We start from the raw sequence: 50252 nt of genomic DNA, 5'->3' as shown, positions 1-50252 counted from the left end.
GTTGATCTCGATGCCGTGTCGGTATGGGGGGATGAATACGAAAACGTGTGTGAGAGCTCACAATTGAGGGGCGGCCGAGCCGGTTGGGTCGGCCGGGCCAGCACCCTCGAAGGAGCGTTGATCACAATGCCTGCTCCCGCCGGTTACCCGGTCCGAGTCCGCGGCGATCTGGACCCCGCGCTGTCGCGCTGGATGTGGATCGTGAAATGGCTTCTCGCCATTCCGCATTACATAGTTCTGTTCTTCCTGCACATCGGTTATGCCGTGGTCACAGTGATCGCGTTCTTCGCGATCCTGTTCACCGGCAGATACCCGCGGGCCCTGTTCGACTACAGCGTCGGGGTCATACGGTGGTCGTGGCGGGTCGGCTTCTACGCCTGGACGCCGGCCGGCACCGACAGATATCCGCCGTTCTCCCTGGCCCGTGACGACGACTACGCGGCGGATCTGGACGTCGACTATCCACCGACGCTGCATCGTGGGCTGGTCCTGGTGAAATGGTGGTTGCTGGCCATCCCGCACTACCTGATCATCGGCGGTATGACGGGGGCGGCCTGGCTGGTCGACTTCGACGACGCCGACACCACGGCCAGTGCCGCGGGAATCCCGTTGATCGGCGCACTCACCTTCGTCGCCCTGGTCGGGCTGCTCTTCGCGGCACGCTATTCCCAGGGCCTGTTCGATTTCGTGATGGGGATCAACCGGTGGATCCTGCGGGTGCAGGTCTACGGCTCGCTGCTACGCGACGAATACCCGCCCTTCCGCTTGGACCAGGGCGCCCGCGACGAGGTGGCGCCCCCACCTGCGGTCGATACGAGCAAACCCGAGGCCTGAGACCGCTGTGGGCCGAACGAAAAAGCCCGAGGACCCAATGGGCCCTCGGGCTTTCCAGGGTGAGTGACGGGACTCGAACCCGCGACATCCTGGACCACAACCAGGTGCTCTACCAGCTGAGCTACACCCACCATGACCGGAGGTTCAGATCTGTGGTTTCCCTGACCGGCCGAGAAAAAGTGTACAGGGTCCGAAGGGGTGCTCGCGCCAGGCTTTCACGGCGCCCCTCCGGGAGGCCCCGGAAGGGCTACCGCCCAGGCACGACGTGCTTCGTGGCGATCGCCTTGGCGGTGTCCGAGTCGGGGCCGGGCTGCGGCACGAAGATCGCCTCCCGGTAGTAGCGCAGCTCGGCGATCGACTCGCGGATGTCGGCGAGCGCGCGGTGGTTGCCGTTCTTCTCGGGGCTGTTGAAGTACGCCCGCGGGTACCAGCGCCGGGCCAGCTCCTTTATGGAGGAGACGTCGACGATGCGGTAGTGGAGGTAGTCCTCCAGCGTGGGCATGTCCCGCAGCAGGAAGCCGCGGTCGGTGCCGACGGAGTTCCCGCACAGCGGGGCCTTGCCGGGTTCCTTGACGTGTTCGCGGACGTACGCCAGGACCTGCTGCTCGGCGTCGGCCAGCGTCGTGCCGCCGGCGAGCTCGTCCAGCAGCCCGGACGCGGTGTGCATCTGACGTACCACCTCCGGCATCGTCTCCAGCGCCGAGTCCGGCGGGCGGATGACGATGTCCACGCCTTCGCCGAGCACGTTCAGCTCGGAGTCGGTGACGAGGGCGGCAACCTCGATGAGCGCGTCGTCGGACAGCGAGAGGCCGGTCATCTCGCAGTCGATCCACACCATGCGATCGTTCATGCGACCACCCTAAAGCTGACGTCCGTCTTCGGGACGCCCGGTGTCGGCACCGATGTCGGCACCGGTTCCGGCACCGGGGCGGGCCCCGGACGGGCCGGGACCGGCCGTGGACGCCGGACGGGCGGAGCGGGTCCGTCCGTCCGGCGTCGCCGGATCAGGTGCCGCTGCGCTGTCCCGGCACGGCCGCGCGGGCCGCGAGGTAGGCGTCGCGGCCGTTGTCGGACGCGGACGCCGCCGCGTACGCCGAGGCCGGAGACGGCGCCGAGCTCATCGCGCTCGCCGCCGTGCGGCGGGTCTGCGGCGGGACCGGACCCTCCGGGTGCAGCGCGGGCGCCGGTCCGGGGGCGCCGACGGGTGCCGCCGTGCCCTCCGGCTCGACCGGCCGCTCGCCCTGCGGCCGCCGGGCCCGGTACGCCGCCCGGTAGGCGGCCGGGGACGAGCCCAGCTGCCGCCGGAAGTGACCGCGCAGGGCCACCGGGGAGCGGAAGCCGCAGCGGCCGGCCACCTCGTCCACCGAGTAGTCCGACGTCTCCAGCAGGCGCTGCGCCTGCAGCACGCGCTGGGTGATCAGCCACTGCAGGGGAGCGCTCCCGGTGAGCGAGCGGAAGCGGCGGTCGAAGGTGCGCCGGCTCATGTAGGCGCGCGCCGCGAGGGTCTCCACGTCGAACTGCTCGTGCAGGTGCTCCAGCGCCCAGGCGACGACCTCGGCGAGCGGGTCGGCGCCGATCTCCTCGGGTAAAGAGCGGTCCAGGTAGCGCTCCTGGCCTCCTGTCCGGCGCGGCGGGACGACCAGCCGGCGGGCGAGCGCGCCGGCCGCCTCGTTGCCGTGGTCGGTCCGCACGATGTGCAGGCAGAGGTCGATTCCGGCCGCGGTGCCGGCCGAGGTGAGCACGTCCCCGTCGTCGACGAAGAGTTCTCTCGGATCGACGTGGACCGACGGATAGCGCTTGGCCAGCGTCGGCGCGTACATCCAGTGTGTGGTCGCCGGGCGGCCGTCCAGCAGGCCGGCCGCGGCGAGGACGAAGGCGCCGGTGCACAGCCCGACGATGCGGGCGCCCTCCTCGTGGGCCCGGCGCAGCGCGTCGAGCGCCTCCTCCGGTGGCGGCGAGGTGATCGAGCGCCAGGCCGGCACGACGACCGTGCCCGCGCGTGAGATCGCCTCCAGCCCGTGTGGCGCGGTCAGTTCCAGGCCCCCTGTGGTCCGCAGCGGGCCTTCCTCACCGGCCGCCACCAGCAGGCGGTAGCGCGGTACGCCGGCGTCCTGGCGGTCGATCCCGAACACCGACAACGGAATGGAACTCTCGAAGATGGGGCCGCCGCTGAACAGCAGCACCGCGACGATCTCCTTGCGGCGTCGCCCGGAAAGCTTCCGGGCCGCGGCTTCCGGCGCGGCAGTGGAGTCGTGGCTCATCCTGCTAAGCCCCCCTCGGTGGTCGCGGCTCCTCGGTTGTGTCGCTCCTGCACGTTTCCCCTCGGTCCTGCACGAGTCCCCCGCCGTAAGACGTCAAGATCGAATCTACTGTGTCCCGTGGTGCCGGGGTGACCGACTTCGGCAACCGGCACATTGTCGACATGGCAACTTGGCGTGAAGCATTCGATCACGAAGCGTTGCACTCGTGGGGCGTGCAGGGAAGTGCGCCTCGTGGCGGTGGCCAATCCGCATAGGGTGCGTGGGGCTCCCGACCCCCTGTCCGTGCAGGTGGAACGGGGGTTGGGGGGTGCTCGGGCCAAAGGGTGCGCGGTGTCCAGAAGTTGGCTGAAAAGATGCGCTTGCGTGCGCGGAAACCGGTCAGCCGACCGGTGTATCTCCCCCGGTGTGATGTCCGCCTCGGTGCGGGCCCGTTCCGGCCCCGTGGCGGCGCCCGGGGCGCGGGGCCCGTTCGCCGGCCGGCGGCCGGGCCGCGCCGCGCTCCGAACGGCGCAGCAGCAGGCGGCAGACGGCCGTGACGGCGGCGAGGCCGCCGGCCGTGCCCGCGGCGCCCGCGAGGGAGGTGCCGCACCACAGGAGGACCACCGGGACCAGGACGCAGCTGAAGGCCGCCCGGCGGACGACGTCGGTCACGGAGTCCGGGGGCGGGGTGCTCCGGCGGGATCGACCGGGAGTGCGGTGCGGTGCGGCCATGCGTGTGCTCCCTGGGGCGGCGGTCACCGGGGTTCAACGCCTGCTCGACCGGGCGGTCACTGTACGCCTCGGCCGGGCGGGCGGCCACGGGCACCTGAACCCCGGGCGAACCGCCTGTACATCGCAGCAACCATTGCGTAACGGGCGCACCCTCGTGCATGCTCCCTGGAACCCCTGCCGGGTCGTGGGCGGGGTATGGGCTAAGGAGGCGTGCCGCCGTACCCTTGGGGGTATGGGGTTGGGAAGATGATTCCCGGACACAGCTCCGCCGCACACTGTCGTCCCACCCGATCAAGGATCACAACGCCGAGACAGCCATGGCCGGTCACGAATTCTTCGAACCCGCGGACCGCAAGCGGCCGGTCGCCGACCCCACGGCGGCCGATCCCCTGGCGGCGGAAGAACCACGCCATTCCTGCGATCCCGCCTTCAAGCACGGCGTCGTCGTGGGATTCGACGGCTCGACCTCCAGCGAGCGCGCCCTCGCGTACGCCGTCGGCATGGCCCACCGCTCCGGCTCCGGCCTGATCATCGTCCACGTCGCCAACCGGCTGCCCACCACGGTGTGGGCGGGCTGCGAGCCGCCGGTCTTCGTCGACGTGCCCGACCACCGCACCGAGGTGCTCGGGCTGGAACTGGCCTGCGCCGACCACCTCGCCGAGGTGCCCTGGATCCTGGTCGAGCGCGGCGGCGACATCTGCCACGAGCTCGAGGAGGTCGGGCGGGAGTACGAGGCGGACGCGATCGTCGTCGGCTCCACGCACGGCATCGTGGGGCGCATCTTCGGCTCCGTGGCCGGGCGGCTGGCCAAGCGGGCACGGCGGCCCGTGGTGGTCATCCCGTAGTTCCCGGGGCATCCCGTGGCTCCCGGGGCCGTCCGGTGGCTCCCGCGGACCTCGCGGCCGCCGTCACCGTCCCACACACCGTCAATTCCCCTGCGCGCGGCCTGAATCTACTGACGCGTAGGGGTGTCCGCGTTTTTGCGCGGGGCATATATCGCTCACGTACCCGTGTTCGACGGGTTGCCTGCCGCGGTGTGACGGCCGCCGGCCGGGGCAGCCGAGGGCCGAGGGCCGCGGGGCGTGGGCGGCCCTCGGCCGCTGAGAGGAGCGACCCCCTGTGCTGGTGGCACACAGGGGGTCGTTCGGTCCGCGGCGGCGGACGCCGGGGGCGGATCTACTCCACCGGATCTACTCCACCGTCACCGACTTGGCGAGGTTGCGCGGCTTGTCGATGTCCCGGCCCAGGGACAACGCCGTGTGGTAGGCGAGGAGTTGCAGGGGGATGCCCATCAGGATCGGGTCGAGCTCGTCCTCGTTCTTCGGGACCACGATCGTCTGGTCGGCCTTCTCCTGGTGCTGGTGGGCCACCGCCAGGATGCGGCCGCTGCGGGCCTTGATCTCCTCCATGGCCGCGCGGTTCTTCTCCAGCAGGTCGTCGTCGGGGACGATGGCGACCGTCGGCAGGGCCGGCTCGATGAGGGCCAGCGGGCCGTGCTTGAGCTCGGAGGCCGGGTAGGCCTCGGCGTGGATGTAGGAGACCTCCTTCAGCTTCAGCGAGGCCTCGCGGGCCACCGGGTAGCCCCGGACGCGGCCGATGAAGAGCATCGAGCGGGCGTCGGCGAACTGCTCGGCCAGCTTCTTGATCTCCTCCTCCTGCTCCATGATCTCGGCGATCTGCGCGGGCAGCCGGCGCAGACCCTCGATGATCCGCTTGCCGTCGCGGACCGAGAGGTCGCGGGTGCGGCCCAGGTGCAGCGCGAGCAGCGCGAAGGCGACCGTGGTGTTGGTGAAGCACTTGGTGGACACCACGCACACCTCGGGTCCGGCGTGCACGTAGATGCCGCCGTCGGCCTCGCGGGCGATCGCGGAGCCGACCACGTTGACCACGCCCAGCACCCGCGCGCCCTTGCGCTTGAGCTCCTGCACGGCGGCGAGCACGTCGTAGGTCTCGCCGGACTGGGAGACGGCGATGTAGAGGGTGTCGGGGTCCACCACGGCGTTGCGGTAGCGGAACTCGGAGGCCGGCTCGGCGTCCGCGGGGATGCGGGCCAGCTCCTCGATCATCTGGGCGCCGATCATGCCCGCGTGGTAGGAGGTGCCGCAGCCGAGGATCTTCACGCGGCGGATCTGGCGCGCCTCGCGGGCGTCCAGGTTCAGGCCGCCGAGGTGCACGGTGGAGAAGCGGTCGTCGATCCGGCCGCGCAGCACGCGGTCCACGGCCTCGGCCTGCTCGTGGATCTCCTTGTGCATGTAGGTGTCGTGGCCGCCCATGTCGTACGACGCCGCCTCCCACTCCACGGTGGTCGGCTCGGCCGTGGTGCGGGTGCCCTCGGTGGTGTAGGTGCGGAAGTCGTCGGCCTTCAGGGTGGCCATCTCGCCGTCGTCCAGCGTGACTATCTGCCGGGTGTGGGCGACCAGGGCGGCGATGTCGGAGGCGACGAACATCTCCTTCTCGCCGATGCCGAGGACGACCGGGGAGCCGTTGCGGGCCACCACGATGCGGTCGGGGAAGTCGGCGTGCATCACGGCGATGCCGTAGGTGCCCTCGATGACCCGGAGGGTCTCGCGGACCTTCTCCTCCAGCTTCTCGGCCTGCGAGCGGGCGATGAGGTGGACGAGGACCTCGGTGTCGGTCTCGGAGAGGAACTCCACGCCGTCCGCCTCCAGCTTGCGGCGCAGGTCGGAGGCGTTGTCGATGATGCCGTTGTGGACGACGGCGACCTTGCCCTCGGCGTCCAGGTGCGGGTGGGCGTTGACGTCGGAGGGGGCGCCGTGGGTGGCCCAGCGGGTGTGGGCGATGCCGGTGGTGCCCTTGAAGCGCGCCGGGACCTTGGCCTCCAGGTCGCGGACCCGGCCCTTGGCCTTGACCATCTTCAGTCCGGCCGTCTTCGGGGACGTGACGACGATGCCCGCCGAGTCGTAGCCGCGGTACTCCAGCCGCTGCAGGCCCTCGAGCAGCAGCGGGGCGACGTCACGCTTCCCGATGTATCCGACAATTCCGCACATGAAAGATGTGTCCCTCAGCCGTAGACGATGCGGCGCAGCTGCCGGAGCGTGAGCTCCGGCGGTGCCACCGCCCGGTATTTCAGGTCCGCCTCGATCCGTTCGAAGATCGTCGAGTTCACCAGGCCCTGGGCCTGCAGCTCGCGGTGGCGGCGACGGACGTACTGCTCGGTCGTCTCGTCGAAGTAGGCGAGCACGTCCTGGATCACCCGCAGTGCCTCGCCCCGGCTCAGGGGCGTGGACCGCGTCAGGTGATCTACGAGTTCGTCGTGCACCGGTAGATCATGGGGCACCGGAGGCGGTTTCGCAAGAATCCTGCCCGATTTCGGGCAAGGGGGTGGTGGAACTCGCATCGGCGGCTGTCCGTGGGCGCACGGGCGGCCGCCGGTTCTCACATGCGCTTCAGGACCGCCTGCTTGGCCAGGGCGAACTCATCGTCCGTGAGGACCCCCGAACGGTGCAGGTCGCCCAGCTCGCGCAGCCGCCGCAGCAGCGCGTCGTGGCCGTCCTCGCGGGCCGGCTCCGGCGGCTCGGGGAGCCGCGGGCGCGGTTCGGGCTCCGGCGCGACCGCCTTCGACGGGTGCGGCAGCCGGGCCTGCACGGCCGCCGCGACCAGCGCCATCAGCGGGTCCTTCTTGAACCCCCACAGCTCGACGGCGTTGGGGTCGTACTTGGGCGGCGCCTCGGTCGCCGCGCCCTTCACGGTGAAGCGCAGGTGCCCGTTCTCCAGGCCGACGGCCGGCTGCCACTCCACGGCGGCGATGTCGGTCACGGCGAGGGTGCGGGCGCCGGCGGCGGCCTTGGCGTCCTCCGTCTTCCAGTTCCACTCCAGGCGGACGCGCTCGCCGTCGAAGCTCGCGGTGCCGTCCCCGGCGGAGACCGACAGCGGGACGGACGGTCCGGGCAGCAGGAACTCGTCCACCGGTCCGGCCGGAACCTGGTCCAGCAGCAGGGCGGTGCGGACCTCCTCCGTGAAGTACTCGGCGACGCCGTGCCGGTCGGGCTCGACGATCAGCTGGTAGGGGTCGTGGGGTTCGGTCAGCCGGCCGCCGGTCGCGTGCAGCAGCGGGTCGGTGCCGTCCCGCAGGCGCAGCCGCAGCCGGCCCGCCCGCTTGCCCTGCTCGAACGAGATCCCGGCCAACGCGCCCAGTGGAACGACGAGTTCACCGAGCGCCTGACGTAACAGGCTGACGTTCTTGTCGCGTCCCGGAGTCAGCCGGAGGGCGTCGCCGTCGAACGCCCAGGTGCCGTCCTTCTGGAGGATTTCCGCCATGGGGGGATTGTCGCACCGGTTCCGCGACAGAGCGGTCTGAACCAATTTGGGCACGCTGGGCGCCCCGCGGTCCGTGCCGCGGGGCGCCCACCGCATGGCGCGGGTCAGAACCGCGCGAGGGGGTTGCGCAGGGTGCCGGCGAACTGGAGCGCGCCGGACGGGTCGGCCAGGTCCACCATCTGCCGGTTGTCGCGCAGTTGCAGCCGGTTGAGGCAGGACAGCGCGAACTCGGGCGCGAACAGGTCGTACCGGGCGAACCTGTCGGCGAGTGCGGGCGCCGACTCCTGGTACTCGCGGGTGACGTCGGCGACTGTCCGCCAGAAGCCGTCCTCCTCCAGGATCCCCTCGGTGGCGAGGTTCGCGGCGAGGAAGCGGAAGAAGCAGTCGAAGACGTCCGTGAAGACCGACAGCAGCCTCTCCTCCTCCGGCACGTCCACGCGGATGCGCCGCACCTCGGGCGGCAGGACCGCGTCCGGGTCCAGGACGGCGATCTCCTCGGCGATGTCCTTGTAGACCGCCCGCCGCACCACGCCGTCCTCCAGCACCAGGATCACGTTCTCGCCGTGCGGCATGTAGACCAGGCCGTAGGCGTAGAAGCTGTGCAGCAGCGGGACGTAGTAGGCGCGCAGATAGTGCCGCAGCCACTCGGCGGGGGCCAGGCCCGACCGCTCGATCAGCGCGCCCGCGACGGACGCGCCCTCGTGGTCGACGTGCAGCAGGCAGGCCATGGTGGCCAGGGACTCGCCGTCCGCCAGTGAGGGGACCGGGCTCTCCCGCCACAGGGCCGCCAGCATCTTGCGGTACGGCGAGTGGCGGTCGGTCGCCTTCTCGTACTCCAGGTGCCGGTAGCCGACCGCGGCCCGCTCACGGATGACCGTCAGGCCGGTCGACCTCAGCACCGGGTCCGCCTCGACGAGCCGGGCCAGCCAGTCGTTGATCGCCGGGGTGGCCTCCATGTAGGCGGCCGACAGACCGCGCATGAAGCCCATGTTGAGCACCGACAGGGCCGTCTTGACGTAGTGCTTCCCGGGGTGCGAGACGTTGAAGAAGGTCCGCACCGACTGCTGGGCCAGGTACTCGTCGTCGCCCTCGCCCAGGCAGACCAGGTGCCCGCGGGCGACCTCGGCGGCGAAGGTGACGGCGAGCTTGTTCCACCACTGCCAGGGGTGCACGGGGATCAGGAGGTGGTCGGCCGGGTCCAGGCCCCGGCCGGTGAGCGTGCGGTGGAAGCGCTCGACGGTCGCGTCGCCCAGCTCCTGCCGGACGAACGTCTCGTACTCGATCCCGGCGCCGGCCGTGAACGCGGCCCGCGAGCGGTGCGCGGCCAGCCACACCAGACGGACCGGGCTCGCGGTCTCCGGGGCGTACGACAGGTAGTCGTGGACGCCGAAGCCGAGCCGCCCGTTGTTGGCGACGAAGCAGGGGTGGCCCTCGGTCATGCCGGTCTCGACGTCCTGGAAGCCGGCGCGGGCCAGCTCGGCGGCGGTGACCGGCGGTTTGGTGAGCTTGTAGCACAGGCCCGAGACGGTGGAGGAGATCTCCTCCAGGTAGACGGGCAGGACGTCGTCGCTCAGCCCCAGCGTCCGCCGCAGCTCGATGAAGAACTCCAGCGGGTCCAGCGGGAGTTCGGTTCCGTCACGGTGCCGGGTGATCGAGTCCGCGTCCACCTGCCAGTGGTTCAGGGCGCGGCGGATGGCGGTGAACCGGTAGCGGGTCAGCCCGTCGTCGCCGTGGACGAGGTACCCGTCGCCGTCCGGCTCGGGGGCGATCAGCCGCTCGTGCGCGAACTCGGCGAGCGCCTTGCGTACGAGGAGGCGGCCGGCCCGCTCCCAGCGCTCGGGGGAGAGGTGGGCCACGGCGTCGGCAAGGCTCACGCGGCCACCCCCGTCGCCGCCCGGAACCGCTCCCGGGTGCAGACGCTCAGCAGTGCCCGTTTCTCCGGTTTCTCGATCTCGCGCACGGCTTCGAACCCGACGGCCTCGTTCAGCGCGTGGACGGCCTTGTTGCGCACGTCCGGCTCGACCACGACGCGGGCGACCGCCGGATCGGCGAAGAGGTGCGCCAGCACGGCGGTGATGACGGCTCGGGTGAACCCGTGCTCGGGCGTGTTGGTGGCCGGCACCAGGAAGTGCATGCCGACGTCGCCCGGCTCGGGCTCGTACAGGCCCTTCAGTTCGCGGTGCGCGGGGTCGTACTGCTCCATCAGGAAGGCGGGTTCGCCGCCGCGCAGGCCGAGCAGCGCGTGGTGGTGCTCGTCGGCGGCGATCTCCAGGTAGGCGCGCTCGACGTCCTCCTGCCGGGCGTCCCCCATCATCCAGAACGCCGCCTTGGGGTGCGTCACCCAGCGGTGCAGCAGCTCGCCGTCCGCCAGGGGGTCGACGGGCCGGAAGGCGAAGGCCGTGTGCCGGGTCGTCTGCCGGGTCATCGGGATTCCTCCTTGGATACCCCGGCCTTCAGGCCGGGGTGGGGGTACCTCCCGCTTGCGGGGGAGAAACGGACTCCTGCGGAGCAGGGCAGGGAAATTCGGTTCGCCGCCACGGTGGACCGGCGTCCACCGTCCACCGGCCGACACCCGCCGCTCACATCCAATCTGATATCGTGTGAGACGTGACGCAGCAGGCCAAGCGGGCATTCAAGTACCGCTTCTACCCCACGGACGAGCAGGCGGCGGAGCTGTCGCGCACGTTCGGCTGTGTCCGCCTCGTCTACAACAAGGCGCTGGAGGAGCGCACCCGGGCCTGGTACGGCGAGCAGCGCCGGATCTCCTACGTGCAGTCGTCGGCCGCGCTGACGCAGTGGAAGAAGACCGGGGAGCTGGCCTTCCTGACGGAGGTGTCCTCCGTCCCGCTCCAGCAGGCGCTGCGCCATCTTCAGACGGCGTTCGGGAACTTCTTCGCCAAGCGCGCCAAGTACCCGCGGTACAAGAGCCGGAAGAAGTCCCGTGCGTCGGCCGAGTACACCCGCAGCGCCTTCACGTGGCGCGACGGGAGACTGACTCTGGCGAAGATGGCCGAGCCGCTGGACATCCGCTGGTCGCGTCCGCTGCCCGAGGGTGCGGTACCTACCACGGCGACCGTGTCCCGTGACGCGGCGGGACGCTGGTTCGTGTCCCTGCTGTGCGAGGAGAGCATCGCCCCGGCCCCCGCCACCACGGCGGCGGTCGGCATCGATGCCGGGATCACCTCCCTGGTGACCCTGTCCACCGGGCAGAAGGTCGCCAACCCGAAGCACGAGCGGCGCGACCGCGCCCGCCTGGCACGCGCGCAGCGGGAGCTGTCGCGGAAGGCGGAGGGCTCGGCGAACCGGGAGAAGGCCCGGCGTCGCGCGGCCAGGGTCCACGCGCGGATCGCCGACCGGCGCCGCGACTTCCTGCACAAGCTGTCGACTCGTCTCGTCCGTGAGAACCAAACGGTCGTGATCGAGGACCTCACCGTCCGCAACCTGCTGAGGAACGGCAGGCTCGCACGCGCCATCTCGGACGCGTCGTGGACGCAGCTGCGCTCCATGCTGGAGTACAAGTGCGCCTGGTACGGGCGCGAACTCGTCGTGATCGACCGCTGGTTCCCCAGCTCGAAGCTGTGCGGGGCCTGCGGCACGGTCGCGGCGAAGATGCCGCTGAACGTCCGCGACTGGACGTGTGACTGCGGCGCCGTGCATGACCGCGACGTGAACGCGGCACGCAACATCCTGGCCGCCGGGCTGGCGGCGTCCGCCTGTGGAGACGGTGTAAGACCTCAACGGGAGTCCTCCCGGACGGGGCGGTCGTCGGTGAAGCAGGAACCCCAGCGGGTGACCGCTGGAATCCCCCGCCTTTAGGCGGGGGAGGAAGTCAAACTCCGAACTCCTGGAACGCGATGGTCTTCTCGACCGGGTAGTACTCGCTGCCGAGCAGCTCGCGGATGATGCAGCTGTTGCGGTACGGGCCCATGCCGAGATCGGGCGAGGTGATGCTGTGCGTGTGCACGCCGCCGTTCTGCAGGAAGACGCCCCGGCCGGTGACGTCGACGGCGTAGTTGCGGCCCACGTCGAAGCGGCCGTGCCCGTCGAAGCGGAGGCGGTCGCGGACCGGGGCGAGGAAGTCCGGGGGCTCGTAGCGGTAGCCGGTGGCCAGCACCAGTCCCTCGGTGCGGATCTCGAAGTCCCTGCCCTGCTCGTCGTGGTGGAAGCCGAGCGTGTAGCCGCCGTCCTCGTGACGGGCGCGCACCAGCGAGGAGTTGGTGAGCAGCCGGGTGGGCACCGGGCGGCCGCCGCCCTCGGCGTTCTTCTGGTAGAGCAGGTCGAAGACCGCGTCGATCAGGTCCGAGTTGATGCCCTTGAACAGCCCCTTCTGCTGCTTCTCCAGCCGGTAGCGGGTCTCCTCGGGCAGCGCGCGGAAGTAGTCGATGTAGTCCGGGGAGGTCATCTCCAGGGTCAGCTTGGTGTATTCCAGCGGGAAGAAGCGGGGGGAGCGGGTGACCCAGTTGAGCTGGTAGCCGTGGACGTCGATCTCGCCGAGCAGTTCGTGGTAGATCTCCGCGGCGCTCTGGCCGCTGCCCACGATCGTGATCGACTTCTTCGTCCGCAGCTCCTCCCTGCGCCGGGTGTACTCGGAGGTGTGCAGGAGGTCGCCGCCGAGCTCCCGGCACGGCTCGGGCAGGAACGGGGTGGTGCCGGTGCCGAGCACCAGGTGCCGGGCGCGGTAGGTCTCGCCGGCCGCGGTCCGCACCACATACAGCTCGTCCTCGTACGTCACCCGGGTGACGGTCGTGCCGAAGCGGACGCTGCTCAGCTTGCCCGCGGCCCAGCGGCAGTAGTCGTCGTACTCGACCCGCAGCGGATAGAAGTTCTCCCGGATGTAGAAGGGATACAGCCGCCCTTTCTCCTTCAGGTAGTTGAGGAAGGAGTACGGCGAGGTCGGGTCGGCCAGGGTGACCAGGTCCGACATGAACGGCGTCTGCAGGTGGGCGCCGTCGAGGAACATGCCCGAATGCCACTCGAAGCCCGGCTTGGACTCCAGGAAGACGCAGTCGAGTTCGGCGATCGGTTCGGCCAGGCAGGCCAGCCCGAGGTTGAACGGGCCGAGCCCGATGCCCACCAGGTCGTGGATGCGGCCGGTTTCAGGATGCGCGGTCAAGGGACTCTCCCAGGTACTGCTCGGCGTGGCCGGCGATGAGGTCGAGGACGGCGGCGATGTCGGACAGCCGGGTCTCGGGGTTGAGCAGGGTGAACTTCAGGTAGTGGCGGCCGCCCACCTTGGTGCCCGCGACCACCGCGTCACCGGAGGCGAACAGGGCCTTGCGGGCGTGCAGGTTGGCGCGGTCGATGCGCGCCGGGTCGGTGACGGCGGCCGGGACACAGCGGAAGACGAGGGTGGACAGGGCGGGCTCGACGACCACGTCGAAGCGGGGGTCGGCCGCGAGCAGCTCCCAGCCCTGCCGCGCCAGCTCGCACACCTCGTCGAACAGTTGCCCGATGCCGTCGGCGCCCATGGTGCGCAGCGTCATCCACAGCTTCAGCGCGTCGAAGCGGCGGGTGGTCTGCAGGGACTTGTCGACCTGGTTGGGGATGCGCTCGCGCACCATGCGGCGCGGGTTGAGGTACTCGGCGTGGTAGGTCGCGTGCCGCAGCGTGGCGCCGTCGCGCACCAGCACGGCGGACGAACTCACCGGCTGGAAGAAGGACTTGTGGTAGTCGACGGTGACCGAGTCGGCTCGCTCGACGCCGTCGAGGCGGTCCCGGTGCTTCAGCGAGACCAGCAGCCCGCAGCCGTAGGCGGCGTCGACGTGCATCCACGCCCCGTACCGGGCGCACAGCTCGGCGATCTCGGGCAGCGGGTCGATGGAGCCGAAGTCGGTGGTCCCGGCGGTGGCGACGACGGCCATCGGCACCAGGCCGTCCTGCCGGCAGCGCTCCAGCTCACGGGCGAGGGCGACGGTCCGCATGCGCTTGTCGCGGTCGACGGGGACGCAGACCACGGCGTCCTGGCCGAGGCCGAGCAGTTTCGCGGACTTCTGCACGCTGAAGTGGCTGACCTCGGACGCGAAGACCCGCAGGTCGGCGAGCGACGCGCTTTTGGCCTCCTCTCTGGCCAGCAGCAGCGCCTGGAGGTTGGACTGGGTGCCGCCGGAGGTGAACACGCCGTCGGCGGCGGGGCCGAAGCCGATGCGTCCGGCGGTCCAGTCGACGAGCCGTTGCTCGATGAGAGTGCCGCCGGCCGACTGGTCCCAGGTGTCGAGGGAGGAGTTGACCGCGGACAGGACCGCCTCGCCGAGCACCGCCGGGATGACGACCGGGCAGTTGAGGTGGGCGAGGTAGCGGGGGTGGTGGAAGTAGACCGCGTCCCGGAGGTAGACCTCCTCGAGCTCGTCGAGCACGGCCGTGGTGTCGTGCAGCGGCCGGTCGAGATCGATCCGCTCGATCCGGGGAGCGAGGGCGTCGACCGTGATGCCGGTGAACGGACGCTCGGTGGAGGCCAGTTGTGCGGCCACCCGCTCGACGCCTTCCGTCACGGAGCGGCGGTAGTGCTCCGCGGTCGTGTCATTGAGCAGGTGCGAGCGCATGGTGGGGGTCCTCCGGTGGGGACGGTCCGCCGCGGGGCGGAACGGGGCGGATCCGCGAGATCAACTTAGGTGAGCCTAACCTAAGTCAGATCTCCCGAAACCTGCCTCCGCCGTGACCGTCGTCACGCCCGTGAGGCGCCGCCGCGCCGGGGCCGCCGCGCCAGGGCCGCCGCGCCGGGATCGCCGCGCCGGGGTCGCGCACGCATCACGACCCGCCCCGGGTCGGTGCGGGGCGGGTCGCGGTGCGGGGTGGGCGTGCGGGTGGTGCGGGGCGGGCCGGTGGGCGTGCGGGTGGCGGGTCAGGAGACCTTCTTCGCCTTCTCCAGCGCCTCCGCGAGGCCGGTGAGCAGCGGCGTGCACTTGTCGTACGACAGGATCGGCTCGGGCGAGCGCGCGATGACCTGGCCGGCCTTGACGGCGGGCAGCTTCTTCCAGGTGGCCTCGGTGATGTCGGACGGCTGGATGGCCGAGGTGCGGTCGTCCATCATGATGATGTCGGCCGCGTACTTGTCGACGTTCTCCCAGCTCAGACTCTCGTACCAGCCGCCGCCCTCGGCCTTGGCCTTCTCCGGCGGCTCGACGAAGTTCACGCCGAGCGCCTTGAAGTACTCCAGGTCGATGGAGAGGTTGCTGCCGGAGACGTAGAACAGCTCCTGGCTCGCGGAGCCCGCCATCACCTTGATGTCGGGCTTGGCCTTGGCCGCCTCGCGCAGCCGGGCCGCGGCCTCCTCGAACTTCTTCTTGGCGTCGGTGGCCGCGGCGGCCTTCATGTCGGCGCCGAGCGACTCGGCGAGCGCCCACATGCGCTGCAGCGGCTCGGTGAGCTGGCGGTCGTAGACGGAGACGCCGACGCTGGGGGCCAGCTTGGCGATCTTGTCCGCGGACTCCTCCGGGACGTACCACAGGGTTCCGGCGCCGTCGAACATGGTGGAGACGAGCACGTCGGGCGCGAGGGCCGCGTACTTCTCGACGTTGAACTGGCCCCAGGTGTTGCCGAGGGCGGTGACCTTGCTGATGTCCATGTCGCCGGCCTGGACGTCGGGCTTGCCGTCGGACGTCCTGGTCGGGCCGAAGACGCCCTTCACGGAGATGCCGTAGTCGTGCAGCGCGGCGGCGACGCCGGTGAACGCGACGATGTTCCGGGGGGCTTCGTCGAGCTTCACGGTCTTGCCGCGGTCGTCCTCGAAGGACCAGGGGCCGGACTTGCCGGCGGTCGTCCCGCTGTCCGAATCCCCGTTGTCCCCGTTGCTCGCGTCGCCGCCGCCGCAGGCCGCGAGCGCGGCCCCGAGACCGAGGACACCACCCGCGGCGAGGATGCCGCGGCGGGTGAGGTGGGAGGCTCTGGCGTTGGGCATGGCATGACCGCTTTCGAACAGGGCGAGACGCCCACCGGACGAGTTCGAAGGTAGGTTAGCCTAACCTCACTACTTGTCCAGGGGGTGTCTCGCCCCGCTCGCGGTCACCGCCCGGCCGGCGGGCGGGTCAGCTCACCAGGCCCAACTCCCGTGCGATGAGCATCCGCTGGACCTCGCTGGTGCCCTCGCCGATCTCCAGGATCTTGGAGTCGCGCCACATCCGGGCCACCGGGTACTCGTTCATGAAGCCGTAGCCGCCGTGGATCTGGGTGGCGTCGCGGGCGTTGTCCACCGCGATCGTCGACGAGTACAGCTTCGCCAGGGCCGCCTCCTTCTTGAACGGCTCGCCGGACACCAGCCGGGCCGCCGCGTCGCGCCAGGCCAGCCGGGCCGTGTGGGCCCGCATCTCCATGTCCGCGATCTTGAACTGGATGGCCTGGTTGGCGCCGATCGGACGGCCGAAGGCGTGGCGTTCCTTGGCGTACTTCACCGACTCGTCCACGCAGCCCTGGGCGAGCCCGGTGGCCAGCGCGGCGATGGCGACGCGCCCCTCGTCCAGGATGCGCAGGAACTGCGCGTAGCCCCGGCCCTCCTCGCCCAGCAGGTTGGCCGCCGGGACGCGGACGTCCGTGAACGACAGCTCGCGGGTGTCGGAGGCGTTCCAGCCGACCTTCGAGTAACCCGGTGCCACCGTGAAGCCCGGCGTGCCGGACGGGACGATGATCGCCGAGATGCGCGGCCTGCCGTCCGGCTTGCGGCCGGTGACCGCGGTGACCGTGACCAGGCCGGTGATGTCCGTGCCCGAGTTGGTGATGAAGCACTTGGTGCCGTTGATCACCCACTCGTCGGTGTCCGGGTCGAGGCGGGCGGTCGTGCGCGTCGCGCCCGCGTCCGAGCCGCCGTCCGGCTCGGTGAGCCCGAACGCGCCGAGGATCTCCCCGGAGCACAGCCGGGGCAGCCACTGCCGCTTCTGCTCCTCGGTGCCGAACAGGTGGACCGGCATCGCACCCAGCGAGACGCCCGCCTCCAGGGTGATCGCCACCGAGGAGTCGACGCGGGCCAGTTCCTCCAGCGCCACGCCGAGCGCCAGGTAGTCGCCGCCCATGCCGCCGTACTCCTCCGGGAACGGCAGCCCGAACAGGCCCATGCGGCCCATCTCGCGGACGATCTCGTACGGGAACTCGTGGTGCTCGTAGAACTCGCCGATCTTCGGCGCCACCACGTCGTGCGCGAACTGCTCGACCGTGCGCCGCAGTTCTTCGAGTTCGGGGGAGAGACGGAAGTCCATGGCGGATCACTGGTCCTTGTGGGAGAGGGCACGCACGGTGCGGGACGGGCTGGGTCGGCCCAACTGCTCGGCCATCCACACGCTGGTGGCGACGAGACGGCCGAGGTCGACTCCGGTGTCGATGCCGAGGCCGCGCAGCATCCACACGAGGTCTTCGGTGGCGAGGTTGCCGGTGGCGGACTTGGCGTAGGGGCAGCCGCCCAGACCGCCGGCGGAGGCGTCGACCGTGGTGACGCCGTGCTGGAGGGCGGCCAGGGTGTTGGCGAGGGCCTGGCCGTAGGTGTCGTGGAAGTGCACGCCGAGCGCGGACACCGGCACGCCCGCCTCGCCCAGCGCGGTCAGCAGCGCGCGCACCTGTCCCGGCGTCGCCACGCCGATGGTGTCGCCCAGGCTCAGCTCGTCGCAGCCCATGTCGAGCAGCGCCCGGCACACGCCCACGACCTGCTCCACCGCGACGGCGCCTTCCCACGGGTCGCCGAAGCACATCGACAGATAGCCGCGCACGTGCACGCCGTCGGTCTTGGCCCTGGCCACCACCGGCTCGAACATGGCCAGCGCCTCGGCCACCGTGCGGTTGAGGTTGGCCTTCGCGAAGGACTCGGTGGCGCTCGCGAAGACGGCGACGCGCCGGGCGCCGAGCGCCAGCGCGCGGTCGAGGCCGCGCTCGTTCGGCACCAGCACCGGCAGCTCGGCCGGCAGGTCGGCGACGAGCGGGAACAGCGCCTCCGCGTCGGCGAGCTGGGGCACCCACTTCGGGTGCACGAAGCTCGTCGCCTCGATCGTGCTCAGGCCCGCGCCGGCCAGCCGCCGCACGAACTCCGCCTTGACCTCGGTCGGTACGGTCGCCCGCTCGTTCTGCAGGCCGTCCCGCGCGCCGACCTCGTGGATCCGCACCCGCGCGGGCAGGCCCTCGGCCGGTACGACCATGGGGAGCCCTTCCACCGTCATTCCGCCACCTCCTCGTGGGGCGTGATCACCGCGAGCACCTGGTCCATGGCGACCGTGGTGCCCGGGGTGACGTCCAGTTCGGCGACCGTGCCGGCGTGCGGGGCGGAGATGACGTGCTCCATCTTCATCGCCTCCACGACCAGCAGGCTCTGACCGGCGCTCACCTCGTCGCCGACGGCGACCTTCACGACGGTGACTGTGCCGGGCATCGGCGCGGTGAGCGAGTCGGCGCCCGCGTGCGCCGCGCGGGTGAGCGACGCGGCGACCGGGTCGTGGTCGCGCACCTGCCAGGCGTCGCCGTCGCGGCCCAGCCAGGTGCCGTCCGGCAGGGCGGCGAAGGTGTGCACCAGGCCGTCGAGCCGGATGGTGAACGTGCCCTCGGCCCCGGGCCGCGGGAGCGCGCCCCCGGAGCCGCGCACGGGCCGGTCCGCGCCGGGCAGCAGGACCTCGGTCCCGCCGTCCGATGTGCGGCGCACGCGCACGACGACCGGGTCGTGGCCCGGCACCCGCAGATGGTGCGCCGTCCAGGCCCGCTCGCCGCCCAGGCGCCAGCCGTCCGCGGACGCGAACGGGTCGGTCCAGCCGGTGCCGTCGCCGTCGCCGGGCGCGAGTGCCGCCTGGCGCAGCAGCGCCGCCGCCGCGTAGACCTCCGCCGGGACCTCGTCCGTGACGAGCCCGGCCGCCTCCCGCTCCACCAGCCCGGTGTCCAGCTCGCCCGCGACCACCGCCGGATGGGCCAGCAGCCGGCGCAGGAACCCGGCGTTGGTCTGCACACCCAGCACGACCGTCCCCGCGAGGGCCGCCCGCAGCTTCCTGAGCGCGCTCGCCCGGTCGGGGCCGTAGGCGATGACCTTGGACAGCATCGGGTCGTACAGGCTGCCGACCTCGGTGCCCTCGCTGAGCCCGGAGTCGGTGCGCGCGCCGTCGCCCTGCGGTTCGCGCAGGGCGAGCACGGTGCCGCCGGACGGCAGGAACCCGCGCGCGGGGTCCTCCGCGCACACGCGGGCCTCGACGGCGTGCCCGGTCAGCGTGACGTCGCCCTGCTTGAACGGCAGCGGCTCCCCGGCCGCCACCCGCAGCTGCCACTCCACCAGGTCGAGGCCGGTGATCAGCTCGGTGACCGGGTGCTCCACCTGAAGACGGGTGTTCATCTCCATGAACCAGTACGACGACGGGTCGTCGCCCGGGACGATGAACTCCACCGTGCCCGCGCCCCGGTAGCCGCAGGAGCGGGCGGCCTGGACCGCCGCCTCGCCCATGGCCGCGCGGGTGTCCTCGTCCAGCAGGACCGACGGCGCCTCCTCGATGATCTTCTGGTGGCGGCGCTGCAGGGAGCACTCGCGCTCGCCGAGGTGGACCACGTTGCCGTGGCCGTCGGCCAGCACCTGGATCTCGATGTGCCGGGGGCGGTCGATCCACCGCTCGACCAGGAGGGTGTCGTCGCCGAAGGAGGCGCGGGCCTCGCGGCGGGCCGCGGCGATCTCGTCGGCGAGATCCGCGGCGTCCCGCACCCGCCGCATGCCCTTGCCGCCGCCGCCCGCCGACGGCTTCAGCAGCACCGGCATGCCGATCTCCCGGGCCGCGTCGGCCAGTTCGGCGTCGGTGAGGCCGCTGCCGCTGGAACCGGGCACCACCGGGACACCGGCCGCCCGCACCGTCTCCTTGGCGCGGATCTTGTCGCCCATGAGGGCGATCGCGTCCGCGGGCGGCCCGACGAAGACCAGCCCGGCGTCGGCGCACGCGCGCGCGAAGGCCGCGTTCTCCGCGAGGAAGCCGTAGCCGGGATGGACGGCCTGGGCGCCGGTGCGCGCGGCCGCGTCGAGCAGCCGCTCCACCGAGAGATAGCTCTCCGCAGCCGGCGCCGGGCCGATCCGCACCGCCGTGTCGGCCTCCCGGACGTGCCGGGCGTCGGCGTCCGCGTCGGAGAAGACGGCCACCGAGCGCACGCCCAGCGACCGCAGCGTGCGGATGACACGCACGGCGATCTCGCCCCGGTTGGCCACGAGCACTGTGTCGAACATGGTCGGGTAACCCCCCTCTACATCCGGAAGACGCCGAACTGGGGCTCACCCAGGGGCGCGTTGGCACAGGCGGTCAGGGCCAGGCCCAGCACCTGACGGGTCTCCAGCGGGTCGATGACCCCGTCGTCCCAGAGCCGGGCGGTGGCGTAGTAGGCGTTGCCCTGGCGCTCGTACTGGGCGCGGACGGGGGCCTTGAAGGCCTCCTCGTCCTCCACGGACCACTCCTCGCCGCGGGACTGGAGCTGGTCCCGCTTGACGGTGGCGAGGACCGAGGCGGCCTGCTCGCCGCCCATCACCGAGATCTTGGCGCCCGGCCACATCCACAGGAAGCGGGGCGAGTAGGCCCGCCCGCACATCGAGTAGTTGCCCGCGCCGTACGACCCGCCGACCACCACGGTCAGCTTCGGCACGCGGGTGCAGGCGACGGCCGTGACCATCTTGGCGCCGTGCTTGGCGATGCCGCCGGCCTCGTAGTCCCGGCCGACCATGAAGCCGGAGATGTTCTGCAGGAACACCAGCGGGATGCCGCGCTGGTCGCACAGCTCGATGAAGTGGGCGCCCTTCTGGGCGGACTCGGAGAACAGGATGCCGTTGTTGGCGACGATGCCGACCGGGTGGCCGTGGATCCGGGCGAAGCCGGTGACCAGGGTCTGCCCGAACTCGGCCTTGAACTCCGCGAACCGCGAGCCGTCGACCACGCGCGCGATGATCTCGCGCACGTCGTAGGGGGTGCGGGGGTCGACCGGGACGGCGCCGTAGAGGCCGTAGGGATCCACCTTCGGCTCGACGACCGGCGTGACCTTCCAAGGCAGCGGTCCGCGCGCGGGCAGGGTGGCGACGATGTCCCGCACGATCCGCAGCGCGTGCGCGTCGTCCTCGGCGAGGTGGTCGGTGACGCCCGACACGCGCGCGTGGACGTCGCCGCCGCCGAGCTCCTCGGCGGTCACCACCTCGCCGGTGGCCGCCTTCACCAGGGGCGGCCCGCCCAGGAAGATGGTGCCCTGGTTGCGGACGATGACCGCCTCGTCGCTCATCGCCGGGACGTACGCCCCGCCGGCCGTGCAGGAGCCGAGCACGGCCGCGATCTGCGGGATGCCGGCGCCGGACATCCGGGCCTGGTTGTAGAAGATCCGCCCGAAGTGGTCGCGGTCCGGGAAGACCTCGTCCTGCATCGGAAGGAAGGCGCCCCCGGAGTCCACCAGGTACACGCACGGCAGGCGGTTGTCGAGGGCGACCTCCTGGGCGCGCAGGTGCTTCTTCACCGTCATCGGGTAGTACGTACCGCCCTTGACGGTGGCGTCGTTGGCGACGACCACGCACTCGCGCCCGGCGACCCGCCCGATCCCGGCGATCACCCCGGCGGCCGGGGCCTGCCCGTCGTACAGCCCGTCGGCGGCCAGCGGGGCCAGCTCCAGGAACGGCGAGCCGGGGTCGAGGAGGGTGTCCACGCGGTCCCTGGGCAGCAGCTTCCCGCGCGCGGTGTGCCGGGCGCGCGCCTTCTCGCCGCCGCCGAGCCGGGCCGCGGCCAGCTTCCCGTGCAACTCCTCCACGAGCGCGCGGTGCGCCGCCTCGTTGGCCCGCCAGGCCTCCGACGCGGGGTCTGCCGCGCTCGTCAGCTCCGGTGCCTGATCCATTCCTGCGGTCCCCTCACCCGGTGCTCCGGTGTTAATGAGCGTTAACCATTTCCTTCAGGTTAACGACCGCTAACCTCCCTGTCTAGAATTGCCTCCATGGCCACCAGAACCGACGCCCCCACCCGCCGCGAGCAGATCCTCAAGGAGGCCGCGCGGCTGTTCGCCGAGCGCGGGTTCCACGGCGTCGGGGTCGACGAGATAGGCGCCGCGGTCGGCATCAGCGGGCCCGGCCTCTACCGGCACTTCCCCGGCAAGGACGCGATGCTCGCCGAGCTGCTGGTGGGCATCAGCGGCCAGCTGCTGACCGGCGCGAAGCGACGCCTGAAGGAGGCGGACGGGACGGCCGGTGCCGAGGCGGTCCTCGACTCGCTGATCGAGGGGCACATCGACTTCGCGCTCGACGACCGCCCGCTCATCACCCTGCACGACCGTGAGCTGGACCGCCTGCGGGACAGCGACCGCAAGCTGGTCCGCCAGCTCCAGCGGCAGTACGTGGAGCTGTGGGTGGAGGTGGTCCGCGAGGTCTACCCGGGCCTGGCCGAGCCGGTGGCCCGCTCGGCCGTGCACTCGGTCTTCGGCCTGCTCAACTCCACCCCGCACCTGGGCCGTCCGGGCTCCCTGCCCGGGCGGGGCACCACGGCCACCCTGCTGCACCGGATGGCGAGGGGCGCCTTCGCGGCGGCGGCAGCGGCCGACGAGGTCTGAGCGCCCCGGCGCCTGGAGCCTGGGCGGTCCTTGAACCCGCGGCCCCTGGACCCCGGGCGGCCCCTGGAGCCTGCCGGCCCCTGGCCCCTGGCGGCCTGCCGGCCCCTGGGTCCCTGGCGGCCCGGCGGTCCCTGGGTCCCTGGCGGCCCGGCGGTCCCTGGGTCCCTGGCGGCCCGGCGGCGCCTGGCCCCCGGCGGCCCGAGCGGCCCGAGCGGCCCGGCGGTCCCCGGCGGCCCGAGTGGCCCGGCGGTCCCCGGCCCGTGGCGGCCCGAGCGGCCCGGCGGTCCCCGGCCCGAGCGGCCCGGCGGTCCCTGGCCCCTGCCGGCCCGGCGGCGCCTGGCCCCCGGCGGCCCGAGCGGCCCGGCGGTCCCCGGCCCGAGCGGCCCGGCGGGCCCCGGCCCGTGACGGCCCGGCGGTCCTGGCCCCTGGCAGTCCGGCGGCCCTCGGCGACCCCTGGACCCCTGGCGGCCCCGGGGGCCCCGGCAGTTCCTGGTCCCTGGGGGCCCTGGCAGTTCCTGGCCCGTGGCGGCCCCGGCGGTCCGGCGGCCCCGGCGGCCCCTGGCCCCCGGCGGCCTCGACGCCCCCGGCGACTCCGGGGGCGTCGAGGCCGGCGCGGCGGCGAAGCGGGCTGTTCGCGGCCTGCGCGTACACCGGCCGCCGCGCCCCGCGGATGAGCCGTACGGGTTACGGAACCGCCGAACGGGTGAGAGGGTGACGAGCGTTACGCGGACCCCTCTGGACGCCCCCGCCTACTCGCCGGTACGTTGACGTGAGCAAGCGCTTAGACATGCTCAGACATGCCGAGTACGTGGAGGTGGCGGCGTGCGCCGTACGGTGTTCAACGAGGACCACGAGGCGTTCCGGGAGACCCTCCGGGCCTTCATCGAGGCCGAGGTCGTCCCCGTCTACGACGAGTGGTTCGCGGCCGGCCTGGCGCCGCGCGACTTCTACTACAAGCTCGCCGAGCTCGGCGTCTTCGGCATCAACGTGCCCGAGGAGTACGGCGGCGCCGGCATCGACTCGTACAAGTTCGAAGCCGTGATGTACGAGGAGACCGCCCGCGCGGGCGTCCAGTTCGGCGGCTCCGGCGTGCACGTGCTGCTCGGCCTGCCGTACATCAAGATGCTTGCCACCGACGAGCAGAAGAAGCGCTTCCTGCCGAAGTTCGTCTCCGGCGAGGAGATGTGGGCGCTGGCGATGACCGAGCCGGGCACCGGCTCCGACCTCGCGGGCATGAAGACCACCGCCAAGCTCTCCGAGGACGGCACGCACTACGTCCTCAACGGCGCCAAGACCTTCATCACCGGCGGCGTCCACGCCGACCGTGTGATCGTGTGCGCCCGCACCTCCGCGCCGACCGCCGAGGACCGCCGCCACGGCATCTCGCTGTTCGCCGTGGACACCAAGTCCGAGGGCTACTCCATCGGCCGCAAGCTGGACAAGCTCGGCCTGCGCACCTCCGACACCGCCGAGCTGGCGTTCGTCGACGTGAAGGTGCCGGTCGAGGACCTGCTCGGCGAGGAGAACAAGGGCTTCTACTACCTCGGCCACAACCTGGCCTCCGAGCGCTGGGGCATCGCCTTCGGCGCCTACGCGCAGGCCAAGGCGGCCGTCCGGTTCGCCAAGCAGTACGTCCAGGAGCGCACCGTCTTCGGCAAGCCGGTCGCCAGCTTCCAGAACACCAAGTTCGAGCTGGCCGCCTGCCAGGCCGAGGTGGACGCCGCCGAGGCCGTCGCCGACCGCGCCCTCGAGGCGCTGGACGCCGGCGAGCTCACCCCCGCCGAGGCCGCCTCCGCCAAGCTGTTCTGCACCGAGGTCGCCCACCGCGTGATCGACCGCTGCCTGCAGCTGCACGGCGGCTACGGCTTCATGAACGAGTACCCGATAGCCCGCCTGTACGCGGACAACCGCGTCAACCGCATCTACGGCGGCACCAGCGAGATCATGAAGACGATCATCGCCAAGGACATGGGCCTGTAAGGTCCAGGCAATCCCTGCCCGGTACAACTAACTCCATGAGTCAGGCACTACAGGATCTCCTCGATCTGCTCGACCTCGAGCAGATCGAGGAGAACATCTTCCGCGGCAGCTCCAGGCCCTCCCTCGTCCCGCGCGTCTTCGGCGGGCAGGTCGCGGCCCAGGCGCTCGTCGCCGCCGGGCGGACGGTCCCCGCGGACCGGCCCGCCCACTCCCTGCACGCTTACTTCCTGCGCCCCGGCGATCCGGGCGCGCCGATCGTCTACAGCGTCGACCGCATCCGGGACGGCCGCTCCTTCACCACCCGCCGGGTGGTCGCCGTCCAGCACGGCAAGCCGATCTTCCACCTGTCGGCGTCCTTCCAGACGCACGAGGACGGCCTCGACCACCAGGCCCCGATGCCGCCCGCGCCGGACCCGGTGACGCTGCCGACCTCAGCCGAGCGGCTGCGCGGCTACGACCACCTCGACCCGGCCGTGGCCGAGCGGTTCATCGAGGCCCGGGAGGCCGTCGACCTGCGGTACGTCGACGAGCCGCCGTTCGGCAGGTTCGGCGAGCCGCGCGAGCCGCACTCCCAGGTGTGGTTCCGCGCCAACGGCAAGCTCTCCGGCGCCGTCGACGAGCCCCTGCTGCACGTCGTCCTGGCCACGTACGTCAGCGACATGACCCTGCTCGACTCGATCCTGCTCGCGCACGGGCGCGGCGGCTGGGCGGTCGGGGACGTCGTCGGCGCCTCGCTGGACCACGCCATGTGGTTCCACCGCCCGTTCCGCGCCGACGAATGGCTCCTGTACGACCAGGAGTCGCCGTCGGCGTCCGGCGGGCGCGGCCTCGGGCAGGCCCGCATCTACACCCAGGACGGCCGGCTGGCCATCACGGTCATCCAGGAGGGCGTGGTCCGCGTCCCGCGGTGATCCGGCTGCCCCGCAAGCCGGTTGCCGCGGGACGGGCGCCCGCGCTGGGATGGGCACCATGACCGAATCGTGGAACTGGCGGGGCGGGCGGATCCGGGAGGCGTACCTCCTGGCGGCGGACACGGTCGCCGGACTGCTCGCCGACCCCGCCGTGGCGGCCGTCTGGGACGAGCCGAGCGTGCTGAAGGACTTCGGCGTGCGCGGGCTCGCGGGGCACCTGTTCGGGCAGGACCTCGACCTGCCGGGCATGCTCGCCGCGCCGGCGCCGTCCGAGCCCGTCGTCTCCCTGCGCACGTACTACCTGGAGCGCGTGATCTGGCTGGACGCCGGGGCCGACGCGCCCGTCAGCGCGCGCATCCGCGCCGGCGGCGAGGCCAGGGCGGCCGACGGACCCGCCGCCTTCGCCGCGCGTGCGCGCGAGGGGCTGCACGCGCTGCGCACGGAGGTGCCCCGGGCGCCCGCCGCGCGGCCGGTGCACGTGGCCACCTGGGGCGAGTGGTCCCTCGAACTCGACGACTTCCTGCTCACCCGCCTGACGGAACACGTCGTGCACGCCGACGACCTGGCGTGCAGCGCGGGTCTGCCGACGCCGGACTTCCCGGAGAGCGTCACCACGCCGGTCGTCGAACTGCTCGCCCGGCTCGCGGTCCGGCGGCACGGCGCGGTGGGCGTGATCCGGGGGCTCGCCCGCGCCGAGCGCGCCCCCGCCTCCATCGCCGGTCTGTGACCGGTCACCGGAAGGGCATCGGCGTCAGGAGAGCCCCGCCTCCGCCAGCAGGTAGGCCGTCATCGGGTCGTAGTAGCGCGGGCTGGGCACGTGGTCGTCGAGCGGCACCGTCACCTGCACGGTCCCCTCGGCCTCGGCGAGGAACAGCGCCGGGTCGTTGCAGTCGGCGTAGCCGACGGAGTCCACGCCGTGCTGCCCCGCGTAGCCGGCCCAGCCGTGGTCGGCGACGACCAGGTCGGGCAGCGGGCGGCCCTCGCGCTCCAGCGCCGTCAGGATGGCCTTCATCGGCTCGCCCGAGTGCGTGTGCCACAGCGTGGCGCCGTGCTCCAGCACCGCCACGTCCGCGAACTGCATCACGTACCCCTCGTCCGTCTGCAGCCCGTCCGGGATGACGACGATCTCGCACCCGGCGGCGCGCAGCGCGGCGGCCGTGGCGCGGTGCACGTCGAGCAGGCCGCCGGGGTGACCGGTCGCGAACAGCACCCGCTGCTGTCCGTCGGCCGCCTTGCGCAGCCGGGCCGCCATCCGGCCGAGCGCGTCGACGGTCAGCTCGGGGTCGATGGTGTCCTGGCCGTACCGGTGCTCCGGGTCGTCGTTCACGCCCACCCGCTCCGCCATCACCGCGAGCACGTCCTGCTCGTCCCGCCAGCGGTCGCCGAGTTCCAGCCCGAGCCAGAAGTTGCGGACGCCGTTGGCGAGCTGGCGGTAGTGGGAGAGGTTGTTCTCGCGCGGGGTGGCCACGTCGCCCGCGATGCGGGTCTTGACGAGGTGGTCGACGAGCTCGGCGCGGCTGGGTGTCCCGGGTATCGGCATGGCTCCCATTGTGAGGCAGTCCCCGGTGCCCGTCCCCGGCGTTTCCGCACGCTGGGACGCGGGTCACGTACGTTCCGCCGGCCGGCCGGACTGTGCGCTACGGCTCCTGCCGCAGGGCGAACCACAGCTCCATGCGTACGTCCGGATCGTCCAGGTCGGCGTCGAGCAGGGCCGCGCACCGGGCGATGCGCTGGCGGACGGTGTTGCGGTGCACCGACAGGGCCACCGCCGTACGGTCCCAGCTGCCGTGCAGCGACAGCCAGGCGCGCAGAGTCTCCGTGAGGGCCGGGACGGCGGCGACCGGGCCGAGCAGCGCACGCGCGTGTGCCTGCGCCTCGGCCGGGCCGACCAGTTCGGCGAGGGCCGGGCGGGCGCCGTGCCGGACGAGCGGGACGCGGGTGGCGCGGGCGCGGGCCAGGGCGCGGGCCGCCTGCGCGTCGGCGGCCGGCCACTCGCCGGGACCGGCGGCCGCGCTCACGCCCAGCGTCCAGCCGGGATGGGCCGCCGGCTCCCGGTCGGCGGGCACCAGCACCCGGACCACCCCGTCCCCGAGGTCGACCAGCGGCGAGCCCAGCGCGGCGCCCAGCGCGGAGGCGGCCACGGCGTCCGGTGACCGCGCCTCGGGCCGGCCGTGCACGACGATCCACGCCTCGGCGCCCAGCAGCTCGGCGGCCTCCTCGGGCGGGGCGCCCAGCAGCAGCCGCACCAGCGCGGAGGAGCGGGCCGCCCCGCTGCCGCTGTGCTGCTCGCCGGTGAGCAGCGACAGCAGCACGGCGGCGACGGAGGCGACGGTGTGGTCGCCGGGGTCCCGCCGGGCGGCGGCCACCCCGAGGACGAAGCCCCCGCCAGCGCCGAGACCGTAGGCGGCGAGGTGGGCGCCGGCGACGGTGTCGGTGGCGGAGGCGGGGACGGCGGCGGGACCGTCCCGGCGCGCGGAGGCGTCCGCCCGCGGGCTCGCGCCCGGCCGCACCACGTCCGCGAGCCGGGCCAGCGCCTGCCGCGCTTCCGCCGCCGCCCGCCGCCCCGCCGACGCGAGCTCCGCCCCGTCCGGCCCGTACAGCACCGCCCACCCGTTCACCCGCCGCGCCAACTGCCGCAGCACCGACGGCACCGGGTCCGGGCGGGAGGCCGCGGCGGCCAGGCTCTGCTGCGCCTCCGTGACCCGGCGCAGCTCGGCCAGCCGGGCCTCGGCCATCAGCTGCCACACTGCGCGGGCCACGCCCGAGAACGTCGTCCGCGGCGGGACCTCGATCAGCGGGAGCCCGTGCGCCTCGCAGGCCGCGGCCAGGGCGCGCGGCACCGTGTCGTGCACCGGCGCCACCCCGAAGCCGAGGGCCGCGCCGCCCGCCGCGACGATCCGCTCCACGTACTCGTCGAAGTCGTCGAAGCCGTCGGAACGGGCACCGGAACCGGCCGCCGCCGGGATGTGCACGCCCGCCGTCAGCAGCAGCTCGCCGCCGAGCAGGTACGGGGAGGGGTCGGCCAGTTCCGAGGTGTGCGCCGCGTGGAGAACGACGCCGGCGCCGGACGGCCCGGCGATCTGCCGCAGTGCCAGGTCCTCGCGGGCCAGCAGGGCCGCCAGCGGCACCGGGGGAGTGGGCGGAACGGCGGGCTCCCGCCCGGAGGACGACATGGTGGACGTTCCCTCCACAATCGGCGGCCTGAATGGAGGAAACGTACACTTCGCACCCGCGCTCCGGCCACCTACCGTCGGTGGCACGCAGCGCGCAGAAGGAAGGCAGCATCCCCATGAGCAGCAACGAGACGCCCCGCGGCCCCGTCGACTCCTCCCGCGTCCCGCGGTACGCCGGACCCGCGACCTTCGCCCGGCTGCCCCGCCTCGACGAGGTCGGCCGCGCCGACGTCGCCGTGGTGGGGGTGCCCTTCGACTCGGGCGTCTCCTACCGGCCGGGCGCCCGCTTCGGCGGCAACGCGATCCGCGAGGCGTCCCGGCTGCTGCGCCCCTACAACCCGGCGCAGGACGCGTCCCCCTTCGCGCTGGCGCAGGTCGCCGACGGCGGCGACATCGCGGTGAACCCGTTCGACATCCACGAGGCCGTGGAGACGATCGAGGCGGCGGCCGACGACCTGCTCTCCACCGGCGCCCGCCTGATGACGCTGGGCGGCGACCACACCATCGCCCTGCCGCTGCTGCGCGCGGTGGCCAGGAAGCACGGCCCGGTCGCCCTGCTCCACTTCGACGCCCACCTCGACACCTGGGACACCTACTTCGGCGCCGAGTACACGCACGGCACCCCGTTCCGCCGCGCGGTGGAGGAGGGCATCCTCGACACCGCCGCGCTCTCCCACGTCGGCACCCGCGGCCCGCTGTACGGCAAGCAGGACCTCACCGACGACGAGAAGATGGGCTTCGGCATCGTCACCTCCGCCGACGTCTACCGGCGCGGCGCCGACGAGGTCGCCGACCAGCTGCGGCAGCGCATCGGCGACCGCCCCGTCTACATCTCCATCGACATCGACTGCCTCGACCCGGCGCACGCGCCCGGCACCGGCACGCCCGAGGCCGGCGGCATGACCTCCCGCGAGCTGCTGGAGATCCTGCGCGGCCTGGCCTCCTGCAACCTCGTCTCGGCGGACGTCGTCGAGGTGGCCCCGGCCTACGACCAGGCCGAGATCACCTCGGTGGCCGCCTCCCACACGGCCTACGAACTGACGACGATCATGACCCGCCGGATCGCCGAGGCCCGCCGGGAGAACCACGGCATCTGACCCACGGCCACGCCCCGCAACCCGGCCCGACGGCGGCCCCGGCGACGAACTCCGTCCAGTAGCCATCCAGTAACTCCCTTGATTCGGCAAAGGAAGTCCCATACGTTTCCTTCGCCACTGCTGCACAGCATGGTCACATCAATTTCATAGCGGGCTCTGGGGAGAGCCCGGGGGGAGACAAGGGCATGACCAACCCTTGGTTCCAGCGGCTTCGTGCTGCCCAGACGTTCGGCGTGCTGCTCGGCAGCGCCGTCGTCCTGGGCGCGCTGCCCGCTGTCACCAGTCCGGCGGGCGCCGCCGGCCACGCACCCGCCTCAGCCGAGGCGGCCGCGTTCGAACTGGCCGCCGACACCGGGGAACCGGTGGAGATCGTTCAGCGCCGCACCGAGGACGAACTCGTCTTCGCCAACCCGGACGGCAGTTTCACCAGCGAGACCAGCGTCCAGCCGCAACGGGTGCGACGCCCCGACGGCACCTGGGAGAAGGCCGACGCCACGCTCGAGCGGCGGGCCGACGGCACGGTGGGCCCGAAGGCCGCCGTCGTCGACCTGGCCTTCGCCGGGGGCGGCTCCACCGACCTGATCACCCTGGGCGACGACGGCAGGTCCTTCACCCTGCGCTGGCCGAAGCCGCTGCCCGAGCCGGTCCTGGACGGTGACACGGCCGAGTACCGCGAGGTGCTGCCGGGCGTCGACCTGCTGGCGAGCGCGTCGGTCACCGGATACTCGTACGTCCTGAAGGTGAAGACGCCGGAGGCCGCCGAGAACCCGGACCTGAACCGGCTGCGGCTGCCCGTACGTTCCGAGGGGCTCGACCTGACCACCGGCCCGACCGGCGGGCTCCAGGCCGTCGACGCCTCCGGCGAGCGGCTCTTCGGCGGCCAGGCGCCCAAGATGTGGGACTCCGCCACCACCGCCGCGGGACTGCCTTCGGACGCGGTGCCGGCCTCCGGCTCCGGCGCCCCCGTGGAGGACGCGCCCGACGCCGCGGCGAAGGTCGCCGACATGGGCCTGGAGGTGACCGCGTCCGCCGTCACCGTCGAGCCCGACCACTCCGTGCTCACCGCCGCCGACACCGACTTCCCGGTCTACCTCGACCCGGAGGCCGGCATGTCCAAGAGCGAGTGGCTGTACGTCTCCAGCGCCCATCCGAGCACCGAGTTCCACAAGTTCAAGAAGGACGAGGGCGTCGGACGCTGCTCGTACGAGTCCATCGGCGGCACGTACTACGTGTGCAGCTCGTCGCCGTACACCAACCGCATGTACTTCCAGTTCGGCACCTCGGGCTGGAAGAACCGCACCATCTCCAAGGCGGTCTTCGAGGTCTACGAGACCTTCTCCTTCTCCTGCCAGAAGAGCACCGTCAACCTGCACGCGGTCGCCGAGGGCGGCGTGGACTCCGCCACCAACTGGAACAACAAGCCCAAGGACGGCGACCTGATGGTCGACCGCACGGTGGCCTACGGCCGCGGCGACAGCTGCAGCCCTGACGCCCCGGCCAGCTGGGTCGACTTCCAGGACAACCCGGACGAGAGCAACGAGAACCTCACCGCCACCGTACGCAAGAAGGCCAAGGCCGAGGATCCGATCGCGTTCTCGCTGCGGGCCGCCGACGAAGGCGACGCCAACTCCTGGAAGCGGTTCCGCGGCGACAACGCCAAGCTGGTCGTCACCTACAACACCACTCCCGGCAAGCCGTACAACGAGCGGCTGACCAACCCGGAGGAGAAGACGTGCACCACGGACAACGCCAAGCGCCCGTGGATCCGTGACGACACCCCGACCATGGCGGTCAACGGCACCGACGCCGACTCCTACAGCGACGGCACCGGTCAGAACCTCACCGCCACCTTCCGGGTCTGGGACCAGGTCGACGGCCGGCCCATGGTCTACGAGGGCAAGGACGGCCCGCAGAACGAAGGCGTCTTCGAGGAGAACATCCCGGTCAGGGAGCTCGCGCACGGCCACGGCTACAAGTGGCACGCCCAGCTCTACGACGGCTCCACCGGCAAGCTGAAGGACTCCGGTTACTCGGACTGGTCCGACTGGTGCGAGTTCGTGGTGGATGTGAAGGCGCCCGACGCCAAGCCGCTCGTGACACCGGCCGACGGCGAGAGCGACCTCCCGGTGGGCGCCAAGCGGCACTTCACCCTCTCCGCGAACGGCAACTCCGACCCGGTCTTCAAGAACGACGTCGACTACTACGAGTGGGACCTCGGCAGCGACACCCCCGGCCGCAAGGCCGCACCCGCGAGTCTCGGCGGGGCCGCCACCATCGAGGTGCCGACCTCCACGTTCGGCCCGAACGTCCTCTACGTCCGCAGCGTCGACCAGGCGGGCAACCGCGGCCCGATGGAGAAGTACGTCTTCACCGCCGACCGCGCCTGCCCGGACGCCCTCGCCGACTCCTGCGCCGCCGCCGTCTACGGCCTCGACCAGACGTCCGGAGCCACGGCCCCCGACACCTCCGGCCATGACCGCGACCTCACCGTCAAGGGCGCCGACTGGGCCGCGGGCCACCACGCCGCCACCGAGGCCGCCGACAAGGCCCTGCGCTTCAACGGCAGCAGCGACTACGCCACCGCCGCGTCGGCCGTTCACACCGGACAGGCGTTCACCGTGTCGGCATGGGTGCGACCGACCTCGCTGAGCGAGAACATCGCGGTGATCAGCCAGGCGGGGACCAGCGGCAACGGCTTCGCCCTCTACTACTCGACGGCCTACAAGCGCTGGATCTTCGGCCGCCACGTCGCCGACAAGGACGGCTCCGACGTCATCCGCGCCATGGCGGCGAGCGAGCGCCCGGCGGCCGTCGGCAAGTGGACCCACCTGGCGGGCGCCTACGACCCGGCGGCACGGAGGTTCACGCTCTACGTCGACGGCGAGGAACAGGGCAGCGCCGCCGTCACCGGCGTCTGGAACGCCGCCAAGGGCCTGAACATCGGCCGCGCCCAGTACAGCGGTGTCTGGCACGACTACTTCGCCGGCGACATCGACGACGTACGCCTGGTGCCCGGCCTGCTCTCCGGCACGGAGATCTACCGGCTGGCGAACCGCTGAGCCAGGCCCAGTCAGTTCCTGACCAGAGCGGTTCCTGACCAGAACCGCTTCGGCCCGGGCGCGGACATTCACCCGCGCCCGGGCACCCCACATCACACGGGAGGGGAGCGCGCATGCGCTCAACACGGAGACATCACGCCCATAAATGGGCGAAACACCTGGCCGCGGCGATGTCCGCGGCCCTGACCCTGACCCTGCTCCAGGCGGTCCCCGCGCTCGGCGACGACGACGCCCGGGAGCAGCGGCGCCCCAAGACCCAGGACGTTCCCTCCACCCCCGTGGTGGAGGAGGACGGCCAGGTCTCTCCGCTCAGGCACACTGCCGGGTACGGCACTTCGAGGGCACCGAAAGCGGCCTGGCCGAAGCCGGGCAGCGCCACCGTCGTGCTGGACGGCTCCGGCGGGCGCGCGGGCGTCCGCGCGGGCGGTCTGCCGGTCCGCCTGGCCGCACCCACGTCACGCTCGGCGAAGGCCGCCGCGTCGGCCCGCGCCAAGGTCGACCTCCTCGGTCACGCCGCCGCCCGCAAGGCCGGCATCGACGGCCTGCTCCTGAAGGTCACGCGCGCGGACGGTCGCAGGACCGCCACGCCCGGCAAGGTCGCCGTTCAGGTCGACTACGCCTCCTTCGCCCAGGCGTACGGCGGCGACTGGGCGCAGCGACTGCGGCTGGTCCAGTTGCCCGCCTGCGCGCTGACCACGCCGAAGGCGGCCGCCTGCCAGGCGGTCACCCCGCTCACCACGGACAACGACGTCCGCGCCCAGAGACTCACCGCCGACGTAACCGCCGTCGCGGGCGCCAAGGCCCCGCTGCTCGCGGTCTCCGCGGCCCCCTCCGGCAGTTCCGGCTCCTACACCGCGACCTCCCTCGCGCCCTCGGCCTCCTGGCAGGTCGCCGCGCAGACCGGCGCGTTCACCTGGCAGTACCCGCTGCGGGTCCCGCCCGCCGTAGCCGGCCCCTCCCCGCAGCTGGGTCTGGCCTACAACTCGGCCTCCACGGACGGCCGGACGGCCACCAGCAACAACCAGACCTCCTGGGTCGGCGAGGGCTTCGACCTCAGCGGCGGGTACATCGAGCGGGCGTACCGCTCCTGCACGGACGACGGCCACGACGAGGCCGGTGCGCAGAAGTACGACCTGTGCTGGCACTCCGACAACGCCACCATGAACTTCGGCGGCCGGGCGGGCGAGCTGGTCAAGAAGTCGGCGGACGAGTGGCGTCTGAAGCAGGACGACGGCACGACGATCGAGCGGCGGACCGGCGGCTACAACGCCGACGACAACGGCGAGTACTGGCTGGTCACCACGACCGACGGCACCCGCTACTACTTCGGCAAGGGCAAGCGCGAGGCCGCCGACACCGAGTACACCGGCGCCTCCTGGGAGGTCCCGGTCTTCGGCGACGACAAGGACGATCCCTGCCACAAGGACACCTTCAAGGAGTCCCGCTGCCAGCAGTCCTGGCGCTGGAACCTGGACTACGTCGTCGACGTCCACGGCAACTCGATGACGTACTACTACGGCACCGAGACCAACAAGTACGACACCGTCCGCGGCGACAAGGTCGTCTCCTACGACCGCGGCGGCTACCTCAAGCGCATCGAGTACGGCGAGCAGGAGGGCAAGGAGAACTCCACCGCCGCGCCCGCCCAGGTCGTCTTCACCACCGCCGAGCGCTGCACCGGCGCCGACGCCGACTGCGAGCCCGGCGACCTGAAGGAGTCCACCGCCACCCGCTGGCCGGACGTGCCGTTCGAGCAGATCTGCACCTCGGACACCGAGTGCAAGGACCAGTGGGCGCCGACCTTCTTCACCCGCAAGCGCCTGTCGAAGGTCACCACCCAGGTCCTGGGCTCCGACGGCAAGACGTACACGGACGTGGACGTGTGGGAGCTGGCGCACAAGTACCAGAGCGCCGACACCACCCACTCCCCGTCCCTGTGGCTGGAGTCGGTCACCCACTCCGGCAAGGACGGCGCGAACAAGCTCCCGAAGGTCACCTTCTACGAGCGCCAGGACGCCAACCGCGTGGACACCGGCGCCGATGACCGCCTGCCGATGTACAAGTGGCGCATCCGGGCGATCCAGTCGGAGACGGGCGGCACGATCTCGGTCAACTACAAGCCGGCCGAGTGCACCCCGTCGAGCCTGCCCACCCCGGAGACGAACACCAAGCGCTGCATGCCGTCCTTCTGGTCGAAGGAAGGAACGGTCGGGGAGAAGGAGGACTGGTTCCACAAGTTCGTCGTCGACACGGTGATCGAGGACGAGGTCACGATCACCGGCCCCAACAAGGTCACCTCCTACGACTACTCGGGCGCCGCCTGGGCCTTCGACGACAGCGAGCTCGTCAAGACCAAGAAGAAGACCTGGAACCAGTGGCGCGGCTTCCGCAAGGTGACCGTGAAGACCGGTGACGCGGCCGGCAAGCAGTTGCGCACCGAGACCACCTACCTCCAGGGCATGGACGGCGACCGCGAGAAGGAGTCCGGCGGCACCAGGTCGGTCTCGGTCACGGCCTCCGACGGCACCAAGGTCCGCGACGACGCCCGCCACCAGGGCTTCCAGCTGGAGCAGCGAACCTTCGACGGCGCCGAGGAGATCAGCGGCACGGTCAGCACGCCCTGGAAGTCGGCCCCGACGGCGACGGAGGGCGCGGACGAGGCGACGTACGCGGCGGTCAAGTCGACGAAGACCCGCACCGCCCTGGACGACGGCAAGGTCCGCCGGGCCGCGATCGAGCACTTCTACGACGCGCACGGCATGCTGGAGCGCTCCTCCGACTCCGGCGACCTGGCCGACCCCGACGACGACACCTGCACGACGAACACGTACAACCGCAACACCGGCGCCAACCTGCTGACGCTGCTGAAGCGGGTGACGGTGGTGCCGGTCGGGTGCGACGACGGCCCGCCGTCCTACCAGGGCGAGGCGATCAGCGACGTCCGCACCTGGTACGACGACCCCGACACCTACGGCACCACACCCACCAAGGGCGACGTGGTCCGCAGCGAGAAGGTCAAGGGCTACGCGGCCGACGGCACCCCGCAGTACGTCACCACCTCGACCGCCAAGTACGACACGCACGGCCGCGTCGTGGAGTCCGCCGACCAGCAGGGCAACGCGACGAAGACGACGTACACCCCGACCACCGGCGGCCCGGTGACGGGCATGAAGGTCACCGACCCCATGGGGAACTCGACGACCTCCACGGTGGACCCCCGCTGGGGCCTGGTCACCGCCACGGTCGACGCCAACAAGCAGCGCACCGACCTGGCGTACGACGCCCTCGGCCGCCTGCTGAAGGTCTGGCTCCCGGGCCGCGCCAAGTCCACGGACACGCCGAGCCTGGAGTACGCCTACCTGGTCCGCAACAACGGCCCGGTCGTCACCACGACCAAGTCCCTGCTGCCGAACGGCTCGGTGGCCACCAGCCATCAGCTCAGCGACGGCCTGCTGCGTCCTCGCCAGACGCAGACGCCGGCGGCGAACTCGGGTCGGGTGGTGACCACGACCGAGTACGACTCACGCGGGTTGGCGATCAAGGAGATCGGCCCGTTCTACAACTCCGCCGCCGTCAGCACGACGTTCGTGGGAGTGGCGGACGCCTCCGAGGGAACGCCCCGGGAGACGGAGACCGTGTACGACGGGGCAGGCCGGCCGACGGACGAGATCTTCCGGGTGGCCGGCGCCGAGAAGTGGCGGACGAAGGCCTCGTACCACGGCGACCACGTCACCGTTGATCCGCCGGCCGGTGAGACGCCGACCGCGACCTACTCCAATGCCCAGGGACTGAAGACCAGACTGCTGCAGTTCAAGGGCTCCTCCCCCACCGGTGACGCCGAAACCACCACGTACGCCTACGACCGGGCGGACCGGCTGAAGAAGGTCGAGGACGAGGCGGGCAACGTCTGGTCGTACGAATACGACGTGCGGGGACGCCCGACGCTGGCCGAGGACCCGGACACCGGGACCACGCACATGACGTACAACGACCTCGACCAGGTCAGGACCACCACCGACGCCCGCGGCACCACCCTCACCTACAGCTACGACAAGCTCGGTCGTCAGCGCTCGCTGTACAACGGTGCCACGAAGCTGGCGAGCTGGGAGTACGACAGTGCGACCGTCCCCAACGGCAAGGGGCGCCTCGCCTCGGCCACCCGGTGGATCGGCACCGACGCCTACACCACGTCCGTAGATTCCTACGACGTGGCGGGACGGCCCACCAAGTCCTCGATCACCATTCCGAAGTCCGAGGGCAAGCTGGGCGGCACCTACACCGTCACCGCCTCGTACAAGCCGGACGGCTCGCCGAGCGAGGTCGGCCTGCCCGCCGCCGGTGACCTCCCGGCGGAGACCGTCACCACCGGCTACACGGCCACCGGCCTGCCGTCCTTCACCCTGGGCGACACGACCGACTACGCCCGCGAGACCCGCTACTCCAACTACGGCGAGATCCTCCAGCTCACCCTGGGCACCGCCAGCTCCGACAAGTACACGTGGCTCACCAACACCTACGAGGAGGGCACCCGCCGCCTGGAGCGCGCCCGCATCGACCGGGAGATCGTCAAGACCCCGGACTCGGACATCACCTACGGGTACGACGCGGCCGGCAACATCAAGAAGATCGCGGACACGCCGGAAGGGAAGCCGGCCGACGTCCAGTGCTTCACGTACGACTACCTGCGCCGGCTGACCGAGGCATGGACGCAGACGCCCGCCGACTGCGCCGCGTCCGCGGGCGAGGCGGCGATCGGCGGCCCGGCCCCGTACTGGCACTCGTACGCCTATGACGCCGCGGGCAACCGCACCGGTGAGACCCGCCACGCCACCGGCACCACGGGCACGGCCGCCATCACCCAGACGACGTCCTACAAGCCGGGCGGCACGGACACCGAGGGCGGCGTCCACGCCCATGCGACGCAGTCCGCCGAAGTGCGCACGGTGACGTCCGCCAAGGAGGTCACAGCCGCGCAGACCTTCGCCTACGACGAGGCGGGCAACACCGTCCGCCGGACCGAGGCGGCGACCGACCTCGCCCCGGCCCTGGACCAGAGACTGGACTGGGACGACGAGGGCCACCTGTCCGCCGTCACCCCGTACACCGCCGGCAACCCGGACGAGGCCCGGAAGACCGCTTTCGTCTACGACGCGGACGGCAACCGCCTGCTGCGCAAGGAGAAGGGCGCCGTCACGCTCTACCTCGGCGACCAGGAGATCCGCCTCGACACGGCCAAGGACACCCTCACCGGCACCCGTTACTACACGCACGGCGGCCGGCAGATCGCGGTGCGCACGGCGGCCGGGGTGACCTGGCTGACCGGCGGCCAGAACGGCACGGCCGAGATCGCGATCAAGGCGGCGGACTCGGCGATCGTCCAGCGCCGCACCCTGCCGTTCGGAGAGGTGCGCGGTGCGAGGCCCGCGACGGGGGCCTGGCCGGGTGACAAGGCGTTCGTGGGCGGAACCGCCGACGCGACCGGTCTGATCCACCTCGGTGCGCGCGAGTACGACCCGGCCGCCGGCCGCTTCGTCTCGGCCGACCCGGTGCTGGACTTCGACGATCCGCAGCACCTCAACGCCTACGCGTACGGCCGCAACAACCCGCTGTTCTTCCCGGACCCGACCGGCCTGTACTGGGGCGAGTCCTGGATCAGCCCCATCGGCCACGGCGTCCTCGACGTCGCCGGCCTGGTCCCCGGCTTCGGGGAGCCCGCCGACCTGCTCAACGGTCTGTGGTACACGGCCGAGGGCAACTACATCGACGCGGGCCTGTCCTATGCCTCGGCCATTCCGATCGCCGGCTACGGGGCGTCCGCTGCCAAGGGCGCCCGGTACGTCAACAAGGCCGTGGACGCGGTCGACACCGCGACCGACGCGGCCAAGGCGGCCGACAAGGTCAAGGACGCCAAGAAGGTCGCCGACGACGTCACTCCGCCGAGCACTCCGAAGCCCAAGCCGAAGCCCGAACCGGCCCCGCCGGCCAAGGCCAAGGACGCGCCCGAGGTCAAGAAGGGCGATTCCGGCGGCAAGAAGGGAGACGGCGCGGGCGAGAAGGGCAACACCGGAGGCAAGGACGCCGAGCCCGACGCCCCGGAGGGTTCCTCCTGCCAGGTGGGCAACAGCTTCGCCCCCGGCACGACCGTTGTCATGGCGGACGGCACCGAGAAGCCGATCGAGGACATCGAGCCCGGCGACGAGGTGCGCGCGACGGACCCCGAGTCCGGTGCCACCGAGGCCAAGCCCGTCACTGCCGCCATCACCGGTCACGGCGTCAAGAACCTGGTGGAGGTCACCGTCGACACCGACGGCGACCACGGCGACGCCACCGCCACGGTGACCGCGACGGACGGACACCCGTTCTGGGTGCCGGACCTGCACCGGTGGGTGGACGCCAAGGACCTGAGGCCCGGCCAGTCGCTCACCAACGACAAGGGTGTACGGCTCGAGGTCGTCGCGGTCAGGAAGACGGTCCGCACCGCGACGGTGCACAACCTGACGGTCGCCGACATCCACACCTACCTCGTCGAGGCGGGCAGGGTCCCCGTCCTGGTGCACAACTGCGGGAACCTGGACAGGGACCACGGGGTCCAGGGCGCGCATCCGAAGAACCATGTCGGGCAGTCCGATCAGGCGATCCGAGACCGCGCGGCGAACGACCCCGCCGCCCGCGGCACCGCCTCGACCCTGAACGCCGGCACGGCCCAGGCCAACATCGACACGGCGGTGCAGGCCAACTTGAGCAAGATCAACGAATGGATCCGCAAGCAGTCCACCCCCGTGAGCGCGCGGAGGGAGTTCACCCACGACTTCGGCGGAACCGCGATCGGCAGGGTGGCGGACTCCGCCGGCGTCCGTGACGCGACCAGGCTCACCCTGGTGGTCATGAAGATCAACAAGGGGACGGGTGGACACAAGGGGGCGTGGGTGTTGTTCACTCTCAAGGCGTCGTGACCCTCGCGCCTTCCCGTTCTGACCCCTGTCACCGTTGGAGAGTGTCGTAGTGACGTCTGCAGAGCAGCAGTTCGCCGGACTCCTGTTGTCGTTGGACCGGTTCCAGAAGAGGCTCGCCGAGTTCATGCTCGGCCGCTACCTGGAACACGACTTCGGCAGCAACTCCGGCGGTGAGGACGAGACGTCGCTCGTTCCGCAGGTGCTGCTCGACGTCGTGGACGGCACGCCGCGGATCACGCTCCACCACGCCATCACCTGGATGGACCTGGCCCGGGACCAGGAGCCGAACGAGTACCGGCTCGCCGTGGTCCTCGCCTTCGCCGAGGCGGGGATCACGGTGGAGGCGTACGTCCGGCTCGACCTGGAGCGGGACATGGGCGAGTGGCCGGCCGGGGTCCACCTCCCGTACCGGCGGCACGCCGAAGGCCTCGGCCTCGACGACGCGCTCACCTTCGTCGAGGCCCGGGTCGAGGAGATGTGCCGACGCTACGACGATGCGGACCGGTTGGGGCTGGTGAGGGGAGACTGACCGAAGGGGGCGGAGGGATGATCGTGGGCTCGTACAACCTGGCCGTCGTGCCGCGGCTGCACCTGTGTCCGCGGTGCGGCGACGAGGAGCCCATGACGCTTCAGTTCCACTTCGGAAACGCCGAACTGGACACCTACCGCATCGGCGAGCGCATGAGGTGGGGAGGCAATGACAAGGAAAACTCCGGCCAGGAGCAGGTGGAGGGCCTCGGCTACCAGGAGCCGTGCGAGAGGTGCGGGCTGGACGAGGACCGGGAGTACGTCCTGGTCTTCGAGCACGACGTGCTGACCGGCGGCCACCGCTACGCGCTGCCCGGGGACATCGTGTGTCTCGAGTAGGACCGACGAGGAGCGAGGCCCTTCCCGCAGCCGGGGGAAGGGCCTGGGGCCACGGCACGGTCGAGGACCGGCGTCGAGTACGGAGCAGCAGGTCGTCGAGGGGAGTGACGCGATGACGCAGGACAACGCCGACTGCGACCCGCTGCTCGTGATCCTTTCGGACATCCCGCCGGAGCGGAATCTCGGCGTGGTGGTCGAGGCCGCTTTCGGTCTCGACCGGCATGTGGCGCGCACCCGGATGGCAGCGGCCCTCTCCGTCCGCAAACCGCCCGCTCAACAGATCGAGCGGCTGAGGCAGCGCATGTCCGCTTCGGACCCGCCGACGGGCCGGATACGAGCCCAGGTGCCGGCAGGGACGGTTCACCGCCCGGGTGAGGGCCGTCGGCGCGGTGGCGGCTCGGGTTGCTCCGGCGACCGTTCTCGGTCGTTCTTCGCAGGGTGCCGGGGGCGCTCACGGCCCCGGCACCCTGGGCGGCCGGCCGTCTACCAGATCGCGTCCACCCACTCCGGGTGGTCGATGAACGGGTTGCGGTTGTGCTGGTAGGTGTCGTAGATGACCTGGTTGCGGCGCTCCTCGAAGGCGTCCGGCGGGTCCTCGTCGTTCCAGGTCTTCAGCACCGAGAGCTTGCCGATGTACGGGGTTGAGCCGTTGCCGACCTTGTCGTCGGGCTCCAGGTCGGCGAAGCCGTCGTCGCCCTCGTAGCGGACGGCCATGTACAGGATCATGCGGGCCACGTCGCCCTTGACGGCGTCACGCGGCTCGAAGGAGTCCGAGTCGGCCTTGCTGCCGCCGGAGTTGGTGAAGGTGCTGCCGCCCTCGTCGAAGTCCAGGTTGCCGCGCTTGGAGTTGACGGCCACGTCCTCGGGGCGGATGTGGTGCAGGTCGGTGCCCGGACCGGTGGAGGTGGTCAGGTTGCCGTGCGAGATCGCCCACACGTGCTCGCGGTTCCAGTCGCCGGTGTTCCCGCCGTTGAGGGACTTGCTGCGGGAGATGCCCGAGTACAGCAGGATCACGTTGCTGCTGTTGTTCGGGTCCTGGTCGGTGTTCTTCAGGGCTTCCCAGAGCGCCGAGTACGACAGCTTGGTCTGGCTGCTGATGATGGTGTGCAGCGAGGACTTCAGGCTGGTGCCCGTCTTGCCGACCGCGTTCTTGTAGTACGTCGAGTCGTACGCGGTGGTCGTGGCGGCGGCCGGGGTGGCCGTCAGGGCCGGGGCGCTGAGGCCCACCAGGACGGTGGCGGTGGCCAGCGCCACCGACTTCCAGCGGCGTATGCGTGTCGCCGGCATGTGTGGGGTCCCATCTACGCGGGTTGAATGAAGGCGGCAGAGGGAGCGTGACATGGACACGCGAGCCTGTAAATGAATCAGACATGTCAATCACATGACCGGAACCGGCAATCCACCCCGACCCACGCGAGTCGGCCCAGCGAAACGGCCCAGGCGAACTGCTCGGCCACGCGGCCGACATGCCGGCGGGCGACCGAGTGACATCCGTTCAACTCCGGTATCTGTCGGCCGAGACGCGCGCCGCGCTGACCGACGTACTGCGGATCGCCGGAAGCCGGGGCGCACGTCTCCGCGACAGCGGCGGCCCCGATCCTGCCCTCGATCCCGCCCCCGACCCCGAATGCTGATCGGGGTCCGCGCACAACCATCGGCGCGGCCTCGTGAGTCAACTGGGCATGACTCACCTCAACTCCAGACGAGCCGGCGTGCTCACCGCCGCGCTCGGCGCCGCGGTGCTCATACCGGCGACCGTCGCGGCGACCCCCGCCGCCGCTGCCACCACACCCACCGTCAGCTGTACGTCCGCCAAAGCCGGACTCGCCACGAAGCTGCAGAAGGACATCACCGCCGCCCTCGCCAACCGCAAGGGCACCATCGCCGTCGGCCTCTACGACCGTTCCACCGGCACGACCTGCACCCTGCGCTCCAGCTACGCCTACGACTCCGCCAGCGTCGTCAAGGTGACCATTCTGGCCACGCTGCTGTGGGACGCGAAGAAGCACAACCGCTACCTGACCGACCGCGAGGCGTCCCTCGCCAAGGCCATGATCACCAAGTCGGACAACACCGCGGCCACCACGCTGTGGAAGCAGCTCGGCCTGACGAAGATCAAGGGCTTCCTCGCCGCGGCCGGCATGACCCAGACCAAGCCGGACCCGAACGGCCACTGGGGCCTGACCCAGATCACCGTGACCGACGAGCAGAAGCTGCTGAAGCTCCTCACCGCGAAGAACACGGTCCTCAGCGACAACTCCCGGGCCTACATCCTGAAGCTGATGGGCCAGGTCATCTCCTCCCAGCGCTGGGGCACCCCGTACGGCGCGCCGTCCACCGTGTCCGTGCACGTCAAGAACGGCTGGCTGCAGCGCTCCACGCACGGCTGGCGGGTGCACAGCGTAGGCACCTTCAACGGCGGCGGCCACGACTACATGATCACGGTGCTCACGCACGGCAACAGCACCATGAGCTACGGCGTCACCACCATCCAGGGCGTCGCCAAGGTCATCCACAAGGATCTCGCCGCCAGTTGACGCCTTTCGGCCCCCCGCCCGTCACCGGCCCGCCCTACGGTGATGTGCATGCGCCTGAGAACCGTACTCGCGACCCTCACCGCGGCCCTGGCGGCGGCCGGCTGCCTGACCGCCGCCGGACCCGCCGCCTCAGGACCCGCAGTCCACGGGGACTCCTGCTCGCCCTCCGTCTCCCTCGACCGCTTCTCCGACGCGCTCGACAAGACGACCTACCAGGGCACCTTCGTCGGCAACTTCTCCGCGCTCGCCGTGGACAAGGACGGCTCCCTCGCCGCCCTGAACGACCGTTCCTCGCTCTTCGACCTCGACGCGCGGACCCTCCAGCCGAAGGCCGTCGTCCCGCTCGCCGACGAGAACGGTGACGCGCTCGACAGCGAGGGCCTGGTCGTCGACCGGGACGGCACCCGGCTGATCACCTCGGAGACCGAGCCGTCCGTCCGCCGCTACTCCCGCGACGGTGAGATCCTCGACCGCCTGCCCGTGCCGGACGCCCTCCGCGTCGCCCCGGCCGGCCGTGCCGTCCGCAACGGCACGTTCGAGGGGCTGACCCTGCTGCCCGGCGGCCGCACGCTGCTGGCGTCCATGGAGTACGCGCTGAGCGGCGACAGCTCCGGACTCGTCCGCTTCCAGACCTGGCGGCGGACCGGGGACGGGCACTTCGTGCTCGGTGCCCAGTACGCCTACCCCGTCGACGCCGGGCTCGGCGTGCCCGAGGTGCAGGCCGTCCCCGACGGCCGCCTGCTGGTCCTGGAACGCGGCTTCACCTCTGGCGTCGGCAACACCGTCCGCCTCTACCTGGCCGACCCTCGCCGCGCCACGGACACCAGCGGTGTCGAGCACCTGACCGGCCAGGGCGGCGACGGCGTGCGCCCGGTCGGCAAGACCCTCCTCGCCGACCTCGCGGACTGTCCGTCCCTGGGCGCCACCGCCAAGCAGCCCCAGCCGAACCCGCTGCTGGACAACATCGAGGGCATGACGGTCACCGGTCGCGCGAAGGGACGCCTCAAGGTGCTCCTGGTCAGCGACGACAACCAGAACGCGGTCCAGACCACCAGGTTCTACTTCCTGCGCGTCCGGATCTGACCCCGGCCCGCGAGCCCGATTGTTGCGGAGGGATGAAATCCGCTTCCTCTGGCGTTGGTGCCTTCCGGCAGACCAGGTCGAACGGAGGGCACCCGCGTGAGTGAGCAACGGGGATGGGCACGGCGACTGGCCGGGTACGCGTGGCGGTATCCGAAGGACGTCGTCCTGGCCCTCGGCTCCTCGCTCGCCGGCATGGCGGTGATGGCGACGGTGCCGCTGATCACCAAGGTGATCATCGACGACGTGATCGGCGGCCACAGCCGGCGGATGGCCCCCTGGGCGGGCGCCCTGATCGGCGCGGCCCTGCTCGTGTACGCCGCGACCTACGTCCGCCGCTACTACGGCGGCCGTCTCGCCCTCGACGTCCAGCACGACCTGCGGACGGCGATGTTCGACACGATCACCCGGCTCGACGGCCGCCGCCAGGACGAGCTGTCGACCGGGCAGGTCGTCGGCCGCGCCACCAGCGACCTGCAGCTGATCCAGGGCCTGCTGTTCATGCTGCCGATGACCATCGGGAACGTCCTGCTGTTCCTGATCTCCCTGGTGATCATGGCGTGGCTGTCGCCGCCGCTGACGCTGATCGCGCTCGCCGTGGCGCCCGCGCTCTGGTGGATCGCCCGGCGCAGCCGCTCCCGGCTGCACCCGGCCACCTGGTACGCGCAGGCCCAGGCCGCCGCCGTGGCGGGCGTCGTGGACGGCGCCGTCAGCGGCGTACGCGTGGTGAAGGGGTTCGGGCAGGAGGAGCAGGAGACCGGCAAGCTGCGGGAGGTCGGGCGGCGGCTGTTCGCCGGGCGGCTGCGCACCATCCGGCTGAACGCCACCTACACCCCCGCCCTGCAGGCGGTGCCCGCCCTCGGCCAGGTCGCCATGCTGGCGCTCGGCGGCTGGCTGGCCGTGCGCGGGCACATCACGCTCGGCACCTTCGTCGCCTTCTCCACCTACCTCGCCCAGCTGGTCGGCCCGGTCCGCATGCTCGCCATGGTCCTCACCGTCGGGCAGCAGGCCCGCGCGGGCACCGAGCGCGTCCTGGAGCTGATCGACACCGAGCCGTCGCTCACCGACGGCACCAGGGAGCTGCCCGCCGACGCGCCGGCGACCGTCGAGTTCGACGACGTGTCCTTCGGCTACGACCGGCAGCGCCCCGTCCTCGATGGGCTCAGCTTCGAGATCCGCGCCGGGGAGACCCTCGCCGTGGTCGGCTCCTCCGGCTCCGGCAAGTCGACCGTCTCCCTGCTGCTGCCGCGCTTCTACGATGTCACCCACGGCGCCGTCCTGGTCGGCGGCCACGACGTCCGCGAACTCACCCTCGACTCGCTGCGGGCCGCGATCGGCCTGGTGCCCGAGGACTCCTTCCTGTTCTCCGAGACCGTGCGCGACAACATCGCCTACGGCCGCCCGGACGCCACCGACGAGCAGATCGAGGCCGCCGCCCGCGCCGCCCAGGCCGACCGCTTCATCCGCGAGCTGCCCGACGGCTACGCCACCAAGGTCGGCGAGCACGGCCTGACCCTCTCCGGCGGCCAGCGCCAGCGCGTCGCCCTGGCCCGCGCGATCCTCACCGACCCGCGCCTGCTCGTCCTGGACGACGCCACCTCCGCCGTGGACGCCCGCGTCGAGCACGAGATCCACGAGGCGCTCCGGCACGTCATGGAGGGCCGTACGACCCTGCTGATCGCCCACCGCCGCTCCACCCTGAACCTCGCCGACCGCATCGCCGTCCTCGACGGCGGCCGGCTCGCCGACATCGGCACCCACGAGGAGCTCCAGGAGCGTTCGGCGCTCTACCGCCGCCTGCTCACCGACCCCGACGAGCTGGGCGGCGTCTCGCCCGGCCACGCCCAGGCCGCCGCGCCCGCGGAGGACACCTCGGTCAGGGACGAGCTGGACGCCGAGTTCGACGCCGAACGCGGGGTGACGCCGCGGCTGTGGACCGGCGACCGGGAGCCCAAGGACGCGGCGCTGGCCGGGACGCCGGCCACGCCCGAACTGCTCGCGCAGGTCGAGGCGCTGCCCCCGGCGACCGACACCCCCGACGTCGACGAGGCGCGGGCGGTGCTGCCGGAGGAGTCTTACGGGCTGCGCAGGCTGCTGCGCGGCTTCGGGCTGCCGCTGCTGGTCAGCCTGGGCCTGGTCGCCGTCGACGCCGGCGCGGGGCTGCTGCTGCCGGTGCTGATCCGGCACGGCATCGACCAGGGCGTCACGGCGATGGCCATCGGCGCGGTCTGGACGGCGGCCCTGCTCGGCCTGGGCACCGTCGTCGTGCAGTGGGCGGCGCAGGTCGGGGAGACCCGGATGACCGGACGCACCGGCGAGCGGGTCCTGTACTCGCTGCGGCTGAAGATCTTCGCGCAGCTCCAGCGGCTCGGGCTCGACTACTACGATCGGGAGCTGACCGGCCGCATCATGACCCGGATGACGACCGACGTCGACGCGCTGTCGACGTTCCTGCAGACGGGCCTGGTCACCGCGTTCGTCTCGGTCGTCACCTTCTTCGGCATCATGGCCGCCCTGCTGGTGCTCGACGTGCAGCTCGCGCTGGTCGTGTTCGCGACGCTGCCGCCGCTGTTCGTCGCCACGTTCTTCTTCCGCCGGGCGAGCGTGAAGGCGTACGAACTCGCCCGCGAGCGCGTGTCCGCGGTCAACGCCGACCTCCAGGAGTCGGTGTCCGGCCTCAGGATCGTGCAGGCGTTCCGGCGCGAGAAGGACGGCGGGCGGCGGTTCGCCGAGCGCAGCGACAGCTACCGCCGGGCCCGTATCCGCGGCCAGTGGCTGATCTCGGTGTACTTCCCCTTCGTGCAGTTCCTGTCGTCCGTCGCCGCGGCCGCCGTGCTGATCGCGGGCGCCGGCCGGGTCGACGACGCCACGCTCACCACCGGCGCGCTGGTCGCCTACCTGCTCTACATCGACCTGTTCTTCGCGCCGGTCCAGCAGCTCTCCCAGGTCTTCGACGGCTACCAGCAGGCCACCGTCTCGCTGGGCCGCATCCAGGAACTCCTCCAGGAGCCGACCTCCACCAAGACCGCCGACGCCCCCCGCGAAGTGCGCTCGCTGCGCGGCGAGATCGCCTTCGAGGACGTCCACTTCGCCTACGGCACCGACGAGGAGGCGCTCAGCGGCGTCGACCTGCGCATCCCCGCCGGGCAGACCGTCGCGTTCGTCGGCGAGACCGGCGCCGGCAAGTCCACCCTGGTGAAGCTGGTCGCCCGGTTCTACGACCCGACGGCCGGCCGGGTCACCGTCGACGGCACGGACCTGCGGTCGCTGGACCTGACGTCGTACCGGCACCGGCTGGGCGTCGTCCCGCAGGAGGCGTACCTCTTCCCGGGCACCGTCCGCGACGCCATCGCCTACGGCCGTCCCGGCGCCACCGACGCCGAGGTCGAGGCGGCGGCCCGCGCGGTCGGCGCGCACGAGATGATCGCCACGCTGGACGGCGGCTACCTGCACGAGGTAGCCGAGCGCGGCCGCAACCTGTCCGCCGGCCAGCGCCAGCTGATCGCGCTCGCCCGCGCCGAACTCGTCGACCCCGACGTCCTCCTCCTCGACGAGGCGACGGCCGCCCTCGACCTGGCCACCGAGGCACAGGTCAACCAGGCGACCGACCGTCTCGCCGGCCGCCGCACCACCCTCGTGGTCGCCCACCGGCTGACCACGGCGGCCCGCGCGGACCGGGTCGTGGTCATGGACCGCGGCCGGGTCGCCGAAGACGGCACCCACGACGAACTGCTCGCCCGGGGCGGGCGGTACGCCGAGCTGTGGCGGACGTTCACCGGGGAGCCGGACACCGAGGAGACCGTCGGCGCGGCCCGCTGACGGCCGGGCTCCGGGGGCGCCGGGCGGCTGTCCGGCGGGCGCAACCATCCGCCGTACACCGCGCGTCCGTACACCCGTACGCTCATTGACGGCTGCACGGCCCATCGACGGCTGCACGGGGGAGGGCGAAGGTGGACAGTGGTGCGATACGCAGGCGGCTCGCGCTCGGCGCGGTCCTGCTGACCGCGTCCGGGCTGCTCGCCGTCGCCGCGCCCGGCGAGGCGCAGGCCGCCGACTACTGCGCGGGCCGCAAGGTCAGGGAACTGCCGTTCTCCACCGGCGTGGTGCGCGTCTACAAGCGCGACGGCTACGTCTGCGCCGTCACCTTCCCCGAACACCCCGGCACCTCCAAGCGGTCCATGTCGGTCAGCGTGCAGGCGCGCGGCAACCGTCCCGTCGTCGACAAGGGCCAGTACTCCCACCACGCCGGCCCGGTGACGGTGCACGCCGGGCACCGGTGCGTGCGCATCAAGGGCTCGGTGGGCGGCGGTTCGGTGAGTTCCGGCTGGATTCTTTGCTGAACCATAGGTTTATTACAAGGAGTTCCTGAACTCCCCTGGTGCGTGCGCCGGTTGCGTTGCTAGCTTCCGGCGACATCTGTAATCACAGGGGAGGGTGCATGCGCAAGGCGCTCAGATGGCTGCTGGCGTTCACCGTGTTCATCGGAACGCTCAGCACGGCCACGGCGGCCACCGCCGCCGAGCCGGACGCCACCGGCACCACGGACATCAAGGAACAGCTGCTCTCCATACCGGGGATGAGCCTGATCCAGGAGAAGCCCTACACCGGCTACCGCTTCTTCGTCCTGAACTACACCCAGCCGGTGGACCACCGCCACCCGTCCAAGGGCACGTTCCAGCAGCGGATCACCGTGCTGCACAAGGACGTCAGCCGGCCGACGGTCTTCTACACCGGCGGCTACAACGTCTCCACCAACCCCGGTCGCCGCGAACCCACCCAGATCGTGGACGGCAACCAGGTCTCCATGGAGTACCGCTTCTTCACCCCGTCCCGGCCCGACCCGGCCGACTGGAGCGACCTGGACATCTGGCAGGCCGCCAGCGACCAGCACCGCATCTTCAAGGCGCTGAAGAAGATCTACACCCACAACTGGATCTCCACCGGCGGCTCCAAGGGCGGCATGACCGCCACCTACTACGAGCGCTTCTACCCCAGGGACATGGACGGCGTCGTCGCGTACGTCGCCCCCAACGACGTCGTCAACGACGAGGACTCCGCCTACGACCGCTTCTTCGCCACCGTCGGCACCAAGGAGTGCCGGGACCGGCTGAACGCCGTGCAGCGCGAGGCGCTGGTGCGCCGGGAGCCGCTGGAGCAGAAGTACGCGGCCTACGCCGCCGACAACGGCTACACCTTCGACGTCATCGGCAGCCTGGACCGGGCCTACGAGGCGGTCGTCCTGGACTACGTGTGGGGCTTCTGGCAGTACAGCCTGCTGTCGGACTGCGACACCATCCCGGCGGACGCCAAGTCGGCGACCGACGACGCGATCTGGGACTCCGTCGACACGATCTCCGGGTTCTCCGCCTACACCGACCAGGGCCTGACGCCGTACACGCCGTACTACTACCAGGCCGGCACCCAGCTCGGCGCGCCGACGATCCACTTCCCGCACATCGAGAAGCAGTACATCCGCTACGGCTACCAGCCGCCGCGGAACTTCGTGCCGCGGGACATCCCGATGAAGTTCCAGCCGTGGGCGATGCGGGATGTGGACACCTGGGTGCGCCACAACGCCGACCACATGCTCTTCGTCTACGGGCAGAACGACCCGTGGGGCGCCGAGCGGTTCCGGCTGGGCAAGGGCGCGCACGACTCCTACGTCTTCACCGCGCCCGGCCTGAACCACGGCGCGAACGTCGCGGGCCTGGTCCCCGACCAGAAGACGCTCGCCACGGCCCGGATCCTGGAGTGGGCCGGCCTGTCCGACGCCACGGTGGCCCGCGCGAAGCCGCTGGCGGCGTACGACCGGAAGCTGGACGTCCGTGACGTGGAGCGCGAGCCCGCGCTGCGCCCGTGACGCGCCGGCCGTGTCCGTGACGCGTCCGCGTCCGTGACCCGTGGGCTGGGGGGGGGGGGGGGGGGGGGGGGGGGGAGGGGGGGGGGGGGGGGGAAGAAAGGAGGGGGACCGCCGGAGGCGAACGAAAGGAGAGGGGGGTGGCGGGGGGTGCCGTTCTGTGT

Annotated in this window: 35 protein-coding genes and 1 tRNA gene; 17 read left to right on the top strand and 19 right to left on the bottom strand. The window is 71.6% G+C overall.

Annotated elements, in window-relative coordinates; all coding sequences use genetic code 11:
* The coding region (locus ACZ5GT_RS10315; RefSeq protein ID WP_469018344.1) for a DUF4389 domain-containing protein at positions 1-834 on the top strand (834 nt) is incomplete at its 5' end.
* Between the two features lie 58 nt (positions 835-892).
* On the opposite strand, the gene ACZ5GT_RS10310 is transcribed toward ACZ5GT_RS10315, so the two are convergent.
* The 4 genes from ACZ5GT_RS10310 to ACZ5GT_RS10295 form a co-directional block, all read right to left on the bottom strand.
* Positions 893-965: transfer RNA gene (locus ACZ5GT_RS10310), tRNA-His, on the bottom strand.
* A 116-nt stretch (positions 966-1081) separates the two neighbouring features.
* Positions 1082-1684: an oligoribonuclease gene (orn, locus tag ACZ5GT_RS10305; RefSeq protein ID WP_469018341.1), complete on the bottom strand. Its 603-nt coding sequence runs from the start codon at positions 1682-1684 to the stop codon at positions 1082-1084.
* Positions 1685-1838: 154 nt separating this feature from the next.
* Positions 1839-3095, bottom strand: coding sequence for a helix-turn-helix domain-containing protein (locus tag ACZ5GT_RS10300; protein WP_469018338.1), 1257 nt, complete (start codon positions 3093-3095; stop codon positions 1839-1841).
* Between the two features lie 378 nt (positions 3096-3473).
* Complete coding sequence (locus ACZ5GT_RS10295; RefSeq protein ID WP_469018332.1) at positions 3474-3806, bottom strand: hypothetical protein; 333 nt, start codon at positions 3804-3806, stop codon at positions 3474-3476.
* A 317-nt stretch (positions 3807-4123) separates the two neighbouring features.
* On the opposite strand from ACZ5GT_RS10295, the gene ACZ5GT_RS10290 reads away from it, so the two are divergent.
* Positions 4124-4651, top strand: coding sequence for a universal stress protein (locus ACZ5GT_RS10290; protein ID WP_398269474.1), 528 nt, complete (start codon positions 4124-4126; stop codon positions 4649-4651).
* A gap of 345 nt (positions 4652-4996) precedes the next feature.
* Here ACZ5GT_RS10290 and glmS read toward each other — a convergent pair whose 3' ends face one another.
* From glmS to ACZ5GT_RS10265, 5 genes are all read right to left on the bottom strand, one after another.
* Complete coding sequence (gene glmS, locus ACZ5GT_RS10285) at positions 4997-6814, bottom strand: glutamine--fructose-6-phosphate transaminase (isomerizing) (protein ID WP_469018328.1); 1818 nt, start codon at positions 6812-6814, stop codon at positions 4997-4999.
* A gap of 14 nt (positions 6815-6828) precedes the next feature.
* Positions 6829-7086 carry a hypothetical protein gene (locus tag ACZ5GT_RS10280; RefSeq protein ID WP_469018325.1) on the bottom strand — a complete coding sequence of 86 codons (258 nt, stop codon included), beginning with the start codon at positions 7084-7086 and terminating at the stop codon, positions 6829-6831.
* A gap of 116 nt (positions 7087-7202) precedes the next feature.
* Complete coding sequence (locus ACZ5GT_RS10275; RefSeq protein WP_469018322.1) at positions 7203-8084, bottom strand: DUF4429 domain-containing protein; 882 nt, start codon at positions 8082-8084, stop codon at positions 7203-7205.
* Positions 8085-8188: 104 nt separating this feature from the next.
* Positions 8189-9958, bottom strand: a complete 1770-nt coding sequence (locus ACZ5GT_RS10270; RefSeq protein ID WP_469018319.1) for an IucA/IucC family protein — start codon at positions 9956-9958, stop codon at positions 8189-8191.
* Positions 9955-10509, bottom strand: coding sequence for a GNAT family N-acetyltransferase (locus tag ACZ5GT_RS10265; RefSeq protein ID WP_469018316.1), 555 nt, complete (start codon positions 10507-10509; stop codon positions 9955-9957). The genes ACZ5GT_RS10270 and ACZ5GT_RS10265 overlap by 4 nt, the downstream gene beginning before the upstream one ends.
* 182 nt (positions 10510-10691) lie before the next feature.
* Between ACZ5GT_RS10265 and ACZ5GT_RS10260 the strand changes: the two genes are divergently transcribed.
* Positions 10692-11900: an RNA-guided endonuclease InsQ/TnpB family protein gene (locus ACZ5GT_RS10260; protein WP_469018313.1), complete on the top strand. Its 1209-nt coding sequence runs from the start codon at positions 10692-10694 to the stop codon at positions 11898-11900.
* 13 nt (positions 11901-11913) lie between these two features.
* Here the strand turns inward: ACZ5GT_RS10260 and ACZ5GT_RS10255 are convergent, their stop codons facing one another.
* The 7 genes from ACZ5GT_RS10255 to ACZ5GT_RS10225 all read right to left on the bottom strand — a co-directional run bounded on the left by ACZ5GT_RS10255 (position 11914) and on the right by ACZ5GT_RS10225 (position 21869).
* Positions 11914-13197, bottom strand: a complete 1284-nt coding sequence (locus ACZ5GT_RS10255; RefSeq protein WP_469018310.1) for a lysine N(6)-hydroxylase/L-ornithine N(5)-oxygenase family protein — start codon at positions 13195-13197, stop codon at positions 11914-11916.
* Positions 13181-14623 (bottom strand): lysine decarboxylase DesA, encoded by a 1443-nt coding sequence (gene desA, locus ACZ5GT_RS10250; RefSeq protein WP_469018307.1) that lies wholly within the window; start codon positions 14621-14623, stop codon positions 13181-13183. The genes ACZ5GT_RS10255 and desA overlap by 17 nt, the downstream gene beginning before the upstream one ends.
* A gap of 299 nt (positions 14624-14922) precedes the next feature.
* A complete protein-coding gene (locus ACZ5GT_RS10245) occupies positions 14923-15978 on the bottom strand; it encodes an ABC transporter substrate-binding protein (protein WP_469018303.1) in 1056 nt (351 codons plus the stop codon).
* Between the two features lie 127 nt (positions 15979-16105).
* Positions 16106-17266: an acyl-CoA dehydrogenase family protein gene (locus tag ACZ5GT_RS10240; RefSeq protein WP_469018300.1), complete on the bottom strand. Its 1161-nt coding sequence runs from the start codon at positions 17264-17266 to the stop codon at positions 16106-16108.
* A gap of 6 nt (positions 17267-17272) precedes the next feature.
* Complete coding sequence (locus ACZ5GT_RS10235; protein ID WP_469018298.1) at positions 17273-18214, bottom strand: hydroxymethylglutaryl-CoA lyase; 942 nt, start codon at positions 18212-18214, stop codon at positions 17273-17275.
* On the bottom strand, positions 18211-20235 hold the full coding sequence (locus ACZ5GT_RS10230; protein WP_469018294.1) for an acetyl/propionyl/methylcrotonyl-CoA carboxylase subunit alpha: 2025 nt from the start codon (positions 20233-20235) through the stop codon (positions 18211-18213). The genes ACZ5GT_RS10235 and ACZ5GT_RS10230 overlap by 4 nt, the downstream gene beginning before the upstream one ends.
* A 17-nt stretch (positions 20236-20252) precedes the next feature.
* Positions 20253-21869: a carboxyl transferase domain-containing protein gene (locus ACZ5GT_RS10225; protein ID WP_469018291.1), complete on the bottom strand. Its 1617-nt coding sequence runs from the start codon at positions 21867-21869 to the stop codon at positions 20253-20255.
* Positions 21870-21965: 96 nt separating this feature from the next.
* Between ACZ5GT_RS10225 and ACZ5GT_RS10220 the strand changes: the two genes are divergently transcribed.
* The 4 genes from ACZ5GT_RS10220 (at position 21966) to ACZ5GT_RS10205 (ending at position 26192) form a co-directional block, all read left to right on the top strand.
* A complete protein-coding gene (locus tag ACZ5GT_RS10220; RefSeq protein WP_469018288.1) occupies positions 21966-22574 on the top strand; it encodes an SACE_7040 family transcriptional regulator in 609 nt (202 codons plus the stop codon).
* Positions 22575-23396: 822 nt separating this feature from the next.
* The gene (locus tag ACZ5GT_RS10215; protein ID WP_469018284.1) at positions 23397-24554 is read left to right on the top strand and encodes an acyl-CoA dehydrogenase family protein; all 1158 of its coding nucleotides are present in this window, start codon (positions 23397-23399) and stop codon (positions 24552-24554) included.
* A gap of 35 nt (positions 24555-24589) precedes the next feature.
* Complete coding sequence (locus tag ACZ5GT_RS10210; protein WP_469018278.1) at positions 24590-25465, top strand: acyl-CoA thioesterase; 876 nt, start codon at positions 24590-24592, stop codon at positions 25463-25465.
* Positions 25466-25523: 58 nt separating this feature from the next.
* Entirely contained in the window at positions 25524-26192 is a 669-nt protein-coding gene (locus tag ACZ5GT_RS10205) for a maleylpyruvate isomerase N-terminal domain-containing protein (protein WP_469018275.1), read from the top strand.
* Positions 26193-26216: 24 nt separating this feature from the next.
* Here the strand turns inward: ACZ5GT_RS10205 and ACZ5GT_RS10200 are convergent, their stop codons facing one another.
* Together ACZ5GT_RS10200 and ACZ5GT_RS10195 are read right to left on the bottom strand one after the other, a co-directional pair.
* The gene (locus ACZ5GT_RS10200; RefSeq protein ID WP_469018272.1) at positions 26217-27005 is read right to left on the bottom strand and encodes a phosphatase; all 789 of its coding nucleotides are present in this window, start codon (positions 27003-27005) and stop codon (positions 26217-26219) included.
* A gap of 97 nt (positions 27006-27102) precedes the next feature.
* The gene (locus ACZ5GT_RS10195; protein ID WP_469018269.1) at positions 27103-28638 is read right to left on the bottom strand and encodes a PucR family transcriptional regulator; all 1536 of its coding nucleotides are present in this window, start codon (positions 28636-28638) and stop codon (positions 27103-27105) included.
* A 116-nt stretch (positions 28639-28754) separates the two neighbouring features.
* On the opposite strand from ACZ5GT_RS10195, the gene speB reads away from it, so the two are divergent.
* From speB to ACZ5GT_RS10170, 5 genes are all read left to right on the top strand, one after another.
* A complete protein-coding gene (gene speB / locus ACZ5GT_RS10190) occupies positions 28755-29735 on the top strand; it encodes an agmatinase (protein ID WP_469018266.1) in 981 nt (326 codons plus the stop codon).
* Between the two features lie 185 nt (positions 29736-29920).
* Positions 29921-32794 carry a LamG-like jellyroll fold domain-containing protein gene (locus ACZ5GT_RS10185; RefSeq protein ID WP_469018263.1) on the top strand — a complete coding sequence of 958 codons (2874 nt, stop codon included), beginning with the start codon at positions 29921-29923 and terminating at the stop codon, positions 32792-32794.
* A gap of 113 nt (positions 32795-32907) precedes the next feature.
* Positions 32908-39747, top strand: coding sequence for a polymorphic toxin-type HINT domain-containing protein (locus tag ACZ5GT_RS10180; RefSeq protein ID WP_469018260.1), 6840 nt, complete (start codon positions 32908-32910; stop codon positions 39745-39747).
* A gap of 49 nt (positions 39748-39796) precedes the next feature.
* Positions 39797-40276 (top strand): hypothetical protein, encoded by a 480-nt coding sequence (locus tag ACZ5GT_RS10175; protein WP_469018257.1) that lies wholly within the window; start codon positions 39797-39799, stop codon positions 40274-40276.
* 17 nt (positions 40277-40293) lie between these two features.
* The gene (locus ACZ5GT_RS10170; RefSeq protein ID WP_469018254.1) at positions 40294-40614 is read left to right on the top strand and encodes a hypothetical protein; all 321 of its coding nucleotides are present in this window, start codon (positions 40294-40296) and stop codon (positions 40612-40614) included.
* 483 nt (positions 40615-41097) lie between these two features.
* Here the strand turns inward: ACZ5GT_RS10170 and ACZ5GT_RS10165 are convergent, their stop codons facing one another.
* Positions 41098-41901 carry an endonuclease I family protein gene (locus ACZ5GT_RS10165; protein WP_360756802.1) on the bottom strand — a complete coding sequence of 268 codons (804 nt, stop codon included), beginning with the start codon at positions 41899-41901 and terminating at the stop codon, positions 41098-41100.
* A gap of 395 nt (positions 41902-42296) precedes the next feature.
* On the opposite strand from ACZ5GT_RS10165, the gene ACZ5GT_RS10160 reads away from it, so the two are divergent.
* The 5 genes from ACZ5GT_RS10160 to ACZ5GT_RS10140 all read left to right on the top strand — a co-directional run bounded on the left by ACZ5GT_RS10160 (position 42297) and on the right by ACZ5GT_RS10140 (position 50091).
* Complete coding sequence (locus ACZ5GT_RS10160) at positions 42297-43151, top strand: serine hydrolase (RefSeq protein ID WP_469018250.1); 855 nt, start codon at positions 42297-42299, stop codon at positions 43149-43151.
* Between the two features lie 48 nt (positions 43152-43199).
* Positions 43200-44234 (top strand): esterase-like activity of phytase family protein, encoded by a 1035-nt coding sequence (locus tag ACZ5GT_RS10155; protein ID WP_469018246.1) that lies wholly within the window; start codon positions 43200-43202, stop codon positions 44232-44234.
* 96 nt (positions 44235-44330) lie between these two features.
* Complete coding sequence (locus ACZ5GT_RS10150; protein ID WP_469018242.1) at positions 44331-48050, top strand: ABC transporter ATP-binding protein; 3720 nt, start codon at positions 44331-44333, stop codon at positions 48048-48050.
* A 131-nt stretch (positions 48051-48181) separates the two neighbouring features.
* Complete coding sequence (locus ACZ5GT_RS10145) at positions 48182-48571, top strand: hypothetical protein (protein ID WP_469018239.1); 390 nt, start codon at positions 48182-48184, stop codon at positions 48569-48571.
* A gap of 98 nt (positions 48572-48669) precedes the next feature.
* Positions 48670-50091, top strand: a complete 1422-nt coding sequence (locus ACZ5GT_RS10140) for a S28 family serine protease (protein ID WP_469018234.1) — start codon at positions 48670-48672, stop codon at positions 50089-50091.
* Positions 50092-50252 lie beyond the last annotated feature (161 nt).

The organism is Streptomyces sp. NPDC031340 (assembly GCF_055569945.1).
Note: the sequence above shows the minus strand (reverse complement) of the source record. Positions and strands in the feature narration are given on the sequence as shown.

What these genes read in the sequence shown, in the direction of transcription:
- ACZ5GT_RS10160 (WP_469018250.1), top strand. Translation starts at nt 42,297, where the DNA reads ATGACTCACCTCAACTCCAGACGAGCCGGCGTGCTCACCGCCGCGCTC.
- glmS (WP_469018328.1), bottom strand. Translation starts at nt 6,814, where the DNA reads ATGTGCGGAATTGTCGGATACATCGGGAAGCGTGACGTCGCCCCGCTG.
- ACZ5GT_RS10240 (WP_469018300.1), bottom strand. Translation starts at nt 17,266, where the DNA reads ATGGACTTCCGTCTCTCCCCCGAACTCGAAGAACTGCGGCGCACGGTC.
- ACZ5GT_RS10265 (WP_469018316.1), bottom strand. Translation starts at nt 10,509, where the DNA reads ATGACCCGGCAGACGACCCGGCACACGGCCTTCGCCTTCCGGCCCGTC.
- ACZ5GT_RS10220 (WP_469018288.1), top strand. Translation starts at nt 21,966, where the DNA reads ATGGCCACCAGAACCGACGCCCCCACCCGCCGCGAGCAGATCCTCAAG.
- ACZ5GT_RS10200 (WP_469018272.1), bottom strand. Translation starts at nt 27,005, where the DNA reads ATGCCGATACCCGGGACACCCAGCCGCGCCGAGCTCGTCGACCACCTC.
- speB (WP_469018266.1), top strand. Translation starts at nt 28,755, where the DNA reads ATGAGCAGCAACGAGACGCCCCGCGGCCCCGTCGACTCCTCCCGCGTC.
- ACZ5GT_RS10295 (WP_469018332.1), bottom strand. Translation starts at nt 3,806, where the DNA reads ATGGCCGCACCGCACCGCACTCCCGGTCGATCCCGCCGGAGCACCCCG.
- ACZ5GT_RS10180 (WP_469018260.1), top strand. Translation starts at nt 32,908, where the DNA reads ATGCGCTCAACACGGAGACATCACGCCCATAAATGGGCGAAACACCTG.
- ACZ5GT_RS10235 (WP_469018298.1), bottom strand. Translation starts at nt 18,214, where the DNA reads ATGACGGTGGAAGGGCTCCCCATGGTCGTACCGGCCGAGGGCCTGCCC.
- ACZ5GT_RS10165 (WP_360756802.1), bottom strand. Translation starts at nt 41,901, where the DNA reads ATGCCGGCGACACGCATACGCCGCTGGAAGTCGGTGGCGCTGGCCACC.
- ACZ5GT_RS10290 (WP_398269474.1), top strand. Translation starts at nt 4,124, where the DNA reads ATGGCCGGTCACGAATTCTTCGAACCCGCGGACCGCAAGCGGCCGGTC.
- ACZ5GT_RS10210 (WP_469018278.1), top strand. Translation starts at nt 24,590, where the DNA reads ATGAGTCAGGCACTACAGGATCTCCTCGATCTGCTCGACCTCGAGCAG.
- ACZ5GT_RS10155 (WP_469018246.1), top strand. Translation starts at nt 43,200, where the DNA reads ATGCGCCTGAGAACCGTACTCGCGACCCTCACCGCGGCCCTGGCGGCG.
- ACZ5GT_RS10300 (WP_469018338.1), bottom strand. Translation starts at nt 3,095, where the DNA reads ATGAGCCACGACTCCACTGCCGCGCCGGAAGCCGCGGCCCGGAAGCTT.
- ACZ5GT_RS10170 (WP_469018254.1), top strand. Translation starts at nt 40,294, where the DNA reads ATGATCGTGGGCTCGTACAACCTGGCCGTCGTGCCGCGGCTGCACCTG.
- desA (WP_469018307.1), bottom strand. Translation starts at nt 14,623, where the DNA reads ATGCGCTCGCACCTGCTCAATGACACGACCGCGGAGCACTACCGCCGC.
- ACZ5GT_RS10230 (WP_469018294.1), bottom strand. Translation starts at nt 20,235, where the DNA reads ATGTTCGACACAGTGCTCGTGGCCAACCGGGGCGAGATCGCCGTGCGT.
- ACZ5GT_RS10275 (WP_469018322.1), bottom strand. Translation starts at nt 8,084, where the DNA reads ATGGCGGAAATCCTCCAGAAGGACGGCACCTGGGCGTTCGACGGCGAC.
- ACZ5GT_RS10245 (WP_469018303.1), bottom strand. Translation starts at nt 15,978, where the DNA reads ATGCCCAACGCCAGAGCCTCCCACCTCACCCGCCGCGGCATCCTCGCC.
- ACZ5GT_RS10225 (WP_469018291.1), bottom strand. Translation starts at nt 21,869, where the DNA reads ATGGATCAGGCACCGGAGCTGACGAGCGCGGCAGACCCCGCGTCGGAG.
- orn (WP_469018341.1), bottom strand. Translation starts at nt 1,684, where the DNA reads ATGAACGATCGCATGGTGTGGATCGACTGCGAGATGACCGGCCTCTCG.
- ACZ5GT_RS10195 (WP_469018269.1), bottom strand. Translation starts at nt 28,638, where the DNA reads ATGTCGTCCTCCGGGCGGGAGCCCGCCGTTCCGCCCACTCCCCCGGTG.
- ACZ5GT_RS10185 (WP_469018263.1), top strand. Translation starts at nt 29,921, where the DNA reads ATGACCAACCCTTGGTTCCAGCGGCTTCGTGCTGCCCAGACGTTCGGC.
- ACZ5GT_RS10205 (WP_469018275.1), top strand. Translation starts at nt 25,524, where the DNA reads ATGACCGAATCGTGGAACTGGCGGGGCGGGCGGATCCGGGAGGCGTAC.
- ACZ5GT_RS10140 (WP_469018234.1), top strand. Translation starts at nt 48,670, where the DNA reads ATGCGCAAGGCGCTCAGATGGCTGCTGGCGTTCACCGTGTTCATCGGA.